The sequence below is a fragment of the Streptomyces sp. NPDC046261 genome, assembly GCF_040646235.1.
Taxonomy (GTDB): domain Bacteria; phylum Actinomycetota; class Actinomycetes; order Streptomycetales; family Streptomycetaceae; genus Streptomyces.
This window is the reverse complement of record NZ_JBEYZU010000016.1, coordinates 1-55382: the sequence shown is the minus strand read 5'-3', so window position 1 is coordinate 55382 and position 55382 is coordinate 1. Positions and strand designations below refer to the sequence as shown.

The 55382-nt window shown below is 72.1% G+C and carries 52 protein-coding genes and 2 pseudogenes; 24 read left to right on the top strand and 30 right to left on the bottom strand.

All coding sequences use genetic code 11. The features are described from left to right. Nucleotides 1-284: 284 nt before the first annotated feature. The 3 genes from ABZ956_RS24120 to ABZ956_RS24110 all read right to left on the bottom strand — a co-directional run bounded on the left by ABZ956_RS24120 (nt 285) and on the right by ABZ956_RS24110 (nt 4877). Entirely contained in the window at nt 285-1856 is a 1572-nt protein-coding gene (locus ABZ956_RS24120; protein ID WP_361897317.1) for a serine/threonine-protein kinase, read from the bottom strand. After that, a complete protein-coding gene (locus ABZ956_RS24115) occupies nt 1853-3433 on the bottom strand; it encodes a serine/threonine-protein kinase (RefSeq protein WP_361897314.1) in 1581 nt (526 codons plus the stop codon). Before ABZ956_RS24115 ends, ABZ956_RS24120 begins: the two co-directional genes overlap by 4 nt. A gap of 160 nt (nt 3434-3593) precedes the next feature. Beyond that, complete coding sequence (locus tag ABZ956_RS24110; protein ID WP_361897311.1) at nt 3594-4877, bottom strand: phosphatidylserine decarboxylase family protein; 1284 nt, start codon at nt 4875-4877, stop codon at nt 3594-3596. A gap of 322 nt (nt 4878-5199) precedes the next feature. Here ABZ956_RS24110 and ABZ956_RS24105 point away from each other — a divergent pair, with 322 nt between their 5' ends. Next, the gene (locus ABZ956_RS24105) at nt 5200-5862 is read left to right on the top strand and encodes a class I SAM-dependent methyltransferase (protein ID WP_361897308.1); all 663 of its coding nucleotides are present in this window, start codon (nt 5200-5202) and stop codon (nt 5860-5862) included. Nucleotides 5863-5910: 48 nt separating this feature from the next. Here ABZ956_RS24105 and ABZ956_RS24100 read toward each other — a convergent pair. The 3 genes and pseudogenes from ABZ956_RS24100 to ABZ956_RS24090 form a co-directional block, all read right to left on the bottom strand. Continuing rightward, a pseudogene (locus ABZ956_RS24100) lies at nt 5911-7217 on the bottom strand (HAMP domain-containing sensor histidine kinase). Continuing rightward, the gene (locus ABZ956_RS24095) at nt 7214-7384 is read right to left on the bottom strand and encodes a hypothetical protein (protein ID WP_361897305.1); all 171 of its coding nucleotides are present in this window, start codon (nt 7382-7384) and stop codon (nt 7214-7216) included. The pseudogene ABZ956_RS24100 and the gene ABZ956_RS24095 overlap by 4 nt, the downstream one beginning before the upstream one ends. A 264-nt stretch (nt 7385-7648) precedes the next feature. Continuing rightward, on the bottom strand, nt 7649-8491 hold the full coding sequence (locus ABZ956_RS24090; protein ID WP_361897303.1) for a helix-turn-helix transcriptional regulator: 843 nt from the start codon (nt 8489-8491) through the stop codon (nt 7649-7651). 259 nt (nt 8492-8750) lie between these two features. Between ABZ956_RS24090 and ABZ956_RS24085 the strand changes: the two genes are divergently transcribed. Both ABZ956_RS24085 and ABZ956_RS24080 read left to right on the top strand, forming a co-directional pair. Beyond that, entirely contained in the window at nt 8751-9683 is a 933-nt protein-coding gene (locus ABZ956_RS24085) for an oxidoreductase (protein ID WP_361897300.1), read from the top strand. Nucleotides 9684-9771: 88 nt separating this feature from the next. Further along, nucleotides 9772-10746, top strand: a complete 975-nt coding sequence (locus tag ABZ956_RS24080) for an aldo/keto reductase (RefSeq protein ID WP_361897499.1) — start codon at nt 9772-9774, stop codon at nt 10744-10746. Between the two features lie 17 nt (nt 10747-10763). Here ABZ956_RS24080 and ABZ956_RS24075 read toward each other — a convergent pair whose 3' ends face one another. Further along, on the bottom strand, nt 10764-11690 hold the full coding sequence (locus tag ABZ956_RS24075; RefSeq protein ID WP_361897298.1) for a LysR family transcriptional regulator: 927 nt from the start codon (nt 11688-11690) through the stop codon (nt 10764-10766). 83 nt (nt 11691-11773) lie between these two features. On the opposite strand from ABZ956_RS24075, the gene ABZ956_RS24070 reads away from it, so the two are divergent. Both ABZ956_RS24070 and ABZ956_RS24065 read left to right on the top strand, forming a co-directional pair. Continuing rightward, the gene (locus ABZ956_RS24070) at nt 11774-13000 is read left to right on the top strand and encodes an amidohydrolase family protein (RefSeq protein WP_361897295.1); all 1227 of its coding nucleotides are present in this window, start codon (nt 11774-11776) and stop codon (nt 12998-13000) included. 1 nt (nt 13001) lies between these two features. After that, nucleotides 13002-13946: an amidohydrolase family protein gene (locus ABZ956_RS24065; RefSeq protein WP_361897292.1), complete on the top strand. Its 945-nt coding sequence runs from the start codon at nt 13002-13004 to the stop codon at nt 13944-13946. Between the two features lie 69 nt (nt 13947-14015). On the opposite strand, the gene ABZ956_RS24060 is transcribed toward ABZ956_RS24065, so the two are convergent. Further along, a complete protein-coding gene (locus ABZ956_RS24060; protein WP_361897289.1) occupies nt 14016-14528 on the bottom strand; it encodes a MarR family transcriptional regulator in 513 nt (170 codons plus the stop codon). Between the two features lie 48 nt (nt 14529-14576). On the opposite strand from ABZ956_RS24060, the gene ABZ956_RS24055 reads away from it, so the two are divergent. Both ABZ956_RS24055 and ABZ956_RS24050 read left to right on the top strand, forming a co-directional pair. Beyond that, nucleotides 14577-15842 (top strand): multidrug effflux MFS transporter, encoded by a 1266-nt coding sequence (locus tag ABZ956_RS24055; RefSeq protein ID WP_361897286.1) that lies wholly within the window; start codon nt 14577-14579, stop codon nt 15840-15842. 104 nt (nt 15843-15946) lie between these two features. After that, on the top strand, nt 15947-16552 hold the full coding sequence (locus ABZ956_RS24050) for a hypothetical protein (RefSeq protein ID WP_361897283.1): 606 nt from the start codon (nt 15947-15949) through the stop codon (nt 16550-16552). A 14-nt stretch (nt 16553-16566) separates the two neighbouring features. Here ABZ956_RS24050 and ABZ956_RS24045 read toward each other — a convergent pair whose 3' ends face one another. Genes ABZ956_RS24045 through ABZ956_RS24035 form a run of 3 tightly spaced genes read right to left on the bottom strand, consistent with a single transcriptional unit; the run spans nt 16567 to nt 18694 of the window. After that, nucleotides 16567-17139, bottom strand: coding sequence for a TetR/AcrR family transcriptional regulator (locus ABZ956_RS24045; RefSeq protein ID WP_361897280.1), 573 nt, complete (start codon nt 17137-17139; stop codon nt 16567-16569). A 9-nt stretch (nt 17140-17148) separates the two neighbouring features. Continuing rightward, nucleotides 17149-18522, bottom strand: coding sequence for an amidase (locus ABZ956_RS24040; RefSeq protein WP_361897277.1), 1374 nt, complete (start codon nt 18520-18522; stop codon nt 17149-17151). Then, nucleotides 18509-18694: a hypothetical protein gene (locus tag ABZ956_RS24035; protein ID WP_361897274.1), complete on the bottom strand. Its 186-nt coding sequence runs from the start codon at nt 18692-18694 to the stop codon at nt 18509-18511. Before ABZ956_RS24035 ends, ABZ956_RS24040 begins: the two co-directional genes overlap by 14 nt. A 131-nt stretch (nt 18695-18825) precedes the next feature. Here ABZ956_RS24035 and ABZ956_RS24030 point away from each other — a divergent pair, with 131 nt between their 5' ends. The 3 genes from ABZ956_RS24030 to ABZ956_RS24020 are packed head-to-tail and all read left to right on the top strand — an operon-like array spanning nt 18826 to nt 21644. Beyond that, nucleotides 18826-19755 carry an MBL fold metallo-hydrolase gene (locus ABZ956_RS24030; RefSeq protein WP_361897271.1) on the top strand — a complete coding sequence of 310 codons (930 nt, stop codon included), beginning with the start codon at nt 18826-18828 and terminating at the stop codon, nt 19753-19755. Nucleotides 19756-19803: 48 nt separating this feature from the next. Then, a complete protein-coding gene (locus tag ABZ956_RS24025; protein WP_361897268.1) occupies nt 19804-21276 on the top strand; it encodes a hypothetical protein in 1473 nt (490 codons plus the stop codon). A gap of 38 nt (nt 21277-21314) precedes the next feature. Then, nucleotides 21315-21644: a hypothetical protein gene (locus ABZ956_RS24020; protein ID WP_361897265.1), complete on the top strand. Its 330-nt coding sequence runs from the start codon at nt 21315-21317 to the stop codon at nt 21642-21644. 22 nt (nt 21645-21666) lie between these two features. Here ABZ956_RS24020 and ABZ956_RS24015 read toward each other — a convergent pair whose 3' ends face one another. The 8 genes from ABZ956_RS24015 to ABZ956_RS23980 form a co-directional block, all read right to left on the bottom strand. After that, the gene (locus ABZ956_RS24015; protein WP_361897262.1) at nt 21667-23001 is read right to left on the bottom strand and encodes a protein kinase; all 1335 of its coding nucleotides are present in this window, start codon (nt 22999-23001) and stop codon (nt 21667-21669) included. After that, nucleotides 22998-23897, bottom strand: a complete 900-nt coding sequence (locus ABZ956_RS24010) for a protein phosphatase 2C domain-containing protein (protein WP_361897259.1) — start codon at nt 23895-23897, stop codon at nt 22998-23000. Before ABZ956_RS24010 ends, ABZ956_RS24015 begins: the two co-directional genes overlap by 4 nt. Next, the gene (locus ABZ956_RS24005) at nt 23891-24553 is read right to left on the bottom strand and encodes a tellurium resistance protein (RefSeq protein ID WP_361897496.1); all 663 of its coding nucleotides are present in this window, start codon (nt 24551-24553) and stop codon (nt 23891-23893) included. Before ABZ956_RS24005 ends, ABZ956_RS24010 begins: the two co-directional genes overlap by 7 nt. Before the next feature lie 65 nt (nt 24554-24618). Continuing rightward, entirely contained in the window at nt 24619-24747 is a 129-nt protein-coding gene (locus ABZ956_RS24000; RefSeq protein WP_361897256.1) for a hypothetical protein, read from the bottom strand. Between the two features lie 60 nt (nt 24748-24807). Then, nucleotides 24808-26433, bottom strand: a complete 1626-nt coding sequence (locus tag ABZ956_RS23995) for a hypothetical protein (protein WP_361897253.1) — start codon at nt 26431-26433, stop codon at nt 24808-24810. After that, a complete protein-coding gene (locus ABZ956_RS23990; RefSeq protein WP_361897250.1) occupies nt 26430-28904 on the bottom strand; it encodes a GTPase-associated protein 1-related protein in 2475 nt (824 codons plus the stop codon). The genes ABZ956_RS23995 and ABZ956_RS23990 overlap by 4 nt, the downstream gene beginning before the upstream one ends. Beyond that, nucleotides 28901-30160, bottom strand: coding sequence for a hypothetical protein (locus ABZ956_RS23985; protein ID WP_361897247.1), 1260 nt, complete (start codon nt 30158-30160; stop codon nt 28901-28903). The genes ABZ956_RS23990 and ABZ956_RS23985 overlap by 4 nt, the downstream gene beginning before the upstream one ends. 2 nt (nt 30161-30162) lie before the next feature. Then, nucleotides 30163-32388, bottom strand: coding sequence for a hypothetical protein (locus tag ABZ956_RS23980; protein WP_361897244.1), 2226 nt, complete (start codon nt 32386-32388; stop codon nt 30163-30165). 158 nt (nt 32389-32546) lie between these two features. Here ABZ956_RS23980 and ABZ956_RS23975 point away from each other — a divergent pair, with 158 nt between their 5' ends. Further along, nucleotides 32547-33281, top strand: coding sequence for a haloacid dehalogenase type II (locus tag ABZ956_RS23975; RefSeq protein ID WP_361897241.1), 735 nt, complete (start codon nt 32547-32549; stop codon nt 33279-33281). Between the two features lie 98 nt (nt 33282-33379). Here ABZ956_RS23975 and ABZ956_RS23970 read toward each other — a convergent pair whose 3' ends face one another. After that, complete coding sequence (locus ABZ956_RS23970) at nt 33380-33661, bottom strand: hypothetical protein (RefSeq protein WP_361897238.1); 282 nt, start codon at nt 33659-33661, stop codon at nt 33380-33382. Between the two features lie 92 nt (nt 33662-33753). Between ABZ956_RS23970 and ABZ956_RS23965 the strand changes: the two genes are divergently transcribed. Further along, nucleotides 33754-34509: a dienelactone hydrolase family protein gene (locus ABZ956_RS23965; protein ID WP_361897235.1), complete on the top strand. Its 756-nt coding sequence runs from the start codon at nt 33754-33756 to the stop codon at nt 34507-34509. A 25-nt stretch (nt 34510-34534) separates the two neighbouring features. On the opposite strand, the gene ABZ956_RS23960 is transcribed toward ABZ956_RS23965, so the two are convergent. Together ABZ956_RS23960 and ABZ956_RS23955 are read right to left on the bottom strand one after the other, a co-directional pair. After that, a complete protein-coding gene (locus ABZ956_RS23960) occupies nt 34535-35572 on the bottom strand; it encodes a D-alanine--D-alanine ligase (protein ID WP_361897232.1) in 1038 nt (345 codons plus the stop codon). Nucleotides 35573-35624: 52 nt separating this feature from the next. Continuing rightward, nucleotides 35625-36407 carry a glycine betaine ABC transporter substrate-binding protein gene (locus ABZ956_RS23955; RefSeq protein WP_361897230.1) on the bottom strand — a complete coding sequence of 261 codons (783 nt, stop codon included), beginning with the start codon at nt 36405-36407 and terminating at the stop codon, nt 35625-35627. Nucleotides 36408-36594: 187 nt separating this feature from the next. On the opposite strand from ABZ956_RS23955, the gene ABZ956_RS23950 reads away from it, so the two are divergent. Then, nucleotides 36595-36996: a helix-turn-helix domain-containing protein gene (locus tag ABZ956_RS23950; RefSeq protein ID WP_361897227.1), complete on the top strand. Its 402-nt coding sequence runs from the start codon at nt 36595-36597 to the stop codon at nt 36994-36996. 1 nt (nt 36997) lies between these two features. On the opposite strand, the gene ABZ956_RS23945 is transcribed toward ABZ956_RS23950, so the two are convergent. Then, nucleotides 36998-38296 carry a hypothetical protein gene (locus tag ABZ956_RS23945; protein WP_361897224.1) on the bottom strand — a complete coding sequence of 433 codons (1299 nt, stop codon included), beginning with the start codon at nt 38294-38296 and terminating at the stop codon, nt 36998-37000. Then, on the bottom strand, nt 38284-39135 hold the full coding sequence (locus tag ABZ956_RS23940) for an alpha/beta fold hydrolase (protein ID WP_361897222.1): 852 nt from the start codon (nt 39133-39135) through the stop codon (nt 38284-38286). The genes ABZ956_RS23945 and ABZ956_RS23940 overlap by 13 nt, the downstream gene beginning before the upstream one ends. Nucleotides 39136-39391: 256 nt before the next feature. On the opposite strand from ABZ956_RS23940, the gene ABZ956_RS23935 reads away from it, so the two are divergent. Both ABZ956_RS23935 and ABZ956_RS23930 read left to right on the top strand, forming a co-directional pair. Continuing rightward, entirely contained in the window at nt 39392-39922 is a 531-nt protein-coding gene (locus tag ABZ956_RS23935) for a hypothetical protein (RefSeq protein WP_361897219.1), read from the top strand. Nucleotides 39923-40106: 184 nt separating this feature from the next. Next, a complete protein-coding gene (locus ABZ956_RS23930; protein WP_361897216.1) occupies nt 40107-40961 on the top strand; it encodes an NAD(P)H-binding protein in 855 nt (284 codons plus the stop codon). 23 nt (nt 40962-40984) lie between these two features. Here the strand turns inward: ABZ956_RS23930 and ABZ956_RS23925 are convergent, their stop codons facing one another. The 4 genes from ABZ956_RS23925 to ABZ956_RS23910 all read right to left on the bottom strand — a co-directional run bounded on the left by ABZ956_RS23925 (nt 40985) and on the right by ABZ956_RS23910 (nt 43513). Continuing rightward, entirely contained in the window at nt 40985-41485 is a 501-nt protein-coding gene (locus tag ABZ956_RS23925) for an ATP-binding protein (RefSeq protein WP_361897213.1), read from the bottom strand. Then, entirely contained in the window at nt 41482-41826 is a 345-nt protein-coding gene (locus ABZ956_RS23920) for a metalloregulator ArsR/SmtB family transcription factor (protein WP_361897210.1), read from the bottom strand. Before ABZ956_RS23920 ends, ABZ956_RS23925 begins: the two co-directional genes overlap by 4 nt. Before the next feature lie 77 nt (nt 41827-41903). Next, a complete protein-coding gene (locus tag ABZ956_RS23915) occupies nt 41904-42854 on the bottom strand; it encodes a PaaX family transcriptional regulator C-terminal domain-containing protein (protein ID WP_361897207.1) in 951 nt (316 codons plus the stop codon). Continuing rightward, a complete protein-coding gene (locus ABZ956_RS23910; protein ID WP_361897204.1) occupies nt 42851-43513 on the bottom strand; it encodes a GNAT family N-acetyltransferase in 663 nt (220 codons plus the stop codon). The genes ABZ956_RS23915 and ABZ956_RS23910 overlap by 4 nt, the downstream gene beginning before the upstream one ends. Before the next feature lie 100 nt (nt 43514-43613). Here ABZ956_RS23910 and ABZ956_RS23905 point away from each other — a divergent pair, with 100 nt between their 5' ends. Beyond that, nucleotides 43614-44726 (top strand): CocE/NonD family hydrolase, encoded by a 1113-nt coding sequence (locus ABZ956_RS23905; protein ID WP_361897201.1) that lies wholly within the window; start codon nt 43614-43616, stop codon nt 44724-44726. On the opposite strand, the gene ABZ956_RS23900 is transcribed toward ABZ956_RS23905, so the two are convergent. Then, nucleotides 44705-46150 (bottom strand): glyceraldehyde-3-phosphate dehydrogenase, encoded by a 1446-nt coding sequence (locus ABZ956_RS23900; protein WP_361897198.1) that lies wholly within the window; start codon nt 46148-46150, stop codon nt 44705-44707. The two genes, ABZ956_RS23905 and ABZ956_RS23900, sit on opposite strands and share 22 nt — an antisense overlap. Before the next feature lie 171 nt (nt 46151-46321). Between ABZ956_RS23900 and ABZ956_RS23895 the strand changes: the two genes are divergently transcribed. The 5 genes from ABZ956_RS23895 (at nt 46322) to ABZ956_RS23875 (ending at nt 52047) form a co-directional block, all read left to right on the top strand. Continuing rightward, nucleotides 46322-47506 (top strand): PP2C family protein-serine/threonine phosphatase, encoded by a 1185-nt coding sequence (locus tag ABZ956_RS23895; RefSeq protein ID WP_361897195.1) that lies wholly within the window; start codon nt 46322-46324, stop codon nt 47504-47506. A gap of 295 nt (nt 47507-47801) precedes the next feature. Beyond that, nucleotides 47802-49229 carry a family 2B encapsulin nanocompartment shell protein gene (locus ABZ956_RS23890; protein WP_361897192.1) on the top strand — a complete coding sequence of 476 codons (1428 nt, stop codon included), beginning with the start codon at nt 47802-47804 and terminating at the stop codon, nt 49227-49229. A 33-nt stretch (nt 49230-49262) separates the two neighbouring features. Continuing rightward, complete coding sequence (locus ABZ956_RS23885) at nt 49263-50462, top strand: family 2 encapsulin nanocompartment cargo protein terpene cyclase (protein ID WP_361897189.1); 1200 nt, start codon at nt 49263-49265, stop codon at nt 50460-50462. A gap of 108 nt (nt 50463-50570) precedes the next feature. Then, on the top strand, nt 50571-51428 hold the full coding sequence (locus tag ABZ956_RS23880) for a geranyl diphosphate 2-C-methyltransferase (protein ID WP_361897186.1): 858 nt from the start codon (nt 50571-50573) through the stop codon (nt 51426-51428). A 67-nt stretch (nt 51429-51495) separates the two neighbouring features. Next, the gene (locus ABZ956_RS23875) at nt 51496-52047 is read left to right on the top strand and encodes a hypothetical protein (RefSeq protein ID WP_361897183.1); all 552 of its coding nucleotides are present in this window, start codon (nt 51496-51498) and stop codon (nt 52045-52047) included. Nucleotides 52048-52060: 13 nt separating this feature from the next. Here the strand turns inward: ABZ956_RS23875 and ABZ956_RS23870 are convergent, their stop codons facing one another. Next, nucleotides 52061-52516, bottom strand: coding sequence for an Lrp/AsnC family transcriptional regulator (locus ABZ956_RS23870; protein ID WP_361897180.1), 456 nt, complete (start codon nt 52514-52516; stop codon nt 52061-52063). Between the two features lie 145 nt (nt 52517-52661). Here ABZ956_RS23870 and ABZ956_RS23865 point away from each other — a divergent pair, with 145 nt between their 5' ends. The 3 genes and pseudogenes from ABZ956_RS23865 to ABZ956_RS23855 all read left to right on the top strand — a co-directional run. Then, nucleotides 52662-53678: an asparaginase gene (locus tag ABZ956_RS23865; RefSeq protein ID WP_361897177.1), complete on the top strand. Its 1017-nt coding sequence runs from the start codon at nt 52662-52664 to the stop codon at nt 53676-53678. A gap of 58 nt (nt 53679-53736) precedes the next feature. Next, on the top strand, nt 53737-55170 hold the full coding sequence (gene aspA / locus ABZ956_RS23860; RefSeq protein WP_361897174.1) for an aspartate ammonia-lyase: 1434 nt from the start codon (nt 53737-53739) through the stop codon (nt 55168-55170). 54 nt (nt 55171-55224) lie between these two features. Then, a pseudogene (locus ABZ956_RS23855) lies at nt 55225-55382 on the top strand (NAD-dependent malic enzyme); the annotation flags it as partial.

The following is a 55382-nucleotide window of genomic DNA, read 5'->3' as shown; positions in this document are numbered from 1 at the left end:
TGTTGCGGCGCCGTCGTCGTGATGAGCAATCTTGCGAGCGAGAGATCAATCCCCGACCGAATAGCTGGTAAACACGGGATTTAGGCGGTTTTGAGCCGCTTCTCTCCGGGACACGGCTGATGGCGTGCGTACCGCTGGTCACCACAGGCCGGAGCCGTCGCAAGGCCGACGTGAGCGAGGCAGCCGCACCGCGCCGGGCGGCCGCTGCCCCTTCGCCCGCGGGGCCCCACTCGACGCGCCGTCATGTCCGGATCACGCCGCTGGAGCCGTCCGCCCCCTCCTGGTCAGTTCCCGCTCGGCGGCATGGCCGCCAGCGCGGCCTTCGCGATGTCCTGGGCCTCCGCCTCGCAGGCAGGGTGCTTGGTGCCGTCCAGGTAGACCTGGATCACGAGGTTGCCGTCGCGGAGAGAGAGCCGGCAGGGCTTCCGGTCGCTCTCGTAGGACGACGGCGCCGACCAGTACGCTTCGTCGCCGAAGCCGAGGCCGGTCGCGCGGCGCTCGCCCTTCGCGCTGCCGGCGAATTCCTTCTGCTGGCGTTCCGTGCCGTTCTCGTCAGGGTCCGAGCGGTACAGCTCCCACGAGACTGTCGCGCTGGAGGAATGGTTCCAGCCATCCGCCTGGGGCTGGTCCTTGTCGTACCACGAGCACGAGGCCTTCGCGTTGTACGCCTGCTCGACGTAAGTGTCTTTGTCCTTCCTCCGTTCCTCCCGTAGCGGAAGCTTGGGCACGGCCTCCGAGCAGACCGGCATCGTCACGTACTTGTCCGCCGGGCCGCCGCCCCCTTCGTCGTCAGGCAGCAGCAGGTACGCGCCGATTCCCGCCGCGAGGACCGCCCCCGCCGCCACCCACGTCACAGGGCGCAGCCGACGGGCCGCCGGGGCCGGGGTGGCGTACGCGGTGGTGAGCACAGCCGTCCGCGGAGCGGCGGAGCCGGCACCCGGCAGGACCGCCGTGCGCTCGGGATCGCCGCCGAGCAGGCCCTCGATCCGGGCCCGCTGCTCGTCGACCATCCGGTGCACGGCGGGCGGCCACGGCCGGGCCGCCGGGGCCACCGGGCCGAGGAGGGCGAGCAGTTCGGCCGGAGTGGGCCTGTCGGCCGGATCCTTGGCCAGGCAGCGGGCGACGATCCCATACAGGAGCTGCGGCACACCGCTCAGGTCGGGTTCGGTGTGGACGACGTTGTAGAGCGTCTGGAGGGCGGAAGGGCCGGCGAACGGGCTGCGGCCGGTCGCCGCCATGACGAGGACCGAGCCGAGGGAGAACACGTCGCTCGCCCCCGTCAGTTCCCGGCTCTGCGCCTGCTCGGGCGACATGAACGGCGGCGAGCCGACCACCCAGCCGGTGCCGGTCAGTTCGGTGGCGTCCCCGCTCTCCGCCGCCCGTGCGATGCCGAAGTCGATGACCCGGGCGCCGTCCTCGGCGAGCAGGACGTTCTCGGGCTTGAGATCGCGGTGGACGAGACCGGCCCGGTGGATCTCGCCCAGGGCTGTCGCCAGGCCCACCGCCAGGCGGTGCAGGGCCGTCTCCGGCAGCGCGCCGGTGCGCTCCACGGCCGCTCCCAGCGAGGGGCCGGCCACGAACACCGAGGCGAGCCAGGGCAGCTCGGCGTCCGCGTCGGCGTCGAGAACGGCCGCCGTGTACGCGCCGGACACCTTCCGCGACGCCTCCACCTCCCGCCGGAAGCGGGAGCGGAAGCCGTCGTCGGCCGCGTGCCGGGCGTGCACCAGCTTCACCGCCGCAGGCCGGCCGTCCGGGGCGACGCCGAGCAGGACGCGGCCCATGCCGCCCCGGCCGAGTTCGGTGAGGAGTACGTACGGTCCGGCCTTGCCCTCCGGCAGCGGGTGCGACGCGCTCACAGGGACGCCACCGCCGCCACGGCCTGGCGGGCCATGTCCTTCGTGAGGTCCTCGCAGGCGCCCTTGGGGTAGTGGACGCCCTTGACCGCGATGAACAGGTACAGGTTGACGTCCCGGGCGTACAGCACGCAGTTGCTCTCGGTGGAGTTCTTCAGCCACATGCCCTCCTCCACGGAGCCGAGGCCGGAGTCGCGCGGGGTCTTGCCGCGCAGGTAGAAGCCCTCGTAGCGCTCCTTGGCCTGCTGGGCGCCGGTGGGCCCGCCCGCGCGGGAGAGGTGGAGATCCCAGCTGATGTCGATCTTGTCGCCCGAGCGGGTGTGCCAGACGCAGCTGGTCGACGGATGCGTGCGTCCGTCGGCATCGGACTTCTGCCACACCTTGTCGGGGAAGTTTCCCGTGGCTTCCCCGAAGCCGGCCGGGGCCTTCATGCTGCGGCGGACCTGCACGCAGGTGGGGACCGTCTTGGTGTACTTGTCCGGCACCTGGGCGAGCGGGGTCGAGCCGGGGGTCGGCACGGGCTCGGGGAACATCGCGTAGTACACCTCGGCCGGGCCGATCGCCAGCACCGCGACCGCCGCCGCCACGAGCACCGAACCCGCCGCGATCGCGGGCGTACGCCACCGGGGGCGGCGGCGCGGCCCGGGAGCCCGTACCGCCGGCGCGGCGGGCGGGGACGCGGCGTCGTCGGCCGTGGCCGCGATCCGGGCCGCCGCCCAGGCCCGGCGCTCCGCGATCCGCTCGTACACCGTCTCCGGCCAGGGGCGCGCGGCAGGGGTGAGCGGGCCGATCAGTTCGAGGAGCTGCCCGGGGGTCGGCCGCGCGGCCGGGTCCTTGGCCAGGCACGCCTCGACGATCCGGCGCAGCCGGGGCGGTACGGAGCCCAGGTCGGGGAGTTCGTGGGCGATGGCGTACATCAGCGCGAGCGGCGAGTCCCCGGCGAACGGGGTCCGGCCCGTAGCGACCATGACGAGCGTGAGGCCGAGGGAGAACACGTCGCTCGCCGGGCCCGGCTGCTCGCCCTGGACCTGCTCGGGCGACATGAACGCGGGCGAGCCGATCAGCGCGCCCGTGTGGGTCAGCTTCGTCTCGTGGTCGGCCGCGCGGGCGATCCCGAAGTCGACGACCCGTACGCCGTCCTCCGTCAGGAGCACGTTCGACGGCTTCAGGTCCCGGTGCACGAGCCCCGCCCGGTGGATGTCGACCAAGGCCTGGGCGAGCCCGGAGGCGAGCAGCAGTACCGTTTCTTCGGGCAGGGGCCCGCCCACGTCGAGTGCCTCGCTCAGCGAGGGCCCCGGCAGGAAGAGCGAGGCGAGCCACGGCGTCGGTGCGTCCGGGCCGGCGTCGACGACCGGCGCGGTGTACGCCCCGGACACCCGCCGCGAGGCGTCCACCTCCCGCCGGAACCGGGAACGGAACCACGGGTCCTCCGCCAGCTCGGCCCGCACCCGCTTGACGGCCACCAGCCGCCCGTCCGGCCCCACCCCGAGCAGCACCTGCCCCATGCCGCCCTGCCCGAGCACCCCGACCGTCCGGAACGGCCCCACGTGCGCCGGGCCGTCCACTTCCTGCATCCGCATGCCGAATCCGTCCTCCCCCTGAAGAGGACGGATCTTACTTAAGATCATGTCCCGTCCGGTGACGGGCCCGGCGGCAGTCGGACAGGTGGGCGCGCCCGTCCGGCGCGCCCGTCCGGCGGGGCCGCACCACCCGTGACCCGACCCGCGCTGTGGCGAGCCGCTACCGGGCCCGTGCGATCTGGGAGCGCACGAAGACGGTGGGGCCGTCGTCGGGGTGCTGGTGGGGGTCGTTGACCGGCACGGTGAACTCGTCGACGATGCCCTGCTCGAAGACCAGGGCCATGCTCGAACCGCCGTAGCTGAAGTAGCCCAGCTCCTGGCCGCGCTTGACGGTGTCACCCGCGTTGACCGACCACGTGATGGACGAGACCTCGTCCATGCCGATCACGACCGCGCACACCATGCGGTTGCCCAGTTCCGGGCCGCACTCGATGAACGCGAGACCGCGCGTGTTGACGTGCGCCTGGTAGCTCTGCGAGTGGGTCCAGGTCTCGGGGTCCGGCGTCTCGTTCTCCGCGGCACTGAACATCAGGCCCGGCACGATCTCGAGATGCTTGATCGTTCCGTCCACGGGGACGTTCCACCGGTGGAAGGTGTTGACCGAGAGGAACGCCTGGTACACGTCGCCACGGACGAACCTGTTGACGTACTCGTCCCCGCACTCCGGCCCGCTGAGCATGGTTTCCAGCGAGTACTGCTCCTTGATCCAGAAGTCCGTCTGCCGGGCCGCGTTGCGCCTGATGTTGTAGACGGTGCCGTCGTTCGGCGCCACGATGACGCCGGGGTCGCCGTTGCCTGCCAGCGGCCGGTACTCGTCCTTGATCGGGCGGTGGAAGAAGTCGTTGAAGGACGAGAATCCCCAGTGCTCCCGGTCGCGATGGTCCCAGCACTCGTACTCGTACAACTTGTTCATTTCGATGGCGGATTGTGAGAACCAGCCGCCTTCACGGGTGTTGAGTACGTGCGCGCTCTCCGGGCTGTTCAGGTACGTACACCACTTCTGGAGGACGGCCCGGAGCCCGTCGTTGAACTGGGGAAGGCGGAAGGCGACCATGCCCGCCGGCGTCAGGCGCATGTAGCCGAACAGCGCGGACATCGGCAGGAAGATCTGCTTGCGGGGGTCCCGCTCGAAGCCGGGCGCCCAGGTGACGACGACATTGAGGTAGTCGACGAGCTCGTCGAGGGAGCGGATGTGCCGGTGCTCTTCCGGTACCTCCCGTAACATCTTTTCCACATACATCCGGACGATGCCGTCACTGTGAAGGAGGGTGGCGAAGTCCCGGACAGCGGGGTCGAGTTCCTCCTTGAGATCCGCCGCCCGCTGGGCAAGACCCTTCTGGAAGTCGTCGATCGCCAGCGGATTCCGCGGCAGGTAGCCGCCCGCCCGGCCGAAGGTCTTCTGGTAACGCGCGTGGAGTTCCTGCGGTGCGAGGACAGCGGTCATGACCGTCTCCTTATACGTCGCGTCGATTCCGGTGGCGATCCGTAGCTGTTCCGTACGGACCCCGGCGAGTCCCGCTGTGGGTGCCTGGCGAGGGAGTGGGCGGTGCGTTCCACGCATAGCCGTGGCCAATTCCGATCCGACTCGTCCGGCGCGCTCCGGGCGATCGCCGTGAGGCATCCTCCCAAAGGGAGGCGGAGCTACGGAACCACGGAAAACCGGCCATCGCCGTCGGAGCCGGCCGCCATCGCGGCGCCGTGCCACGCCCGCCGCCCGACCGGCGCGTTTAGGCTGACCGGCAGATGCACAGCCGGAGGGAAAGACCGTGGCGGAAGAGCAGGAGCTGGCCGACGCCCAGCGGGCGCACTGGCAGGACACCTACGCCGCCCACCCGGGCATGTACGGCGAGCAGCCCTCCGCCCCGGCCGTCCACGCCGCCGAGGTCTTCCGTACCGCCGGGGCGAGGGACGTCCTGGAGCTCGGCGCCGGGCACGGCCGCGACGCCCTGTTCTTCGCCCGCGAGGGCTTCACCGTCCAGGCCACCGACTTCAGCCCGACCGGCCTCGAGCAACTACGCGGCGCCTCCCTGCGGCAGGGCGTCGACCAGCGGGTGACCACCACGGTCCACGACGTCCGTGAGCCGCTGCCCCTGCCTGACGCCTCCGTGGACGCGGTCTTCGCGCACATGCTGCTGTGCATGGCCCTGTCCACCAAGGAGATCCACGCCCTGGTCGGCGAGGTCCGCCGTGTCCTGCGGCCCGGCGGGGTGTTCGTCTACACCGTCCGCCACACCGGCGACGCCCACTACGGCGCAGGCATCGCCCACGGCGACGACATCCACGAGCACGGCGGCTTCGCCGTCCACTTCTTCCCCCGCGACCTGGTCGACGCCCTCGCCGACGGCTGGACACTGAACGAGGTCCACGCCTTCGAGGAGGGCGACCTGCCCCGCCGCCTGTGGCGCGTCACCCAGACCCTGCCCCGGTGAACAGCGGGACAATGGCATGGGGCCATTCACCATCCGCTCACCAGCCGCCTATTCCGGCTTGTCCTGCGGACGGCCCGGCTCGTGGAGGCGGAGTTCGGCGACGGCTCCGCCGTCGGGGGCGTTGGAGAAGAGCAGGGTGGCGCCGAGGACATGGGCCTGCCCGGTGGCGATCGTCAGGCCCAGACCGTGTCCGGTCCTCTTGCCGCGTTCCGAACCGCCCGACTGGCTGCGGAACCGTTGCGGTCCCTGGCCGAGGAGGTAGGCGGGGTAGCCGTCACCGTGGTCCCGCACGGTGATGACGTACGCGTCGACCGTGACCGTGACGGGCGGGCGGCCGTGCTTGTGGGCGTTGGCGACGAGGTTGCCCAGCACGCGCTCGAGCCTGCGCCGGTCGGTCTCCCCATGGGCGTCCCGTACGACACGGACCTCGGTCGCCGTTCCGGTGGCCCGCACCGCCCGCTCGACCAGGGGCCCCAGCTGGTGAACGTCGAGGTCGGCTCGCTCGGGGTCCGCGTCGAGCCGGGAGATCTCCAGCAGATCCTCGGTCAGCCCGCGCAGGGTGTGCACACGGTCGCGTACCAGTTCGGTCGGGCGCCCGGGCGGCAGCAGCTCGGCCGCGGCGTGGAGTCCGGCGAGCGGAGTGCGCAGTTCGTGGGAGACGTCGGCGGTGAAGCGCTGTTCGCTGTGCAGCTTGGCCTGCAGGCTGGCCGCCATCGCGTCGAGCGCGGCCGCCACGGAGGCGGCCTCGTCCCGGGCGCGGTCGTGACGCCGGGCGCGTGGGTCGTTCACGCGGGCGTCGAGGTCGCCGGTGCTGATGCGCCGGGCCACCTGTGCCGTGCGGCGGAGCCGGCGGGTGATGCGGGAGACGGAGGTCAGTCCGGCCGCGAGGGTGATGCCGATCGCGGCGGCGGAGGATCCGATGATGGCCTTATCCAGCCCGCGGAGCGCGGCTGCCTGTTCGGCGTAGTCCAGCCGTACGGCCAGCGTCCTGCCTCCGGCGACGGGGGTGGTGGCCCACATGACCGGGCGGCCCTGGTGATTCGCGAGCTGGGTTCCGCGCTCCGCTCGTCGCACCGTCATCTCGCGAGGGCGGCGGGGAGATCCGGCGGGACGACCGCCGCGCTGCGGCCGAGAGGCTGCCCGGCGACGTACGCGGCCACGGTACGGTCCAGCTCCGCGAGAGCCGCACCACGGGCACGGGCCTGGGTCTGCCGGTCCACCAGGACGTGCATCAGAACACCGAGCACCGTGGCGAGCAGGCAGCACATCACCGTGATGAAGACGGCGGTCTCCCAATAGAGAGTGGCCGTCCAGGCGGGCAGTCGCCGCGGCGGGCTGGGGCGGCGGGTGCTCACCGCGTACGGCCCGGGGGCGCGGCGGAAGCGGGGGAGTGCCAGTCGTACTCCGTGGACCGGGCCACCATGAGATGGGACTTCGGGTCCCACGCGTAGACGGTGCGGATCTCGTAACCGGGCGATTCCGTGGGTTCCCGCATGATCAGCTCACCGTCGGCCACCTCCACCGACTTCGGGGTCCCGGCCGAGTCCAGGATTTCGGTGCACCGTTCCGTCCTTGAGCATGTACACCCAGACGGCCAGGACGTGATCCGTCGCCGGTCAGATCGCGATACTCGGGCTTCCGCACAGGACAGGGCGCTCCCTCGGCGGCGCAGGCGCGGATCCGGTCCTCCGTCCCCGAGCCGGACCGGAGACGGCAGGGGTGTGCCCGGCACTCTGGGGCGTCCCGTCATTTTGACCGCTACTTGGCGGGCCCGGGCCGGGCGGTGTCAGGTGGTGAAGGTCTGGTGGCCGAGGACGCGGAGGAACTCCAGGCGTTCGGCGGCGTCGGTGCCGGGCTGGGGCCGGTAGAGGAAGAGGCGGTTGCCGGTGCTGGGGCTCAGGACGACGTCGCATTGCAGGTCGAGGCGGCCGACGTGCGGGTGGAGGATGGTCTTGCGGGCGGAGCGGACGGTGGTGACCTCGCCCAGTTCCCAGATGGCGGAGAACTCCTCGCTGCGCTCGAGCAGGTCGTGGACGAGTTGCTCGCCTGCCGGGTGGGGGCCGTGGCGGAAGACGGCCGCGCGTAGGTCGGCGACGATGACGCGGCCGAGTGCCTCGTGGTCCTCCTGCGGGTAGAGCCGGCGGCCTTCGGGGTGGGTGAACCAGAGCCAGGCGCCGTTGCCCTCCCGGCCCGGACGGTTGGCCAGCGGTCCCAGCAGGGCTATGGCCGGGCCGTTCTGCACGATCACCGTTCCGAGTTCGTCGACGATCTGCGCGGGGGTCTCGGTGAGTGCGTCGACGATGTGCATCAGTCCGGGGTCGGCGTAGCCGTCGGCGGAGCGGTGGTGCGGGGGCTGGTAGCCGGCGACGGCGTAGAGGTGGTCGCGTTCGTCGGTGGACAGGCGCAGGGCGCGGGCGAGGGAGCCGATCAGGGCCTCGGAGGGGTTGACTCCGCGGGCTTGTTCGAGGCGTTCGTAGTAGTCGGTGGAGATGGTCGCCAGCATGGCCACTTCCTCGCGGCGCAGGCCGGGGGTGCGGCGCCGTCCGCCGGGGAGGAGGCCGACGTCGGCGGGGCGCAGGGCCTCGCGGCGGGCGCGCAGGAAGCGGCCCAGCTCTCGGCGGTCGGTCATGATCGATGCTCCCTGGCGGTACGGCGGGCACTGCGGGCGGTCGGGGCAGGGCCGGCTCGCAGGCGCTGACATGACCAGCTTGGTACGTCCGCGCCCGGTTATCCACGCACTGCTGGACCGACGATAAACAGACCGTGGATACCTCCTCGCACCCGCAGCAGGCTGGGAAGCAGCCGCCGGGAGACCTCCTCCCGTGCCGGTGCTTTCGCACGTAGACGGCGTTTCGCGGCCGTCGAGCACTGCTGAGGAGCTTCATCCCATGGCCAAGTGGACCAGCGCCCGCATTCCCGACCAGAAGGGCCGTACGGCTGTCGTGACCGGGGCCAACAGCGGTCTGGGTTTCCAGACGGCCCGCGAGCTGGCCCGCCACGGCGCCCACGTCGTGATGACCGCCCGGGACCGTACCCGCGGCACCGCCGCCGTGGACCGGCTCCTGGCCGAGCAGCCGCGGGCGAGCGTCGAACTGCGCCTGATGGACCTGTCCGACCTGGACTCGGTGGCCTCCTTCGCAGACAAGATCCTCGACGACGGCCTGCCGGTGGACGTCCTGGTGAACAACGCGGGCGTCATGTGGCCCCCGCACCGGCTCACGCGGCAGGGATACGAGCTGCAGTTCACCACCAACCACCTCGGCCACTTCGCGCTCACCGGCCTGCTGCTGGGCCGGCTGGAGAAGTCCGCCGCCCAAGGCCGCGAAGCCCGCGTGGTGACGGTCAGCTCCGTCGAGCACCGCGGCGGCACCATCTTCTTCGACGACCTGCACGGCGAACGCGACTACGCCCCGCGCGCCTACTACTCCCAGTCCAAACTCGCCAACACCCTGTTCGGCCTGGAACTCGACCGGCGGCTGCGCGCGGCCGGATCGACGGTGACCAGCGTCCTGGCCCATCCGGGCTACGCCGGCACCAACCTGCAGTCCAGCGGCCCGACCGGCTTCCTGCGGTTCTTCTTCTCCAAGATCGCCAATCCGCTGATGGCTCAACCCGTCGAGAAGGGCGCCTGGAACCAGCTGTACGCGGCCACCGCCCCCGAGGTGAAGGGCGGCCAGTTCATCGGCCCGGACGGCTTCGGCGAGTACCGGGGCCACCCCACCGTCGTCCAGCCCGACAAGGCCGCCCAGGACGTGGACGTCGCCCGACGCCTGTGGTCGGTCTCCGAGCAGCTCACCGAGGTCCACTACCCCTTCCGCTGACCACTGGAAACCGCCCGACGCCCATCGCGTCCATCGACGAAGACAGACGAAGACAGACGAAGACATCCGAAAGGCACCACAGATGACCATGCACAAGCGCGTCCTCGGCCGCCAGGGCCTGACCACCTCCGCCCTCGGGCTGGGCACGATGGGGATGACGATGTTCTACGGCCCCAGCAACCGCGACGAGAACATCACCACCATCCGCCGCGCGTACGACCTGGGGGTGACCCTGTTCGACACCGCCGAGGTCTACGGCGGCGGCACCGGTTCCAACGAGCGGCTGCTCGGCGAAGCCGTCAAAGGCTTCCGCGACGAGGTGGTGCTGGCCACCAAATTCGGCTACGACCTCGCCAACCCGGGCGGTCTCAACAGCCGGCCCGACAACATCCGCAACGTCGCCGACAACAGCCTGCGCTACCTCGGCACCGATCACATCGACGTCCTCTACCAGCACCGCGTCGACCCGGACGTGCCCATCGAGGAAGTCGCCGGGACGGTCAAGGAGCTGATCGACGCGGGCAAGGTCCGCTACTTCGGCCTGTCCGAGGCCGGCCCCGGGACCATCCGCCGTGCCCACGCCGTGCAGCCGGTCTCGGTCCTGCAAACCGAGTACTCCGTCTTCGAGCGGCACGTCGAGGACACCATCCTGCCGGTCGTACGCGAGCTCGGGATCGGGTTCGTGCCCTATGCCCCGCTGGGACGCGGCTTCCTCACCGGAGCGATGAAGCCGGCCGACCAGTACGCCGCGGGCGACTGGCGCCGCCTCGACCCGCGCTGGCAGGGCGAGAACTTCGACGCCAACGTCCAAGCCGTCGCCGCCCTCACCGAGCTGGCCACTTCCCAGGGCATCACCACAGCCCAGCTCGCTCTTGCCTGGCTGCTCGCGCAGGGAGACGACATCGTCCCCATCCCCGGCACGCGCAGCCCCGAGCGTCTGGCGGAGAACGTCGGCGCCACCGGCGTCGCGCTCACCGACCACGACCTCGCCCGGATCAAGGAGATCCTGCCGAACGGCGCCTTCGGCGACCGCTACGCGGCCCCCTTCATGCCCAAGGGCTGACACCGGCCCCGACCCGCCTAGCCGCCGAGGGGCTCTTCCGCTTCGAGACGGCTGGCGGTGTCGTGGACGAGGGTGCGGAACCAGCGGTGGCCGGTGTCGTGGGTGTGGACGGGGTGCCACCACAGGGCCTCGTTGATCGGCCCGGCGTCGAAGGGACAGGCGAGTACGCGCAGGGACGGCGGGAGGGGTACGGCCCTGGTCAGGCGCCGCTGGATGACAGCGACGCGGTCGGTGCCGGCCACGTACAGGGGCAGGGCCAGGAAGCTGTCGGTGACGGCTTCGGGCTTCAGTTGGACGCCGCTTTCGGCGAGGCGGTGCAGCATGAAGCGGGAGTCGCGCGGCTCGAACTGCCCCAGCACCCACCGCAGTTCACCGATGTTGTCCGCACCGGGTGCGGCGAGGGTGAGGGGGTGGTGCCGGTCGGCGATGACGACCCATTCGTCGGCGAAGAGCGCCAGGCTCGGCAGTCCGCTCACGCCGCTGTCCCGGGGCGCGATCAGCCCGTCCACCGCGGTGGCGCCGGCTTCGTCGTGCATGACTTCGGGGGTGCCGAACTGGCGGAACCGCAGCCGGGCGTGCGGTGCCCGCTCCTGGAAGGCGGCCAGGAGCCGGGGGCCGAGCACGGCCATGGCGTAGTCGGAGACGTGGAGGGTGAACTCGCGCTCGGTGGTGGCGGGGTCGAAGTGGGATTTGGTGGCGAAGAGCCGGTCGGAGAGCTGCAGGACGCTGCCGGCCTGTTCCTGCAGCTGCTGCCCGAGGGGGGTGAGGCGGTAGCGGTTGCCCTCGCGTACGAGCAGGTCGTCGCCGAAGTGCCGGCGCAGGCGCGCGAGCATCGCGCTGGCCGCCGGCTGGCTGACACCGATCCGCTCGGCCGCGCGGCTGACGTGCCGTTCTTCGAGCAGGGCCTGCAGGGCGACGAGCAGGTTGAGATCAGGACGGGCCACACCCCGACACTATCAGCTGTGCTGATAGACCCATATGGATCATTGATTTCCTTTATGCCGTGTCCGGCAGAAGACTCGGTGGCATGAACCAGCACGAACCGAGCCTCGCGCTCACGAACGCTCTGCTGATCGACGGCACTGGTGGTCCTGCGGTCGAAGGCGCGACCGTCGTCGTCTCCGGCAGCCGGATCGCCGCCGTCGGCACCGGCGTACCGGTCCCTCCCGGCGCGACGGTGGTCGACCTGGCGGGCAAGGCGGTCCTTCCGGGGCTGATCGACGCCCATGTGCACCTGGGAGGGCTGGGGTTCCGCAGCACGCCGCCGTTCGGCGGCCGGGCCGCCACCGACGACTACGCCGCCGCTCGGGAGGGGGCCTTGCGGTACGGGGTCACCACCCAGCGCAGCCTGGGCGACTTCCTCCACGACAGCATCGCCGTGCGGGACGACATCGAGAACGGCACGCTGGCCGGGGCCCGCATCGTGACCAGCGGGCCGAGCTTCCAGGTCGAGGGCGGCCACCCCAACGCCACCGTGTGGGGCAGTGACCCGGCGGCCGTACGGGAAGGTGCCCGCATGCCGAAGACGGCCGAGGAAGCCGCCCGGATGGTGGAGGAGCTCGCCGCCGCGGGCGTCGACCTCGTCAAGATCATCATCTCGAACAACGCGATCCTCGGCCCGGCCCGTCCCGAGCTGAAGATGCCCTGGCACCTCACCGAGGCCATCGCCGGTGCCGCCCACGCCCACGGACTGCGGGTCGCCGCCCACACCGAGACCGTCGAGGACGCCAGGGCGGCGGTCGAGCGGGGTGTCGACGACATCGAGCACCTGGTGCTGCGCGCGGAGGAACCGCAGGACGAGGCGGCCGCCGAGGATCTGTTCGCCCTCATGGCCGACCGCGGCACCTACCTCGTACCCACGATGGTGGCGCACCAGTTCGAGGCGGCCGTCGACGGGGACGCCCGCACCCTGCGCTACGGCAACCACCTGGTCCACCGCGCCTACGAGGCGGGCGTACGGCTCGGGGTCGGCTCGGACGCGCACTCCCCGGGGCTGCACGGCTGGAAGCTGCGCGACGAGCTGGTGATGATGGTCCACGACCAGGGCATCCCGGCCCCCGCGGCCCTGTCCATGGCGACCAGGCGTAATGCCGAACTGCTCGGCATCGCCGACCGCCTGGGTACCGTCGCGCCGGGCAAGCTCGCCGACCTGCTGATCGTCTCCGGCGACCCGGCCCAGGACATCACGGCCATCGGCCATGTCCACCAGGTGATCCAGAACGGCCGGGTCGTCGTCGGGAGCGAGGGGGTGTGAGGTGACGAAGATCGACGTTCATCACCATTTCCTGCCCGACTTCTACCGCCGGGCACTGATCGACAACGGGCACTCCCGCCCCGACGGCATCTGGGGCATCCCCGACTGGGACGAGACCTCCGCCCTCCGGATGCTCGACGAGGCCGGGATCACCAAGGCGTACCTGTCGATCTCGTCCCCCGGAGTCCACTTCGGCGACGCGGCCGCGGCCCGCGTTCTGGCCCGACGGGTCAACGAGGAGGGTGCGCGGCTCGCGCGCGCCCACCCGGGCCGGTTCGCCTTCTTCGCCTCGACACCGCTGCCCGACATCGACGGAACCCTGACGGAGATCGCGTACGCCTTCGACGAGCTCGGTGCCGCCGGCGTGGTCTTCGAGACCAACTTCGACGGCCTCTACCTGGGCAACGAGCAACTGGAGCCGGTCTACGCCGAACTCGGCCGCCGCGACGCCGTGGTGTTCCTGCACCCCACCAGCCCCGCCGCCCCCTGCACCGGGCACGCCCCGGCCCTGCCGTATCCGCGGCCCATGCTGGAGTTCCTCTTCGACACCACGCGGACCGTGACCGACATGGTGCTCTCCGGTGTGCTGGAACGGCACCCCGGCCTCCGCGTGATCGTCCCGCACGCCGGTGCCGTCCTGCCCGCCGTCGCCGCGCGCGTCGACGTCATCGGCGCGCGCACGGCCGGCAAGGAACACGAGCAGCCGATGCGCAATGCCCTGCGCAGGCTCCACTTCGACCTGGCGGGCATGCCCCTGCCCGAGATGCTGCCGGCCCTGCTGAACGTCGCCGACCCGGCCCGTCTCCACTACGGCAGCGACTGGCCTTTCACCCCGCTGCCGGAAGTCCTCACCTGGGCCGAACGCCTCGAAGCGGCCACCACCGCCCTCGGCGAGGACGCCTTCGCCAAGGCCCTGCGCACCAACACCGAGGCGCTCTTCAGCTGAACATCTGCGGCTTGCCGGCTGCACGCGCAGCCGGCAAGCCGCCCCGCACCGCGTCGCGCGGGCGGCCCGTCAGCGACGGCGGTCGCCGGCCGTCTTCTCGACGTGGTCGCCCATCACCTCGGCGAGACGCTCCAGCGCCTCGAGCACCTCGGCGCGGGCGCCGCCCAGCGCCTGGAACATCTCGGCCTCCACCGCCAGGCGCCGGGGGAACAACGAGTCCATCAGGCGCTTGCCCTCCTCGGTGATGGTGACGAGCGACGCACGCCGGTCGGCCGGATTGGGCGTACGCTCGATCAGCCCCCGCCGCTCCAGCTTCGCCAGCGCCTTGCTCACCGCCGCCTGGGTCAGCCCAAGGTCCTCGGCGAGCCGACGCGCGATCACCGGCTCCTCCTCGTAACGCAGCGGCACCAGGAAATCCAGCTCCTGCAACGTCAGCGGCGCCCCCTCGACGAGCGGCTCGACCGCACGGTCCAGCAACGACGTGCACCGCTTGATGAGCGTGACGATCTCCATCGAGGACGTGTCCAGCCCAGGGTTGTGCGCTGCCCACTGGCCGCGGACCCTGCCCGAGTGCGCGTGCACCGGACCTCCAATTGCTTAACCGATTATGTATTGGTTACGGTTTTTCTCATGGTATCCCCGACCCGAACGACAAACAGCACCCCCCGCACCCCCCGAACGGCCGCCCCCACAAGACGCAGCGCCGCCCTGATCGCCGTACTCGGCGCCCTCAGCGCCGTGGCCCCGCTGGCCACCGACATGTACGTGCCCGGCTTCCCCGCCATGGGAGCCGCCCTGCACGCCGACAGCTCGGCGATCCAGCTGACCATGACCACCTTCCTCGCCGGCCTGGTCGCCGGCCAACTGGTCATCGGTCCCCTCAGCGACGCACTGGGCCGGCGCAGACTCCTCATCGGCGGCACCGCCGCCTTCGCGGCCCTGTCCCTGGCCTGCGCCCTCGCACCGAACGTGCAGACGCTCCTGATACTGCGCCTGTTCCAAGGCGTCGCGGCCGCCACCGGCATGGTCCTCGCCCGCGCCGTCCTCACCGACCGCTTCGACGGGCCCGAGGTCCCCCGCTACTTCGCCCTGCTCGCCCAGGTCCTGGGCATCGCCCCGGTCGCCGCCCCCGTCCTCGGCGGCGCCATTCTCAGCGTGACCGCCTGGCGCGGCATCTTCGTCGCCCTCGCCGCGGCCGGCGCCCTGCTCACCGTGGCGGTGCTGGCCAAGGTCCCCGAGACCCTGCCCCCGGAGAACCGGCGGTCACAGGGGCTGGCGAACACGTTCCGCGCCATGGGCGGCCTGTGCCGCCAGCGCGCGTTCATGGGGTACGTACTCGTCCTCGGCCTCACCTCGGCCGCGCTGTTCGCCTACATCAGCGGGTCCAGCTTCGTCTTCGAGCACCTGCACGGTGTCTCGTCCACGACCTACTCCCTGATCTTCGCCACCAACGCCGTCGGCATGCTGATCGCGGGCTTCGCCTTCAGCAGGCTCTCCCGGAAGATCAGCCTCAACACCATGCTGACCACAGGCGTCGCCGTATGCGGCCTCGGGGTGACCGGCCAGCTGGCCATCCTCGGCACAGCCGGTGAAACCCTCGCCGGCACCTGGGCCGGCCTCTTCGTCACCCTCCTCGGCGTCGGACTGATCTTCCCCGCCGCCACCACCCTCGGCCAGGCCCTCGGCCGCACCGCTCCCGGAGCCGCCTCCGCCCTCCTCGGCGGCCTGCAATTCCTCTTCGGCGCCATCGCCTCCCCCCTCGTCGGCCTGTTCGGCGAAACCAGCTCCACCCCCATGGCCCTCATCATGCTCATCGCCGTCGCCCTCGCCGCCCTCGCCCTGATCACCCTCGCCCGCCCCTGGCTCCGCCACGGCGAAACGCTCACAGACGACTGACCCCCCACCGGGTCGACGACCGGTCCGCCGCTGTCCCCCTGGCAGACGCAGGCGCCTCGCCCCGGTCGGCTCCCCCGCCCGGCGGGACGGGTAGGGAGCCCGGTATGACGACGGTGTCCCAGCAGGTTCAGGAGATCGCGGCGGCCCTCGCCGTCCGCGCCGGGAACGGCCGTGCCCTGGTGGCACTCGACGGCAGGGCGGGGGCCGGGAAGACGACGCTGGCCGCCGCGCTGGCCGAACAGTTGGGTGGGGGCGGGCGGGTCGCCGTCGTCCACGGCGACGACTTCTTCCGGCCCATGTCCGCCGGCGCCCGTCTGTCCATGGACACGGTGGAGGGCTACGGCCGGTACTTCGCGTGGCAGCGGGTGCGCGACCAGGTCCTCGCACCGCTCCGGGAGGGCAGGGCGGCACGTTATGCGCCGTACCGTCATGAGGCGGAGTCTGTCGTGTACGACGATCCGCGTCACCTCCCGGCCGACGGGACGGTCATCGTCGAGGGCGTCCTCACCGCCCGCCCGCAACTGGCCGCCTTCTACGATCTCACCGTCTTCGTCGACACCCCCGGCGCGGTGTGCCTGCGCCGCCTGCACGCCCGCGGCCGTGGCCGGGAACGTGACGCCTGGATCGAACGCTGGCGCGCCGTCGAGGAGTACTACCTCACCACCACCCGGCTGCGCGCCCGGGCCGACCTCACCGTCCCCGGGACATAGGGAGGTACCGGCGATCACGGCAGGGGCATCAGCCGGTAGAAGACCGTGGCGACCAGGTCGCGCGCGTACTGGGCGTCCAGGAGCCCGGGGCGGAAGAGGACGCGGTACATCATGGGGGCCACGACGTGGTCCATGACGACATCGGTGCCGGGCACGTGCTCACCGCGCTGCGCGGCGCGCGCGAGGACGGTCTCCACCTGTTCGACGGCGAAGGCGGAGCACTGCCCGGCGTTGCTGCCGTCCGGGTCGCCGGCGAGCGCGTCCCGGATGTAGGCGCGGCCGGCCGGCGAGGACATCTCCTCGAGGAACGCGGCCGCCCAGTGCTCCAGGTCCGCGCGCAGGCTGCCGAGGTCGGCGGGCGGCGCTTCGGGGCGGAGGCGTTCCACCGCGACGTCCGACAGCAGTTCCTGGAGGTCCCCCCAGCGGCGGTAGACGGTGGAGGGTGTCACGCCGGCCCGGGCGGCGATGAGGGGGACGGTGAGGCCGGTGCGGCCCAGCTCCGCCTGGAGTTCCCGGACGGCCGCGTGCACCGACTGCTGCACGCGGGCGCTGCGTCCTCCGGGGCGGGCCGCTGGTCTGGGGCTCATGGCGCCACCTTAACGCAAAGGAATTGCGTCTCCCGTCGAGGGGGCTTCCCGGGTCTCCTCGTAGGCGTGGCCCATGCGCAGCAGCATCGTTTCCGCCAGCGGGGCGCCGATCAGTTGCATGCCGATGGGCAGTCCCGCCGCGTCGAGGCCGACCGGGAGGGACAGGGAGGGCATGCCCGTGAGGTTGGCCGGCGCCGAGAGCCGGACATAGGCGTCGGGGACCGTTTCCGTGCTGCCGTCCGGCCATTCGACGACCTCTTGTCCGGTCCGGACGGCGGTCATGGGCACGGTCGGCGCCGCGATGACGTCGACCTCGTCGAAGAGTCGTCCCCATGCGGCCCGCATGAGGGTACGGGCGCGCTGGGCGCGCAGGTAGTCACCGGCCGGGACGCACCTTCCGGCTTCGAGAAGGGTGCGTACGTCCGGCCCGTAGAGGTGGGCGGACGAGCGCAGCGACGGCTCGTGGTAGGCGGTGGCTTCGGGGACCATCAGGCCCCAGTGGGTGGCGTGCACGTACGCGGTCATCGGGATGTCGACGTCGACGAGAACGGCGCCGAGTTCGCGCAGGTGGGTGATGGCCGCGCGCACCGCCGTCTCCACCTCGGGCGTGACGTGGTCGAAGTAGTAGTTCCGTGGGACGCCGACGCGCAGCCCCGCCGCACCCGCCGTCGCGTCCCGCGGGCCGGGGGGAGCCGGGCGGGTGCCGGTGAGGGCCGTGAGTACGTACTGTGCGTCGCGGACCGTGCGGGTGATCGGCCCGACGTGGTCCAGGGACCACGACAGGGGGACGACGCCGTGCCGGGGCAGGAGGTCGTACGTGGGCTTGAGGCCCACCACGCCGTTGAGCGCCGACGGGACGCGGATCGATCCGCCGGTGTCGGTGCCCAGGGCGAAGGCCGCGGTACCCGAGGCGACGGCCACCGCCGACCCTCCGCTGGACCCGCCGGCCACCCGGCCGGCATCCCAGGCGTTGCGGGTCTGCGGCGTGATCAGCCCGTAGGCGAACTCGTGCGTGTGGGTCTTGCCCAGCAGCACGGCACCGGCGTCGCGCAGCCGCGCGGTGACCGTCGCGTCGGCGGTGGCCAGGTGGCCGGCACGGACGCGGGAACCGGCCCCGGTCGGCAGGCCGGCGGCGTCGATGAGGTCCTTGAGCGCCATCGGGATGCCGTGCAGCGGCCCGCGGTATCCGCCTGCCGCGATGTCCCGCTCCGCCTGGGCGGCGGTGTGCAGCGCGGCGTCCGCGGCGACCGTGACGTAGGCGTTGAGGTGCCCGTCCACCGCCTCGATCCTGTCGAGGACGGAGGTGGTCAGCTCCACGGGCGAGAGTTCGCCGGCGGCGATCGCCGCGGAGGCGTCGGCGAGCGTCAGCTCATATGGTCGCACCGGTGGTCACCCCCTGTCGTGCGTCGTAGACCGGGGCCGGAGGGGTGTCCCCCAACTCCAGTGCGTCCAAGGCGCTGATGACGGCCCGGATGTGGTGTGCCGTCGCGGCCACCGCGTCGGGTGGGGCCGCCTGTGCGGAGGGGGAAGGGGGCCGGGGCACGATGTCGTCCATGGGGGTCCTTTCAGGCGTGCGGGCAGGGCCGAGTGGCCCTCCGGCTTCGTAAAAGCGAAAGGTTTGCTTTAGTGGACCCTACGGGCTACGGTCCACTAAAGCAAAGAAACTGCGTTAACGGAGGTGTGTGCATGAACCAGCCCGTGCTCCCGGCTACTTCACCGGACGCCGGCCCCGCTCCCACCTGGACCGTGGGGGACTTCGTCGTGCACCGCGTCGACGAAATGACCCTGCCCCCGCAGACCGGCGGCTGGCTGCTCCCCGACGCCACCCCCACCGTCGTATCCCGAACGCCCTGGCTTCGGCCCGACTTCGCCGCCGCCGACGGCACACTCCGCCTGGCCACCCACACCTTCGCCGTGGAGGCGAACGGTCTGCGCGTGCTCGTCGACACCGGCATCGGCAACGGCAAGCCACGGGCCAACCCGGCCTGGCACGACCTGGAAACCGCCTACCTCCAGCGACTGACCGCCGCGGGCTTCGCACCCGAGAGCGTCGACCTCGTCGTCCTCACCCATCTGCACACCGACCACGTCGGCTGGAACACCCGCTCCCGAAACGGCGCTTGGGTGCCCACCTTCCCCCATGCCCGGTACCTGACCTCCCGCGCCGAATGGGACCACTGGGCGGCCGCCGACATGGACGACAACCGTCGGCAGATGTTCCACGACTCCGTCCACCCCGTCAGCGAGGCCGGGCTCCTCGACCTGATCGACGTGCCGGAGGCCGGCGCCGAGGTGGTTCCCGGGCTACGGCTGCTGCCCACACCCGGGCACACCCCGGGACAGGTCGCGGTGGAGCTCCGCAGCGCCGGACGGTCGGCCGTCATCACCGGCGACTGCGTCCACCACCCCGTGCAACTGGCGCACCCCGGCATCGGCAGCTGCGTGGACACCGACCCCGACCGGGCCGCGCGCACCCGCCGGGCGCTCCTGGCAGCACTCGCCGGTACCGAAACCCTGCTGCTGGGCACCCACTTCCCACCGCCGACCGCCGGCCTGGTCGTCCCGGAAGGGGACGGCTACCGGCTGGAGCCGGTACCGGGAGCCGAAGGCCCGTGATGCCACGCGGGCCGAGCGGTACTGTTGCTGCCGGCCTGGGGAGGGCGCATGGGGAGAAAGCAGTTACCCGCGTTGCCGAAGTACCGGCAGGACGCGGTGACGCGGCGGCTGTGTGCCGCGACGCATCTGGACGAGGGCTTCGCCCTCGACGTGCACGAGGAGTTCACCGCGGACCGGATGACCGCGATCGGGCTGCCACTCGGCGTCAATCTGGTGGCGCTGGTGCGGCACGCCCAGGCCGCCGTCCGGCGGGTGGAGACCCGGGACCGCCGACTCGCCTGGCTGTTCGCCGGGTTGTGGGCGGCGGTGCTCCTTGTGCTGTATGGATTCACCGGCGGGCCGTCCCCCGCCCGGGCGGCCGGCGGTTGCGGGCTGCTCGCGGTGTTCGGTACCGCGTGGTGGCTGGTGTACTCGGCGGAGCGGCAGGCCCGGGACGCCGCGCAGGAGGTCTTCCGTACGGGCGTGAAGCCCGACGAACTCGCGCCGCCGGCCCCGCGGGAGGTCGAGCAGCGGCTGCTGGAGATGAAGAGGGCCAACGTCGTCCCGTACACGGCCAGCGCCGAGCGCACCAACCCGTTCGTGGGCAGCGGGAAGAAGATCAAAGAGGTGGTCTGGCAGCCCATGGACATCAGCCGCCCGGCCGACGCCCCCGGTGGCGGCAAGCTGACCATCAAGGACTTCGACGCCGTCGACCTGCACACCTACGTGGCCCGGGAGATGGCCAACATCGCCGGCCTCGAAGGACTGCGGGCCAGGAACCGGCTCTACGTCCTGGGCACCCACGTGCGCCACCTCGGCGAGGACCTGCTGCCGGACCCGCTCGGCAGGCCCCTCGCCCAGATCCCCAAGCAGCTGGTGCAGGCGGGCCTGCTGAACCCGGGTGCCGGAATGCGCACCTATCTGAGCCTGGAGCGCGTCGGCGACGGCGGACGCGTCATCGTGTCGATGCACCTGCGGGCCCGGCTCCAGCACCCCAGCCTTTCCTGGGAGGTCGCCGCCTACGCGATCCCCCCGGTGAGCGGCGCCTTCAGCCGTGTGGACCGGCTGCCGATCGACGGCTTCGAACGCTGGTGGAGCCTGGTGCGGTTCGCGACCGGGCAGACCTGGGCCGCGCTGCGCGGCGCACCGGGCCGCAACCACCGGCGCGGTGCGGAGCGCAACCGCAGGGCGCGCGAGCTGGAGAAGTGCCGCAAGGAGATCAGCAAGCGGCACGCCGTGTACGACCATGGGGCCGTGGACAGCGTCCGCGAACGCGTCGCTTCCTGGGACCAGCTGGGCCACTCCGACCGCATGGACTCACAGGACTTCCTGCACCGCCTCCAGCAGGGCGTACTGATCGCGACGGAACGCTTCCTGAAGGACCACAACGTCGACACCAGCTCCTTCGACCAGGCGCAGCAGGTCATCACCACCCAGACGTACAACTTCTCCGGCGACATCACCGGGCCGAGCAACTTCGGCAACAACGGACAGATCTCGGCGGCGTACGGGCAGGGCCAGCAGCCGTCCGGTACTCCCTGATCCGGCACCACACCCGTCCCCCTCGACCAGGAGCACGCATGAGCACGTTCAACTTCCACGGTGAGATCTCCGGGCCCGGCAACTTCGGTGACGGCGGAAAGATCGAGATCCACCATCACGGCGCGACCGCGGCCGAGGCCCTGCGCCTGGCCACGGAACTGGCCGGCCGGCTGCGCGCCGACGGCCTGCCCGTGCTCGCCGAACAGGCGGACGTGGTACGCGGCGAGCTGGTGCGCGCCGGCCAGGAGCAGCGGCCCGCCGACCCGGGGCGGGTCAGGCGGGCACTGGAGACCATCTCGATGGCGCTGACCACGGGCAGCGCGGGGCTGGCCCTCGCCCAGGAACTGGGGCGCGTCATCGGCATGTGAGTGCCCCGTGACGCGCCCCCGCTCACTTCGGATGCACCACGGCCCGCGCACCGCCGAAGTCCAGCTCGAGCCCCGAGCGCAGCGGGACGGTCTGGCCGGGCGTGATCTGCTGGGTCGTGCCGTCCGACCGCGTGCCCGTCCACGCCGTCCCGGAACGGTTCGCGAGGCCGAACCTTCCGGGCTTCCGCGGGTGTTCCGTCAGCTCGGCGACGAGAGTGGCGTCGCTGTAGTCGTGCCGCGTGGGCTCCGGCACCAGATGGTGCGCGTGCACCCGGGCGGCGCGACGCAGCCGCAGATGCCGCTCCGCGCGCGGCGCCGGGGTGGTGAGCACGAGCCGGGGCGGCAGCACGAGGGTGCCGCCGCAGGACCAGCAGGTCCCCGCCGTGGTCTCCTCGGGCTGGGTCATGTTCTGCCGCCCGCAGTGCGCGCAGTCGACGACGGCGTCCAGCACGGCCCGCAGCGCGTCGCGCCACTGGGACTCCCGTACCCGGGCCGCCGGATCGTGCAGGCCGACGGTGAAGTTGTGCGTGAAGAGATCCTTCAGCACCTGGGGCGCGGCAGCCCAGGTGTGCAGGACGGTGGACTGCTCGACGGGGTCGGGTTCGTTGGAGCTGTCCCGCGGGTCGAAGACGAACAGCGGCTCCTTGCCGTAGAGCTTCTTCTCGGCCGCCTCGTCCAGGCAGTGGACGGCCAGTTCCCGCTTGCCCTTGAGCGGGTGGTGGTTCATCAGAAGCATGAACAGCAGCACCGACAGGGAGTGCAGATCGGTCTGGGTTCCGGGCCGGGCGCCCGGCACCGCGCGGACCAGCTCGGGCGCCATGAACTCCATGGTCCCGGTGATGCCGCTGGCGTCCCCTTCCACCACCGCGTTGTCGTTGTCGCACACCAGGACCTCGCCGGTGGCGGGGTCGAAGAAGATGTTCCCCCAGGAGATGTCACGGTAGGCGATGCCACGGGAGTGCAGGGCCTGGTACGCCTCCACCATGTAGAGGCTCGCCGCCAGCAGGGCGCGGGGCGTGGTGCGCAGCTGCCTGCGGAACAGCGCGGGCAGCCCCTTGAAGCGGTCCGGCCGGATGTCCATCAGATAGCCGAACGCACCAGGGTGCGTGCCCCGGACGAACGTCGACGGCCACAGGAAGCGGTCGTCGTCGAAGTCCCGGGCGAGCAGTTCCTGGACGATGTCCTCCTGCTCCGGTGTCGCGCATGCCGGGTAGTACCACTTGAGCGCCCGGTCGCCGGACGCGGTCCGTACGCGGTAGACCTCGCCCTGGCCGCCGGCCCCGAGCATCCCGGTGACCTGGAGCTCCACGCCGCTCTCAGCGGTGAGGCGGGTGCCGGTGTCGAGCATGCCGCTCATCGTTTCTCCGTTGTCTGTCGTTCGTCGTCCGCCGGCCCGGCGTCACGCACCGGCCGACGGGCGACCGCCAGGGTGGTGTCGTCGCCCGAGTGCCGCGCGGCGGTCGCCAGCCAGTCGGGCAGCGCGGTCCGTACGCCCTCCACGCCGTCCCCGGACAGCCGTGTGTCGAGTCCTGCCATGAACTGGACGAAGCCCTCGTCGGAGGCGAAGCTCTTCGAAAGCCCGTCCGTGGACAGCGCGATGAACCGCGGCGTGCGGTCCTGCGCCACGATCGGCGCCCAGTGCACCCGGACCAGGCGCCACGCCTCGCGGCTGCACAGCGACTCCGTATCGTCCCCGAGGTCCGCCTCCGCGGGAGCCAGCGGCAGCCGCACTTCGCCGTCGCGCTCGACGACCGTCAGCTCGCCGTCGCCCAACTGCCATGCCACGAACAGCTGCGGGGTCAGGACGGCGCCGATCAGCGTCGCCCCGTACAGCAGCAGCTTCTGCTCGTCGGAGGGCGCCGCGGCCCCGGTGCCGGCCCGGTCCTGTTCGTACTGGCGCTGCCAGTGGCCGAGCACGTTGCGCCGCCACTCGGCGATCAGGCGGCGGGGCATGACGTTGCGGGCGTAGTTCATCAGCCAGCTCAGGCTCAGCGCTCCCTCGGGACCGTCGGCGCCCGCGAGGCCGGCGAACTCCCGGGCCTGCCCGGCGAAGAGATCCACCGCCCGCCGGGCGCCGACGTCACTGCGCGCGTGCCGCGCGGAGCCGTGCCCGTCGGCGACCGCCAGGATCAGCGGATGCTTCGCGGTGCCGTCCCCCTCGGCCGTGCACCAGTCCTGATTGCGCTGTTTGCCGACTCCTCGTACGGTCGCGGTGAGCGTCTGCCAGTGCGGCACGTACGGCTCGTTCACCACACGTCGTCATCGTCGTCGTCCAGCACCGGCGGGGCGTAGGGCGGTTTCTTCGTCATCGGGTCGGACGAGCCCGCGACCGGCTGCGAGGCCGCCTTGACCGCGGCGGTCGAGGCCCACCGGATCGCGGCCGCGAGCTGCTTGGGACTGTTGGCGTCCAGCGGCCGCAGCTCGGGATTGCCCAGGAACTCCTGGAGCACGCCCCGGTCGGCGTCCTCGCCGATGGCGATCGCCACCCGGACCGCCTTCCTGCCCCACGGTGTGGCGTCGACGGCCTTCAGCCCGGCCTTCCAGTCGTCGGTGGGCACACCGTCGGAGACGAGCGCGAGCACCGGCTTCAGCGCACGCTGCGGCATCGGCGGGCTCTGCAGCTCGCGCGAGACCAGCTGCAGCGCCTCGCCCAGATTGGTCATCCCGTCCACCTGCACGTCCTGCCAGGTGAAGTCGTCGACCGGGACCGGGTCCTTGTGGTGCCACTGGGCGGTGGTGGAGAAGGTGAGCGTGCGCAGCAGCAGCTGGGCCGCGGGATTGTCGTGCGCCACCGAGCGCATCTCCGGGATCGCCTCCCGGATCGCGTAGTTGAGGCGGGCGATCTTCTCACCTTGCATGGAGTACGAACAGTCCAGCAGCCAGATGAAATGAACCGGCCGGTTGGCCATCGGCCCGCCGGGAATGTCACTCACGTCGTGTCCCTTCGTTTCGTCGTTTCCTGCCCGGGCGGGCGTCAGCCGAGCCTCGGCACCAGGTACAGCGTCAGTGCCACGACCAGGACCAGCGTGGTCAGCGCGGCCGTGACGAGCAGGGCGAGCAGCAGCCTGCGCCCTCGCGCGATGTGCGGTCTCACCACCGTCATGGCGCGCTCCGGCCGCGGATCCTTCGCATTCCTTGTCCCCCTGGTCGTCGTACGGGCGCGTCAGCGCCCTGATGGATCGGGTACCGTCGTGCCGCGCGGGCCCACGGCGCCGGGCGCCGCCGTCCCGTCGGCGAGGGCCCCCACGCGCAGCCCCGAGCGGGCCAGCAGCCACAGCACCGGCTCCGCCGCCCGGCGCTGTTCGCCCTCCAGCGCCCCCGCGCCGGTGGCCGCGTGGGCGCTGACCGCCCAGTAGCGGGCCGCGCCGAAGTCGTGCCCCAGGCCGCGCACCAGGGCGCCCAGGCCGATGTCCGTCAGCCAGCGGTCGATCCTGGCGCCGGGCACCGGCAGCGAGGTGATCTGGTCGAGCACGTCCCGCTTGGTGACCACCGTGGCCACCGGCATGCGCCCGCGCCGGCCCGTGAGCGCCGCCAGCTCGCCCGTCAGCCGCTGGTAGGTGTCCGCCGGTCCCTGGTCCGCCGGGCGGGCGGCGTCCGCGCGCTCGGCGTCGGCGCCGCGCAGTGCGCGCCGTACCTGGGGTTCCGCGAGGACGTCGGCGACCAGGACCACCCCGTCGGCGTGGGCCAGGTACTGCTGTTCGCGCACGGCACCCGCGTCGCGCAGCGACTCGCCCATCGGGTCGTACAGATACAGCAGTCGCCGCCTCCTGCCGTGCCGGACGACGAGCATGAAGGCGCGGGGCTGGCCGCCCTGCGTCTTGTGCGCCCAGCCGGCCTGCCGCACCTGCTGGTCCAGCGCGCCGGCATCCTGCCGGTCGGCCGCGGAGGCGTACTCCACGCGCAGCGGGCTCCGCTGCGCCCAGGACCGCAGTCCCGCCACCATCGCCGCCATCAGCATCGTCTTGCCGGAGGAGGTGCCGCCGACCAGCGGTACGTGCACGACGCGGGTGCTGCCGACCGCTTCGGGAAGCTGCTGGTCGCAGTGCGGGCAGCGGGTGGCCAGGCGCCACCGGCCCGTGAACGAGGTCGTGACGAGGCGCTGTCCGCACACGCACACGTGCCACAGCACGCCGTCGCGGCCGGGGCGCAGATCGTCGTGGGGAACGCCGCAGTCCGGGCAGCGGTGGACGGCGAGCGGGAACGGCCGGTAGCAGGCGGGATGGGGGCACTTCATGCGGACGCCGCGGGCCAGGGCCCCGAGGCGTTCGGCGCCGCGGAGGACGAACACGGCCGCCATGGCCAGCAGCCACACCCCGCCGCACAGCAGTCCGAGGACGGTCAGGGCCACGGACACCACCAGTGCCGCCAGCGCTGCCCCCGCAGCCGCCCCGACGGCCGTTCCCGGGGCGACGGCCCGCAGGACGGTGCGGGTGAACCCGTTCTCGCCCGGCCGGCCCGTGTCCGGCCGGCGGCCCTGCAGCAGCCGCGCGGCCGACCGCTTCAGCCACTCGGAGGTCAGCCGGAACCAGATGGTGTGCAGCGCGACGCGTGCCGCCGACAGGGCGTCCAGCCACATCTGCCGCGACCAGTACGCGCGGTGGGAGGGCTCGCCCGGGCCGAGGCGCGCGATCCGCGGGTCCGGTGCCCCGGCCGTGCGGGGGCCGAGGACGGTCCCGGCTGCCATGAGCGAGCGGCCGAGGAACAGCCAGAAGGTGCAGCCGACGCACAGCGGCACCGCCACCAGACCGGTCAGCCACAGCGCCAGACCGAGCAGGGATACAGGGCTCATGAGGGACGTCCGTCCTTCCGTGGCGGCTCCACGTCGCCCCAGCGGTGTCCGCCCGCCGTGCCCCGCCGGCCCCGGCCCACCAGGCGGCGCCCGAGCCGGCCGAAGGCACCCGGCCGGTTCCACGCCCGGAACTCCTCTGCCCAGCGCACGCCCCTGTCCTCCAGGCGGCTTTCGAGGGAGGCGATGTCCGTGGCGGGCAGTTCCCGCACGACGGGACGCAGCACCGAGTCCAGGAGCGCCGTACGCGTCTCCTGCCAGGCGCCGCCCGCCTGGGGATGCGAACTCCAGGCGACGAAGCAGTCCGCCGCGTACGAGGGAGTCGTGCGCAGCCGGTCACGGACCGCCTCCGAGCGGGCGACCCGGTCGTATGTGGCGAGGAGGTCCGGATCGCCGCCGAGGATCAGCGCGTCCAGCTCTCCGTCCGGGCGGTCCTCGGCGAGCAGCCGGTGCACGAGCGTCCCGAAGGCGTGCCCGAGCACGGTGGGTTCCACCGGCTCGGCCACCTTCCGGAGCGAGAGCGCCCGGTCGGTCCAGCCCGGGCCCGCCGAGCCGTTGCGCAGGTCGCGGGCGAATTCCAGGAGCAGCAGGGCCGCGCGTTCGCGCGCCGCGAGGTCCTCGGAGAAGCGGCGCAGCAGATCGTGGGCGAGTTCGGGCACGTCCGGGTCGCCCACGGGCCCTTCGAGCGCGGCCGTGACGAGCCCGGACCAGGTGCCGGCCGCGCGGTGGGCGGCGGCCCCCATCTCGCCGAGCGTCAGCCGCGCCTCCCCGGCGGTCGGCGTGCGGCCGTCCCACACCAGGCGGACCGCGGTGCGCAGGACGTCCGGCTCGGCGTACACGGAGACCCCGGCGGCCCGCACCACGGCGTTCAGGGCGGTGACGCGGTCGCCCGCGCCCTCCGTCATCCGTGACGCCTCGGCACACATCCGCACATGAGGCAGGGCCCGGGACTCCTCCAGCAGGCCCGGGGGGAACAGGGCGAGCAGCCGGGCGGCGGCGGGCGGATCGGCCACGGCCTGCTCGTCGAGCCTGTCGAACAGCGCGGCGCGCAGCCCGGCGTGCTCCTCCAGCGCGCGCCGTACCGCGGGCGTGCGCACCGCGTCCGGGTCGGCGAGCAGCGCGTCGGTCAGCCCGCGTGCCACCCGCGGCAGCAGGTCCGAGCAGTCCACGCCGAGTACGCCCGCGATGCGCAGCAGTTCCACCGGCCGCGCGGTGTCCTGTCCGGCGCCCACGAGGCCCGCCCGCAGGTCGGGGGCCAGGTCGGCGGCGAGGCGCCGGGCGAGGTCCTCGGTGAGGGCGCCGCGCCGCAGGGGCACGGGAGACGGAACGGATCCGGGCGAGCGGACGGCCTCGGTCAGCACCACGGCGGCGAGCGGCGCGGTGGTCGCGGTCGGCGCCCTGCCGTCCAGCGCGCGCAGCAGCCTCGTCAGAGCGGCCGTTTCGGCCTCCGCCCGGTCCTGGGCGGGCGCGCACAGCGCCGCCGCGAGACGGTGCGACCGCTCGTCCCCCAGCGCCTGACCGTGGTCGTGCGCCCAGTCCGCGGCCTCGGTGCGGCCGCCGGTGCCGAGCCCCAGCCCCGCGCAGAGCGCGAGGGCGGCGAGCGGGCCGGGGGCGAAGGGGCCGCCCGGCAGCTGGTCCGCCTCCATGAACAGTGCGGGGGCCCGGCCCAGCCAGATGTGCGCGGCGGTCTCCGCCCAGGCGTCGGCCACCGCTTGCGCGGGCCCCGGTCCGGTGCAGTCGTACACGCGGTACCGCTGGTCGTACCCGCTCAGTTGCCGCCCGTCCTCCGGCAGCACACCGATGATCTGCTGCCGTGCCAGCTGCGGCCGGCGTGTGTAGGTGGTGAACGTCAGCCGGTGGGCGTTCTCGCGCGGCAGTACGGCGCTGGCCAGCGCGATCCACCAGGCCACGTCGGCGCTGTCCCGCTCGATGAGGACGATCTGCGGCGCGGCGTCGTCCTCGGCCAGTCTGCGCAGATCGGCGAAGAAACCCGCGAGCCACGGCGCGCGGGAGGCCGCGAACGCCACCAGGCCGTCCTTGGTGAGCTGACCCGGGGCGGGCAACGCCTCCAACGGCTCCGGCACCCCGCCGTCGGGGGTGGCGGAGGCCCACCGCGGCGAGCGCCAGGCGGTGATCGGCCGGACGCCGCCCGGCAGCGTCGTCCCCACGGGCAGATGCACGGCATGGGCATGGAAATTGCCCCAGCGCCCGCTGTAGTCGGCCCCCTTGTAGACCGTACGGGCCAGCAGCCGGCTGCCGTCGGAGAGCACGCTGTGGCTGAACGCCTCGGGGAAGGCGGCGAGGTCGGATTCCGTGGGACGCGGCGGGGCGTCGCGCGGCGGCTCGTACCCGATGAGCTGCTCGGCCTCCCTGACCAGCGACGCGGGCACCTCGGGGGAGACCGCGGTGAACCGGAAACCGGAACCGTCCGGTCCGGGCGGGGCCGAGGTGTAGTGCAGCTGCGCCAGGCTCATGCTCCGACCCCCTGGGCCGCGATCTTGCCGGGCTTGCCGGGCTTGCGCACGGGAACGAGGCCGCGGCGGCCGAGCAGCCACAGCAGCGGGTCCTCCACACGCAGCGGCTGCGGTCCCGACTTGGGGGCGTCCGCCGGGGCCTGCGCGGGCGGCGGCGAACCGAGCGCCGACAGCCCGAAGAACGACAGCTCGGCGAAGTCCCGCTCCAGCTGCCGGCGCAGGGAACCGGAGTCCCACGCCTCCATCAGCGTGCGGATCTCCTCGTGCACGGCCAGCCGGTCCCCTTCGTCGAGCGTGCCGCCCTGGTGCGGGGCGTTGCGCAGCAGCGGCGAGTGCGGGCCGAGCACGGGCCGCAGCATGTCGGTCTTGGTCACGGCCACCGCCATCGGGGTGGTGACCCGCCCGCGTGACCCGCCGCGGCCGTGCGCCCGCAGCTGGGCGGCGAGGTCCGCGGCGATCTGCTGCGGCGGCGTCTCGACGGCGGGCAGCGGGGGCCCCTCGCCCGGCGGCAGCTGATCGCGTACGGAGCCCAGTTGCAGCGGATCGACGAGCAGGATGATGCCGTCGGCGGCCTGGAGGTAGTGGGTGTAGCGGTCCATCGCCTCGGCACTGCCCAGGTCCTCGCCGGCGGCGTCGAAGAACACCAGCGCGGTGTGCCGGCTGCCGTCCCCCAGGCGCCTGCGCCGCGGCAGGCTCAACCGGTACAGCAGCGGATCGTTGAAGCCCATGGCCGCGGGGCGGGTGGCCTCGGGCAGCCGCAGCCGGTCGTAGAGGTCCTCGGCCAGCTCCCGGTCACGGCGCTGGGTGTCGCTGCCCATGGCGGCGAGCGAGGCGTCGTAGGAGCGCCCCACCCGGTTGCGCAGCTCGTTGACGAGCACCGCCACGTAGGTGCTCTTGCCGGACGCCTTCGCGCCGACCAGGGCGATGATGCGGCTGTCCTGGTCGCAGTAGTCGCTGGGGAAGTCGCTGTGACAGCGGCGGCAGACCCGTACCGGGGTGGAAACCCCGCAGCCGGGGCAGGCCGCGCGCGAGCCGGCGCCCCGCAGTGCGCCGAGGGAGCGCGGCGGTGGGAAGACCGGGCCGCGCATCCGCAGCGCGGGCGGCACGCTCGGCCCCATGAACTCGGCCCACAGATCGTCGCGTTCCGGATTGCACGGCTGACCGCCGCGCACGCCGGTCGCCGTCATCAGACAGCGGTACGGCAGCCTCGCGGCCGGGGCCCGGTCGAAGCAGTAGGGGCAGATGACGGTCGTCATTGTCAGCGGACCACCAGGGTTGCGGGCGAAGGCTCTTCGAGGCGGACGGAGGCGGCCTGGCCGCCGAGCAGAAAACCTCGCAGAGCGTACGGGGGACGGCAGGAACCAGGGGCGATCTCGCGCTCGACGCGTCCCGCGCGGCGCAGTTCCTCGCCGCTCAGCCGCAGCACGGTGGTGCCGTCGGCGGGATCGCGCGGCCGGATCGGCGGCGAACCGGTGCCCGGACGGGCCACGAGAACGAACTCGGGCAGCTCTGCGGCGACTTCCCCGGCGGGGGACGACAGCGATATCTGCACGGTGGCCGGCCTTCTGCGCAGGGGGCGGCGGGAACCGGCAACCACCCGGTAGGCGACGGTGACGTCGGCGGGCAGCTCGGTCGCGGCGGCCGGGGGAGGGACGACGGTCGCGTCCGTCGTACGGGGCACCGCCGTCGCGGTCAGCCGTGCCGCCGACGGGCCGACCGGCAGGGACAGGCCCTCGCGGAGAAACACGCTGCGAGCGACGCGGTGCTCGGCCCGGTGCCCGTCCTGTTCCACCGAGACGGTCACCTGCCCCGCGTCCGCAGGCCAGGCGAAGGTGATCCGGGCGAGCCCGCCGGCGGTGCGCTCGGCGGCCAGCGCGGTGACCGGATGCGGCGCCTCGACGCGGATGCCCGGGCCGGCCACGGCACGCTCCCCACGCACCGCCACGGCCGTGACCCGCACGACAGCACCGGCCGGCGGTACGAGGACCCCGGGCGCCGCGGCCTGCGGCCAGGCCAAGGGGGTGGGTAAGGCCGATATCGCGGCGCCGAGTTCGCTGCCGGGCGGTGGAGCGTCCCCCGGCCACTCGACCAGCCGGACCTCGCCGTCCTCGCCGCCGGTCCAGGAGAAACGCACGCCCCCGTCCTGGGCCGTCGCGACGAGACCGGCCACCGGTGACGGCCAGGGATGGACGGTGACGCGTTCCTCGACGCCCGGCGACTCGACCTCCCGGCCGTCCGCGGTGCGGTAGCGACAGCGGACACGCACCCGGTACGTCCCCGTGCGCAGCCCGGGCGCGGTGAACCCGCCGTCAACGGTCTCGATCTCGCGGTCACTGCCGTCAGGCCCGGTCATGACCGCGCGGACACCGAAGGATTCCGGGGGCCGTGTCCAGGTGGCCGTCACCCGTTCCCTGCCGTCGGCCAGCCGGAGGCCGGACACGTCCGGCGCGACGAGCAAGGGTGCCGATACACGAGGCGGACCGCCGACGAACCCCTCACGCAAGGGAAAGGCCGCGTACCGCACTTCGGCACCCAGAGGCGGCCGCGGATCCTGGGCGCTCCCGCCCGTCGCCCGGCCCCGTACCTCGGTCACGGACGGCGCGCGACGGTCCGTGGAACGGTCGAGCCGGATGATCCGCCAGGCCGTGACGTCCGCGTCGTCGGCCCAGCTCAGCCGCACCGAGTCCGCGGCGAGCAGCTCCACGGCCAGGGGCCCCGGCGCCCCCTTGGCGGGCCGGTGCGTACGGACGAGCCCGCGCAGCGCACGCCCGGAGTCGGCCGCGAGCCGGGCGACGTGCAGATACCGGCCGGCCGCCCCCTCCACGTCCCCTTGCCTCTCCAGCCGGTGCGCCGCGGCGAGGGAATCGTCCGTCTCCTTCACGAGGGCGGCGATCTGCCGCAGGCGCTTCGCGAGGAAGGGGTCCTCGCCGCCGTCGGGCGGCAGTTGGGCCGCCAGCCGGGCCGCCTGTCCGAGCCGTCTGCGCTCCCACGCGTCCTGCAGTCCTTCGGCGGCCGCCTGCTCCGTGGGGTCCGGCCGGCGCCGCGCCCCAGCGGCGTGGACCAGTGCCGGGACCTCGCCCGGCTCGACGCCGAGAGAGACCGCCAGGGCGTCCCGTCCGCCCGGCGGTTGGCCCTGCAGAAGCTCGGTCAACTGATAGAGCAGCACCCGCCGCAGCGCCAACCGGTCCCGATCGTGCAGTTCCGCCAAGCGCAGCAACAGCTCGCCGGCGGCGGGATCGCCGGTGGCCGACTGCCGCAGCGTGGCTCCGTCGACGCGCCGCCAGCCACGGGGCGCACGCGAGACGTACACGCCGTCGAGCACGCGCAGGCGCCCGCCCGGGGCGACCATGGCCTCGCCGATGTGCCGTAATCCCAAGGCGTGTTGCCGGGCGACGAGCTCCTGATAGCACCCCACCAACGGTGACAGCGGCACCGCGGTCAGTGCCCGGGACAGCCCGAGGCGATGCCCGAACTCCAGCCCCACGTGCCGCCCCCGTGCTCCATGCCAACATCCGCGAGGGGCCATCCCAGCAGATCCATGACCACCGGCGCTAGGCTTTTCGAATTGTTGACCGGTGAGCGTGACGGACGCACGCGTCGGATCATGACGCGAACGGCCGAGCGGAAGGGCGGGGGTGGCGCATGGATGTCGACGCCGCGGTGTTCGATGTCTTCGGGACGATGACCGACTGGCGCACGAGCGTGAGCGAGGAACTGGCCGGCATCGCCGCCCGGGCCGGATTACACGCCGACTGGCCCGCCGTCACCGACTCTTGGCGGCGCCGATACCGCCCGTTCCTGCACGAGGTCCTGGCCGGTGACCTGCCCTGGCGGCCGCTGGACGAGCTGCATCGCCTCGCGCTCGACGACGTACTGACCGAACACGGGCTCGGCGCCCTCGGCGAGGCCGAACGGGACACGCTGGTGCGGGCCTGGCACCGGCTGCGCCCCTGGCCGGACGCCGCGCCCGGTCTGGAGGCGCTCCACAGCACACACATCGTCACCGCCACGCTCTCCAACGGGGGAGTCGGCCTGCTCACCCGCCTCACCAAACAGGCCGGACTCCGCTTCGACTGCGTCCTGTCGGCCGAGCTGGCCAGGTCCTACAAGCCCGACCCGCGCGTCTACCTCATGGCCGCCGAGCTGCTGGAGGTGGAGCCGCGACGGCTCCTGATGGTGGCCTGCCACCCCGATGATCTCGAGGCGGCGGCCGGGGCCGGGCTCCGCACCGCCTATGTCCCACGCCCGCTGGAGTGGGGCCCGGACGCCGCCCCCGTGGAACCGCCCGCCGGCGTCGACCTCATCGCCGACGACATCCTCGACCTGGCCCGTGCCCTGGCGGGACCGGGAAGCGGCCGGGCGGATTACCCTCGGTGAGCGGCTCCAGAGGCCCCCGGGCCGGGCGCCGCCCCGCCTGAAAGGCGACGGCTTCACCCGTCCGGGGGCGTCGACCGTCGCCGGGTGCGGGCCGGCCGTCAGCTCTCGTCCTCCATCACGGCGTCGCAGCCGCCGCAGACCCGGTCGGCGTACTCCGGGGCGTACCACGAGGAACCGGCGTGCTCCGACGGCTTCCACGGGGCCGCCTCCATGGCGAACGTGTCCTTGCCGCAGAACGTCCGCGGACCCACCGCCGAGGACCCCGGGGCGGTGGGCGCCGCATGCACCTGGCGGACGACCGGGGCCTCGTCACCACCGGACGCCGCGCCGGCCGCGGCCGGCGCCCTGTCCAGCTCGAACACCACGATGATCTCCCTCATGCCTCCGACGGTAGACCGCCGTGCGGGTCATCGCCGTGCGCGCGTTAGCGTGGCGGACGTCAATTGTGCGGATCAAGAGAGAGCGGTGTGCAATGCCCAGCAGGATGCTCGACATCCCCACCCCCGACGGTACGGCGGACGCCTTCCTCGCCCTCCCCGATGGCGGAGGCACCCACCCCGGCGTCCTCCTCTACATGGACGCCATCGGACTGCGGCCCGTGCTGCGCGAGATGGCCGAGCAGCTGTCGGCGCACGGCTACTGCGTCCTCGTCCCCAACGTCTTCCACCGCACCGGTCGCGCGCCCGTGGTCGAGATCCCGGACCTGAAGAAGGCGGAGAACCGCGAGGTCTTCTTCTCCCGCGTCCTGCCGCTGCTGGCCGAGCACACCCCGCAGCGCGCGCTCTCCGACGCCCAGGTGTACCTGGACTTCCTGACGGCCCGGCCCGAGGTCCGCCCCGGCCCGGTCGGTGTCGTCGGGTACTGCATGGGGGCGGCGCTGGCCCTGCGGACCGCGGCGGCCCACCCCGGGCAGGTGGCCGCCGTCGCCGGCTTCCACCCCGGCTCCCTGGCCACGGACTCGCCCGACAGCCCGCACCTGCTGGCTCCCAAGCTCACCGCGGAGATCCATCTCGGGATCGCCGAACACGACGACGCGATGCCGCCCGAGGCGATCACGCGGCTGAGCACCGCCCTGGACGAGGCCGGAGTGCGCCACACCTGCGAGGTGTACCCGGGCACCCTGCACGGCTTCACCATGGCGGACACGGCGGTCTTCGACCAGGCGGGGCTCGACCGGCACTGGGACCGCCTGCTGAACCTCTTCGCCCGGACCCTCACCGCCGGCTGACCGCCTGACGCTGCCGTGGCCGTGCTCAGCGCGTCGCGAGGTCCACGACGCGCTGGATCAGGCCGGGGTACGTCCAGCCGGCGCCCGTCGCCGCCAGCGGCAGCAGGCTCGTCGACGTCAGGCCCGGCAGGGCGTTGACCTCGAGGCACATCGGCTCGCCGCCGCTGTCGCAGCGGAAGTCGGTGCGCGAGTACGCGTCAGCGCCGAACCCCAGAGCCCGGTGCGCGCGCAAGGCCAGCTCCTGCAGCCGGGAGGCGAGCCCGGCCGGGATCCGCGCCGGGCACACTTCGCCGACCGCCCCGGGCTGGTACTTGGCCGCGTAGTCGAACACCGGCGTCGTCAGCTCGATCTCGACCACGGGCAGCACCTCGTCGCCGACCACGGACACGGTGAACTCCCGCCCCGGAAGGAACGGCTCCACCAGCAGCTCGACACCACCGGAGTGCACCTCGGCCGCGACCTGTGCCAGCTGCGACAGCGAGTCGACCCGGTGGACCGACACACTCGAACCGTCCGCGACCGGCTTGGCCACCACCGGCCCCGCCGCCACCAGCCGCTCCACGTCCCGCGGCACCTCACCCGCCCGAGGCCGCCACAGCACCCGCTCGGCCACCGGCACACCTGCCGCGCCCAGCACCGCCTGCGCCCGCCCCTTGTGCCACGCCGCCGCACACGCCGCGCTGCCCGCGCCCGTGAACCGCACGCCGGCCATCTCCAGCAGCGCCTGCACATGCCCGTCCTCGCCCCAGCCGCCGTGCAGCGCCACGAACACCGACTCCGCGTCGCGCAGCAGGTCCAGGACCGGACCGCCGGTCAGTGCGGCGTGCATGCGCCGCCGCAACCGCTGCCGCTCCGAGAGGGACGGCGGCTCCTTCCCGACTGCGAACCCGTCGACGTGATCGCCCGGTCGCAGCGGCCCGGCCAGGACCGGCACCGTGGCGGCCGGGTCGACCAGCACCACCTCGTGCCCCCGCTCCACCAAAGCCCGGGCGACCGACCAGCCCGAGGCCAGGGAGACCTCCCGCTCCGGGCTCTCTCCACCACACAAGGTCACAACACGCATACCGGGATTCTGCCGTACCCCTGCGGCGGACGGTTCGACCGACAGTGGGCGGTCAGGCTGAAAAACCACCTCCGTCAGGGGTGTGGGCGAGATGCTCGATCTCCTCCACGCCGTCGTTGCCCAGCCACAGGTTCTCCAGCCGGGCGAGAGCCCCGGGGTGGATACGTCCGGCCGCCTCCCGCCGTACGACCGGGCTCGCGGCGTCCACCCCGCCCAGCACACCGCGCGGATCGGCGAGCGGGCGCAGCCCGTGGCGCAGGTTGAGGTACTGGGGGCGCCACAGGGGTATGACGAACCACTCGCGCTCGCGTACTCCCCGCTCGACCCGTTCGACGAACCGGGACTCGGTGCCGGGCGCGAACGCGTAGCCGTGCCGGGCCAGCCCGTACTCCTCGATGGCGCGGACGGAGAAGCGGCTGATGCCCGCCCCCGGGTTGATGCCGTCGACGGTGCGGGTGAACCGCCGGGCGATCTCCGGCCGGGCCAGGTCGCCGATGCTCCGGACGCTGCCGGCGGGCACGTACGGCGGAACCGCCCACAGACAGTACGGCGCGTAGTGCGGCCGCAGGACGCGCACGTCGTCGCGGCACGCCGCGAGGTAACCGCCGTGACTGGCCGGCAGCCACGCCGAGACGAGCACGTCGATGCGCCCCTGCCCCAGCAGGGCGAACGCCTCCTCGTGCGGAGCCTCGACGCTGCGCACCTCGTGCCCGTACGACTCGAGGATCCGGCGGACCACGGTGGCGGTGGCGCGGTGGAAGGACAGGGCGATGTTCCCGACAGTGATCGCGCCCGGTGTTCTCCCGGGCGTCCCCACGGCCGTCGTCGCGGTCATCGCCCACCGTCCAGGTCCAGTTCGTGGAGGATGGTGCGCAGCTGTCTCATGTCCGGTGTCCCTCTCCCCTGCACGGAGTTCGCGGTCGTTCGAGAACGTGAGGGACGGTATCCGTGGGGAGGTAGTTACCCGCAAGGGACATTAGTATCCAGGGGATACCAGGCTCATCGGGAGGGGAGACCGCGCCATGGTCATGGACTGCACGGCCGGCACGCACGTTCACCATGACGTCTACGCGGCCCAGTGCCCGTGCCGCGACGTGCTCGATCTGCTCGCCAACAAATGGTCGGCCCTGGCCATCGGCGCTCTCGAGACCGGCCCCCAGCGCTTCGGCGCCCTGCGACGGCGCCTGGACGGCATCAGCCCGAAGGTGCTGACCGGCACCCTGCGCCGCCTGGAGGGCATGGGCTTCGTGACCCGCACCGTCCACCCCGCCGTGCCGCCGCACGTCGAGTACGCCCTCACCGCCCTGGGTCACAGCGTGGCCGAACCGCTGTCCGGGCTGCGCACATGGGTGGAGCGGCACTTGGACGAGATCGCCGGTGCGCGCGGCGCGTCCAGGTGCGCGGAAGGACCGGCCGTCGGCTGATTCACGCCGTGCCCGTGGGGGTGTGGGGGTGCGGGGTGGGGATGATCCTGGCCATCACCGCAGAGATCGGATCACCGTCGAGCACGCCCCGCAGTTCCTTGACGCCTTGTTCCCGCTGCGCCGGGGTGAGCGAGAGGTAGTGCTCGATCCGTTCGTTGAACGTCCGCCGGAACCTGGCGTAGAGCTCGTCGTCTTCGCGGATGCGACCGGCGATACGGACGAGGTCCGCGGTCCCGGCGAAGTCGTCCTCGGATATGCGGTGATGCGGCAGGACGTCCGCGAACCGGCTGGCCATGCGGCCGAAGAGCGTGCCGTCGAGCTGTCGCACGGTGAAGACGTGGGCGTAATGCTGCTCGTGGATGGCCAGGGGGAGTTGTGCGAGTGCGATCGATTCGTGGAGCGCGGTGAGTCCGGGCGCGAGCAGGTAATGAGGCGTGCTCGCCACGTGTCTCAGCAGCGCGCGCTGCCGCACGAAGCGGTAGTCGGCCTTCCGGCCGGCGGCGGTGACGGTCTGCTCCCGGTGCGCACCGAAGGGGCCGCCGCAGACCAGGACGTGCGTGAAGCGGCGCCAGTCGCGCAGGAGATCGGCCACCCATCGGTGGAGCAGGCGCAGGTAGTCGTTGTTGACGTCGAAGTCCAGGAGGAAGTTCTTGAATCCGCCGACGTTGATCAGCAGGTCGTACTCCGGTTCCGCCACACGCGGCAGGTCCCGCAGGACCCGCAGGCCCTCGACGTCGATGACCGAACCCGTCACATGCGTGACCGGGCCCGCGCCCCCACCGGCGTCGGCGAGTTCGGCCGTACGGTGCGTGACTCCCGGAAAGTTCTGGACCACGCTGTGTGTGGCGAGCAGGTGGGCCGCGATGACGCGTTCGTGGGGGGAGAGCGTTCCCAGGTGCCGGTCGGCGGCGGCGAAGGAGCGGCGCGGCATGCTCGCGCACAGGTCACGGATGTGGGCGAGTGGACGTCCGACCTGCCAGAAGCTCAAGAGGCTGTCCACCATGACCACCGGCCGGTCCGTCACGACAGAGCGCACGACCAGATCGGCGTCCATGACGGAGACGACCTGATCGCTCTCCTTCACCAGGCCGTCGATCGCCGCGGATGCGGTGCCGGCGGTCCCCGAGGCCCCGGTGATCTCGTGGATCTCGTCGAAGGCGTCCGCGTGACGACGGGCGAACGCCGCCGCCACGCCGTCGCCCACGAAGATCCGCTCGTGACCGCGGAGCAGCCGGGACACGGCGACGAGTTCGGCTGCCGGGCCGAAGCCGCAGTTCTGGGCACCCATCACGATGCGCATGGCCCTGAACCCCCGAGTCGTCGCGCGCGGGAAAGGGGCGCGGGCATGGCGGCCAGTGCGTCGGCGAGACGCCTGGCGAACTCGACCGGGTATTTCGCGTAGCCGACGTGACCGCCGGGGAATTCCGCCAGTTCGTGACCGAGCCGCTCGGCGAGGACGAGCGCCGGCCGGTGGATGAGGTGCGTGCGTGAGTCCCGGCCCCCTGCGACGACGACCCGGTCCGACAGTTCCGTGAGTGCGGCGAGGTCGGGGACGAAGCGCGTGGTCGGCCGGACCACATGGGCCAGGAAGAACGCGCTGTTGTCGTGTGCTTCCGGCAGCACCGGTGCGGGCCGGCCGCCGAAGAGGGGCTGGAGCTTCCGTAGCGCCGACGCCACCCCCTCGCGCCGGAACGCCTCGTGGACGTCGTCGAAGAACGCCCGGTGAAGCGCGGCGTCCGGAAGCAGCCCCATCGCGGGCGGTTCGTGCGTGACCACCGACCGCACCCGGCGCTGATGACGCAGCGCGAGCTCGAGCGCGACGAGCCCGCCCGAGCAGCTGCCGAAGACCTGTGCCGGCTCGTCGGCGACGGCCAGGTGGTCCAGCAGGCGGTACGCGTCGTCGGCGTGCACCTCGATCCGCTGATCCGTCGCCGGGCCTTCGAGCGGACTGCGTGAGTACCCTCGCGGATCGTAGGAGACGACGCGATGGTCGGTGGCGAGGGCGGTAGCCAAGCGCTCGAAGACGGCCGCGTCGGAATTGCCGCCGGGAATGAGCAGCAACAGCGGTCCGGCGCCGCGTACTTCGAAGTAGAGCCTCGCACCCGGTGCCGCCAGAGTGCCGGTCTTCAAGGCGTCCATCACACTCCAGGGCCAGCAGCCGGGAGATGGCGTAGCGTCACGCCCACCCTACTGACGGCATGGCCTCCGGAGAACCGCTCCTCCCCCCTCGCGAGCCGCCCGTGGGGCGGCCCCCCGCACAGGCGGGGCGTGCCCATATATGCACGCGCCTCACCGCGACCGCGTATGCCTTCCCGTCACTCCTGCGAGCCGGTCTCGCGGACGGGCGAGCAGGGCATCGCACACCTCACGCCGCTCGACCCGAAGGAGACCCCTCATGGCCGTCATCAGAACGTGGATGCGTTCCGTGGCCCTGGCCGCCGTCACCGTGGCCGGTACGGCCGTACCGGCCACAAGCCCCGCCCACGCTCACTCACCGGCGCGAGTGCAGTGCCAGGGAACGGAGTCGGTGGCCTACCGGCCCGGAGTCACGTTCGCTGAACGGGACATCAAGGTCACGGCCAAGGGGCGGTTCGGCTCCTGCGTCGACAGCGCGGGCGAGGTCACGAGCGGGTCGTACGGGGAACAGTTCACGATCTCCGCCGGCTGCAACGACCTCCTCGACGGGTTCGAGGACCGGAGGATCGTCAAGTGGAGCACCGGCGACGCCAGTGTCATCCAGGTCACCGGCACCAGCACGGCTGTGGCCGGCCAGGTCGTCACCACGATCACCGGCACTGTCGCACAAGGCCGTTTCCGGGGCCGGAACGCACTACAGACCGTCATCCTTCCTCAGGCAGGCGTTCCGCAGTGCCTCACCACCGGGTTCACGGGGGCGACCGGAGTGACGACGCTCACGATCACCTGAGTTCACCGCCTGGGTGAACGCCCCCCGGCGGTGAACCGCCCTCCTGGCCCGGCGGCTGGAACAACCGCGCCGCCTGTGCGTTGTACAGACGTACGGCCAACTACCGTCGGCCGGGGTCGAGCACCGCCATGGGCCTTGTCGTCCGACGCGGCGTCGGCCTCGGCCTGATCAGGAGGGCGATCCTGTGATCGTAGTAACCGGCGCGACCGGCAACATCGGACGTAGCCTGACCCGTCAGCTCCTCGCGGAGGGCGCGTCCGTTCGTGCCCTGAGCCGCAACCCCGAGCGTGCCGGGCTGCCGGCCGCGGCCGAGTCGGTACGGGCCGACCTCACCGACGCCGGGTCCCTCGAACGTGCCCTCACAGACGCCGAATCGCTCTACCTCAACCTCGCCGCGGGTGGCGGCGAGGCGGCGGGCCAGGTCATCGACGCCGCCGTCAAGGCGGGTGTGCGCCGCATCGTCCTCAACTCCTCGTTGTCGGTGTCCGGCACGCCCGAGGACGACGAGAACTTCATCGCGCGCATGCACGCCGCGGCCGAGCAGGCGGTCCGCGCCAGCGGCCTGGAGTGGACCTTCATACGCGGCGGGATGTACGCCACCAACGCACTCCAGTGGGCCGAGGGGATCAAGACCGCCGGTGTCGTCCGCGGCCCGTACCCCGAGGCGGTGGCAGCGCCCGTCCACGAGGACGACCTGGCCGCCGTGGCGGCCCGCGCCCTGCTGGACGGCAGCGGTGATCTGATCGGCAAGGCCCCCTATGTCACCGGCCCGCAGGCGGTGACCATGGCCGGGCAGGTGGCCGCCATCGGCCGGGCCATCGGTCGTGAGATCCGCTTCGAGACGGTCCCCCCGGAGGCGGCCGTCGAGGAGCTCGCCGCGCTGGGCGTCCCGGCGGAAGCCGCCCGTCAACTCATCGGTTACTTCGGTGCGTCGGTCGGCACCGAGCCGCTGGTCACCGACGAGGTGCAGCGCATCACCGGCCGCCCGGCCCGCACCTTCGAGGAGTGGGCGCGCGACCACGCCGACGACTTCCGCTGACGGGGGCGCGGCGCAGCGGCGTCCTACCGCGCGCGGACGCCGGCGCGCCTGCCGGCGAAGGGGCCGAAGTCCTCAGGGATGCGGAAGCCGGCCAGTACCACCTTGCCGCAGCCGTGCGTGGCGGGCTCCACGGTGAGTGTGCCGTCGTAGGCGGCGGCCAGACCGGCGACCGTCCGCAGGCCCTCCCCCGTCATGCCGGGGGACACATCGGGGAGACAGGGGCTCTGGTCCGCCACGCCGACGACGAGCTGCCCGCCCCCCACCGCGATGGTCACATCCGCCGTGGGGGAGCGGTCGGCCGCGTGACGAACGGCGTTGGTGACCAGTTCGCTCACCACGAGAAGGACGGCGCCGGCGAAGGTGCTGTTCGTGGGGATCGCGTACTCGGAGAGAGCCATCGCCGTATCGCGCCGCGCGCGGCGCACGGCCTCAGGGACGAGCGGCACGGTCAGGACGCGCCGCCGGGCCGACGAAGGGCCGTACTCGCATGCCGCGGTGGGGTTCCGCTGGGGGCGCCACTTCACCGCACTCCCTCCGACTCCGCGTCGAGAAGGTCCTCGAGGAGTTCGTTCTGTCCGGCCAGCATCTCGGTGAGGATGCGGCGTGCGGCGCGCATGAGGTCGGCCACGTCCCCGCCGGCCAGTGCGTAGACGACGGTCGAGCCGGTGCGGGTGGAGGTGACGATGCCCGAACGGCGCAGCACGGCCAACTGCTGGGACAGGCTCGAGGGTTCGATCTCGATGGCGGTCAGCAGATCACGCACCGGCTGCGGGCCGTCCTGCAGCAACTCGAGCACCCGGATACGGACCGGGTGCCCCAGCATGCGGAAGAACTCCGCCTTCGCCTGATACAGCGGAACCGGCATCCCTGTCACTGCCCGACCTCCACGTACGGACCGCATTGACTAATGCGGAAACTGGTGAATTGAAGAACTCTTCAATTCTACTGGGGGTCGACCTGGGCACCGCACGGGCGTAGGGCGTCTTCGTAGAGCCGGAAGAGACGCGGCAGGGGTTGGCGCGGGTCCTCCTGGGTCCGGGATGTGAGGAGGGCGTTCCAGCAGGCGGCGGTCAGGCGGCGGGCCCGGCTGCCGGGCCAGGGCGCGGGGAGCAGTTCGGGCGGCAGGAGCGGATCCGGCCCCATGGCCCGGGTGAACTCGGCCGCGAGTCCGACGGCCATGGTCAGCTGCTCGGCCGCTGACAGCGGCGTTCCACCCGAAAGGTGTGTCAGGCAGGTCTCGGCGAAGGCGGCGAGCCGCCGGTGCCGTTCGGCGATCTCTTCCAGCGGCCACAGGGCGGCGGCCACGGCCGGCGGGTCGACGAGGTCGCCGACGCGCAGGTCCCCGCTGGTGAGACGGGTGAGCGAGTCGCTCACGCCGAGGTGGCGGGCCTGGGCTTCGACGAGGTCGGCGATGGGGTTGGCGCTGACGTACAGGCCGCCCTGGACGGGCGCGGCGCCGAGGTGGAGGAGGGTGTCGCGGAGCGCGTCGCGGGCGCCTCTGCTGGATTCGGGGATGGCGAAGGCGAACAGGTGCCAGGTGCCGTCCCACGGGGCGAGCCCGTGGTCCTGGCGGTAGGCATGGCGTACGTAGGCGGCGTCGGGCGCGAGGGAGCCGCTCACGTCGGCGACCGCTCGCAGGACGGCCTTGCGCCCCCGGCCCTCGTGGGTGAACCGGCCTTCGGCGGTCAGCCGTTTGACGCACAGTCGAACCTGCTGGTCGGTCATGCCGAGGATGCCGGCGACCGTGTACAGCTCGCCGGCGTCGACGGTGCCGTCCTCGCGCACGAGGGCGTGGACCAGCAAGCGCGTGGGAATCTCCGGCCTCCCGGCCCGGCCGGTGGTCGTGTCGGTGGTCCTGTCGGTGGTCCTGTCGGTGGTGTGTCCCGTATTCATCGAGCCTCCGGGGTGTCCGCCGCGTCCGCGTCCGCGGTCGTGACCGGGCGGTGCATGGTGGTCACGGCGCCGAAGCCCGTCAGCCGGCGCAGGTACGGCGTCCGCTCGGTGCGCACGGCGGTGAAGCCGAGACGTTCGTACAGGGCACGGGCCCGGGGATTCACGTCGATGACGTCCAGCCGGATGCGGTGGCACCCGGCCCCGGCGGCCACGGCGGCGACCTCGCGGAGCAGCAGGGTGCCGATGCCGGAGCCCCGGTGCGCGGCGTCGACGGCTATGCCGTCCATGACGAGTTCGCCGGCGGCGGGTCTGCGCTCGAAGAGGGCGAGGACGGCCAGTCGTGGCAGGCCGCGGACCGGGCCGTAGGCGGACAGGACGTCCTTGGCACCTCCGCCCGTCAGGGCGCGCCCGTCGAGTTGGTACCCGGCCACGCCGACCACGTGCCCGTCGGCGAGCGCGGTGACACCGCGGTCGTGGTGGAGATGTGCCGCGATGAAGGCCCGTCCCTTCTCGGGCGGGTCGAGCGCCGGGCCGAGCTTGCGGCCGAACGCCTCCCAGTACAGCGCCGCGACCCGGCTCTCGGCACCCGCGGGTACTCCCCGGTGCACCACCAGCCCTTCGCGCCCTGCGCTTCCCTCTTCTCCGGCCGTCGTGCTCATCGTCGCCCGCCTCTCCCGATCGACTGCCCCTTGTGCGATCGACTCTATTACGTTCATTCTCAGTACGAGCGTTCTTTAAACGATAGGTCGGGGGGATTCTATGAAGCTCCGCAGTCGGAGGTGGCGGGTGTGGTCCGTGTGGTCCGTGGTCGTCTTACTGCTGCTCGCGGCGGGAGTGGGCGGCGTGGTCGTCCGGCAGAACACCTACGCGCTGCGGGAGGAGCGTGTGGTGCTCACGCACGACGGGCGCCGGCTCGACGGTGTGCTCGCCAGGCCGGCTTCGGGCGCCGGCCCGTTCGGCCTGGTCGTCTTCGTTCATGGCGACGGGCCGGTCGACGCGACCCACGAGACGTTCTACCGGCCCCTGTGGGAGTCCTTCGCCCGGGCGGGCTACGCGTCGCTGTCCTTCAGCAAGGCGGGCGTCGCGGGCTCGGAGGGCGATTGGCTCGACCAGAGCATGGGGGACCGGGCCGAGGAGACCCTGGCCGCGGTGGCGTGGGCCCGTACCCGGCCGGATGTCGACGGCCGGCGGATCGGTCTGTGGGGTGCGAGCCAGGCCGGGTGGGTGCTGCCGAAGGTCGCCGCCCGGGACCGGCGTCTTCAGTTCGTCATCGCCGTCTCTCCGGCCGTCAACTGGTTGCGGCAGGGCCGCTTCAATCTCCTCGCCGAATTGCGGGAGGACGGTGCCTCCGAGGAGCGGGTCCAGGCCGCCTTGCGCCGGCGGGAGACGACCTTGCGGCTGCTGCGACGGGGTGCGTCGTTCGAGGAGTACCGCGCCGAGGTGGGGGACGTCGACGGGATGACGGCCGGCAGATGGCGGTTCATAGCGCGGAACCACACCGCTGACGCCACCTCGGACCTGACGTCCATGGGCGGCACACCCGTGCTCCTCGTCCTGGCCGGTCACGACGTCAACGTCGACGTCGCCGAGACCGAGGCCGCCTACCGCGAGCTGTTGCCGTCCTCGTCCCTCCAGGTCGAGCACTACCCGGATGCGGCGCACTCCATGGTCCGGCATGCCGTCGAACGCTCCGGAGCACGGCTCACGCTCACCGCGGTGCTCGCCCCCAGGTCGCTGTTCGCCGCCGGGTTCCTCGCCGACCAGCGCCGGTACCTGCGGAAGAACGCAGAAGAAAAACGGCAGAAGGGGAACGGCCCGGCCCTGGGTAGGGCCGGGCCGTTCCGTCGAGGTCAGACCACCGGAACCGGGTAGGTCGGGTACTCCACCCCGGAGACGTGCTGGACGACGCGGATGACCTGGCAGGAGTAGCCGAACTCGTTGTCGTACCACAGGTAGAGGATCGCGTTGTCGCCGTCGACCTTGGTGGCGCCGGCGTCGACGATCGAGGCGTGGCGCGAGCCGATGAAGTCGCTCGAGACCGCGTCGGGGGCCGTGGTGAAGTCGATCTGGCGCTTGAGCGGCGAGGTCAGCGACACGTTGCGGAGGTAGTCGAGGACCTCCTCGCGGGTGGTCTCGCGCCCGAGCCGCAGGCTGAGGATCGCGATCGAGACGTCCGGCACCGGGACACGGATCGAGCTGCCGGTGATCGGCGCCTTGAGGTCCGGCAGCGCCTTGGCGACGGCGGAGGCGGCACCGGTCTCGGTGATGACCATGTTCAGCGGCGCCGAGCGGCCACGGCGGTCCGAGCTGTGGTAGTTGTCCAGCAGGTTCTGGTCGTTGGTGAACGAGTGGACCGTCTCCACGTGGCCGCGCAGGACGCCGTACTCGTCCTCCATCGCCTTCAGCGGCGGGACGATCGCGTTGGTGGTGCAGGACGCGCAGGACAGGACCCGCTCGTCCGGCTTGATCGTGTCGTGGTTGACGCCGTGCACGATGTTGGGCACGTCACCCTTGCCGGGCGCGGTCAGGACGACCTTGTCGATGCCGGGGCGCAGGTGCTTCGACAGGCCCTCGCGGTCGCGCCACTTGCCGGTGTTGTCGATGAGGATGGCGTTCTTGATGCCGTACGCCGTGTAGTCGACCTCCGACGGGTCGCCGGCGTAGATCACCTTGATCTCGTTGCCGTTGGCGATGATCGTGCTGTTCGCCTCGTCGACGGTGATCGTGCCCTGGAACTGGCCGTGGATGGAGTCGCGCCGCAGCAGCGAGGCGCGCTTCACGATGTCCTGGTCGCCGCCCTGGCGGACCACGATGGCGCGCAGCCGCAGGCCGTTGCCCGAACCGGCCTTCTCGATGAGGAGGCGGGCGACGAGGCGGCCGATGCGGCCGAAGCCGTAGAGGACGACGTCGCGGCCCTCGCACCGCTCGATCTTGTTGTCACCCGTGGCGCCGGCGACGGCCTCGGCGGTGAAGTCCGCCACCGAGAGACCGCGGTCGTCGGCCTTGTACGTCGCGGCGAGCATGCCGATGTCGATCTGGGACGGGCCGAGATCGAGCGTGGTCAGGGCCTGCAGGAACGGCAGCGTCTCGGTGACCGAGAGCTCCTCGCCGGCTATCTGCCGGGCGAAACGGTGGGTCTTCAGGATGCTGACCACCGACTTGTTCACCAGGGAGCGGCTGTGGAGGAGGACCGTGACGTCCTGCTCCCGGTGCAGCTTCCCGATGATCGGGATCATCGACTCCGCGATCTCCTCGCGGTTCTTCCAGCTTGTGAACGAGTCCTCGTTGACAGTCACAGGTCCATCTCTCGATCGAGCTTGGCGGCGCTCATATGCTAACCCGACGCCAGTTCGACCGTTCAAGCGGTGCCGTCCGGGGGTGGATGTCCGGGTTTATGGGAGCTATTTCTTTAGGTATGGGCGATGTGCCCACTGGAACATCGGGGGCCCAGGGCGCAGGCTTGAATCATGCGGTCGCTCTCCCGCTCATCACCGCGACCGGGAACGGGCTCCCATGGCCGGGTCCTCTTCGCGCTCGGGCAGTGCCTTCCGTTCGTGATCGCCCTGCTCGTGATCGTCATCGAGCTCACGCCCGCACACGTTGTGTATACCGGCCCCCTGCTCACCGCGACGCCCGCGCTGGCCGCGGTGACGATGGGACCCAAGGGCACCCTCCTGGCCGCCGCTGTCGCGGTCATGGTCAGTGTGACCACCGCGACCTACAACCAGGCGTGGGGGACCCAGCAGGTCTACACCAACTTCCTGGCGCTCTTCCTGGTGTCCGTGGCGAGCATCGCGACGAGCAGTGCCGTACGGACCCGCCGCCGGAACGAGCTCGACCAGGTCCGCCGGATCGCCACGGCGGCACAAGAGGTCATCCTGCGCCCCGTACCCCCTCGGCTGGGCCCGGTCCGGCCTGCCAGCATGTACCTCGCGGCCGAGGCGGGGGCGCGGATCGGCGGCGATCTGTACGACGCCGTGCAGACCCGGTACGGGGTCCGGATGATCGTGGGGGACGTGCGCGGCAAGGGGCTGCCCGCCGTACGCGCGGCCGCGGCCGTGCTGGGCGCGTTCCGGGAGGCCGTGCACTACGAGGACGACCTGGTGGAGGTGGTACGCCACTGCGTGGCCGCGCTGCACCGGGAGTGCGCCGTACCGGGAGCGTTCGACCAGGAAGCCCTGATGGAGGGATTCGTCACCGCTCTCGTCGCCCAGGTGCCGGACGGGCCCGTGGTCGAGGTGGTCAACCGCGGCCATCCGCCTCCGCTGGTGCTGCGCAACGGCAAGGTCCACACCCTGATGCCCACCTCCACGCTGCCGCCCCTGGAACTGGAGGACTTCGTCGGCGCTCTTCCGGACACGGCGGAGAGCTATCCGTTCGCGCCCGGCGACCGTTTGCTGCTGTACACCGACGGGGTAATCGAAGCCCGCGATCGTGACAACGGCTTCTTCCCCCTGCCCGAGGCCATGGAAGCGGTGGACGGTCCCACCCCGCAGGAGTTCCTGGAGCGACTGCACCAGGAGCTGGTCCGGCACACCGAGGGCTACCTGGCGGATGACGTGGCGATGCTCCTCGTCGACCGCGTCGACCGCGTCGACCGCGTCGATCGGGCCGGGCAAACCGGGGAGGAGCCCGGCGAGCACGCCGCTTGAGGAGGCGCCATGGCCCTCCGCACCGTCACCTTCCGGCCACCTCGACAGCCCGGCACGCCACGGCAGGCCCCTCGTGTGTGCCCTGCCCCGGCCTGATCGGAAGGCGGATCAATCGCGGTATAGCGGACGTGGCCACCGACCGTTCGGTGGCGCAAACACGTCGGTGCCGCCCCAGCCGTGTCGACCAACATCATCAGGCCCTGCTTCACTTGCGCGGCGGGAGCTCCTCATAGCCTGATCGGGCTATTTCTGGGGCTCCCTCTTGACGCATGCGCCCAGATGGAAGGTACCCGGGATGTCGACCGCAGCGCACCGGCAGCAGCCGGAGCAGCCCCACCAGCTCGCAGGCCGGGCCCAGCTCGGGCTGGGGATCGACGCCGCGCGGAACCTCGCGACCACCACCAAGAGCGTCCCGCAGATGCAGGGCGTCAGCTCGCGGTGGCTGCTGCGGATGCTGCCCTGGGTGGAAGTGAAGGGCGGCACCTACCGCGTCAACCGGCGTCTGGTGTACGAGGTCGGCGACGGCCGCGTCACCTTCGTCCAGGAAGGGGCCGCGGTCAAGGTCGTCCCCGCCGAGCTGGGCGAACTGCCGCTGCTGCGCGGGTTCCACGACGACGGGACACTGCGGGCGCTGGCCGACCGGTGCCGGCAGCAGGAGTACGAACCCGGCCAGGTGATCGCCGAACGGGGCCGGCCCGTCGACCACGTCTATCTGATCGCCCACGGCAAGGTGGAGAAGGCCGGCGCCGGGAAGTACGGCGAGGAGAACCGGCGCGGCGTGCTGGCCGACGGCGGGTTCTTCGGCGCGCAGGTCGTCGCCGAGGAGCCGGGGGAGTGGGAGTTCACGGCGCGCGCGATGACCGCGTGCACCGTCCTGGCCCTGCCCCGGTACGCGTACGAGGAGGTGGCCGGCCGCGACGAGCGGCTGCGCGCCCACGTCCGCCGGCGCCAGGCCGAGCAGGCCCGGCCGCGGAACAAGAAGGGCGAGGCGGACATCGCCCTCGCCTCCGGCCACACCGGCGAGCCGGTGCTGCCCGGCACCTTCGTCGACTACGAGCTCGCCCCCCGCGAGTACGAACTGAGCGTGGCCCAGACGATCCTGCGGGTGCACAGCCGCGTCGCCGACCTCTACAACGAGCCGATGGACCAGGTCGAGCAGCAACTGCGGCTGACCATCGAGGCGTTGCGCGAGCGCCAGGAGTCCGAGCTCGTCAACAACCCCGAGTTCGGCCTGCTGCACAACGCCGATTACAGCCAGCGCGTCTCCACCCACTCCGGCCCGCCCACCCCCGACGACATGGACGAGCTGCTGAGCATGCGGCGGGGCACCAGGGCCTTCTTCGCCCACCCCCGCGCCATCTCCGCCCTCGCCCGCGAGTGCAACAAGCGGGGCCTGGCCTTCGACAGCGCCGACGTGGACGGCCACCCGGTACCCGCCTGGCGGGGCGTGCCGATCCTGCCCTGCGGCAAGATCCCCGTCTCGGACGAGGGCACCTCCGCCATCCTCGCCATGCGCCTGGGCGAGAGCGCGCAAGGGGTGATCGGCCTGCGGCAGACCGGCATCCCCGACGAGTACGAGCCGGGCCTGAACGTCCGGTTCATGGGCATCAACGACCAGGCCCTCATCTCCTACCTGGTCAGCACCTACTACTCGGCGGCCGTTCTCGTCCCCGACGCGCTCGGCGTCCTCGAGAACGTCGAGGTCTTCCACACCCCGTCCTGACGGGCGCCACCCCCGGAACGGAGAGAAGAACCTGTGTCACTGCTGTCCCGGATCACCGCGCCCACGGCCGGCCACGACGTGGCGCGGCTCGTGGCCACGCTCCTCGCCCACCAGGGCGTTCGCCGTTCCGCGCCGAAGGCGCTGCCCGGCACCGCCGCCCGCCCGGCCGGCCCCGTCCTGCCCACCGGGCCGACGGGGCTGGGCACCTCCGCCGCCCGTGTCGCGGCCGGGAGAGCGGCCCGCGAGAGCGCCGACGCCCGGGGCGGGCGCGGTGGTGCCGTCCCCGAGCTGTACTGCCCGCCCGCGGTCCGGGACGACCCGGCACTCGGCCGGGAGGTCAACGACCTGCTGGTGGCGTGGGCCGACGAGGCCGGCATCTACGCCGGACGGCTCGACCGCGTCCGCGCGGCCGACTTCGGGCGCCTGATGATGCTGGCCCACCCCGACACCGACGACCCGGACCGGCTGCTGGCGGCCGGCAAGTGCGCGCTGGCGGAATGGGCCACGGACGACTACTACTGCGACGACGAGACCGTGGGCTCCCGGCCCGAACTCCTCGGCTCGCACCTCGGCCTCGCCTACGCCGCCCTCGACCCCGCCCACCTCCCCGCCCGTTACGCCGCCGCGTGGGAGAGGGACCTGCGCGAGGACCCCGTACGGGTCGCCCTGCGCTCGGCCCTCGAACACCTGGCCAGGCATGCCGAACCGTCCCAGGTGGCCCGCCTGCGGCACGAGGTCTCCGTCCTCTTCGTCGGCTACGGCCAGGAAGGCTCCTGGCGCTCCCGGGGCCACATGCCCAGCGTCCACGAGTACCTGGCCCACCGTCAGATCAACAGCTTCCTGCCCTGCATCGCCCTGACCGACGTGGTCGGCGGCTACGCGCTGCCCGCCACCGAGTACGCCGACCCGCGCGTACGCCGCGCCGTGACGACGGCCGCCACGGCCGCCACGCTCGTCAACGACCTGTACTCGATGACGAAGGAGCACGACTCCTCGGGCGTGGAGTTCAACCTGCCCCTCGTGATCGCCGAGGAGGAGCGCTGCTCACCGCGCGAGGCGATCGAGCGGAGCGCCGAGATCCACGACGAGCTGGTCCGCGCCTTCGAGGCGGAGGCCGCGGCCCTGGTGCTCACCGGCTCACCCCAGCTGCGCCGGTTCCTCGCCGGGGTGTGGTCCTGGCTCGGCGGCAACCGCGAATGGCACAGCGGCAGCCCTCGTTACAACGGCGCCTGAGCCCGCGCCCACGCGGCGGGCCCCTCCTATTTGTCCCACTTGCCTCACTTGTCCCCACATCACCACGTGACGCATGCCCATGCCCGCATGCCGTAAGGAGCTCACCCCATGACGACCACGCCCGCGCCCGCCGGCGTCCTGCGCACCGCCTACCAGAAGGCCGTGGCGGAGTACTGGAACAACGAGAAGGACCCGGTCAACCTGCGCCTGGGCGACGTCGACGGCCTCTACCACCACCACTACGGGCTCGGCGACTACGACCCCTCCGTCCTGGAGGGCCCCGAGGAGACCCGGGACGAGCGCATCATCCAGGAGCTGCACCGGCTGGAGTCGGCCCAGGCCGACGTCCTCCTCGACCACCTGGGCCCCATAGCCCCCGGCCAGCGCCTGCTGGACGCCGGCTGCGGCCGGGGCGGCACCAGCATCATGGCCAACGCGCGCTTCGGCTGCCAGGTCGACGGCCTCTCCATCTCCCAGTCCCAGGTCGACTTCGCCAATGACCAGGCCCGCAAGCGCGGCGTGGCCGACCAGGTCCGCTACCACTTCCGCAACATGCTGGACACCGGCCTGCCCACCGGCGCGTTCCAGGGAGCCTGGAACAACGAGTCCACCATGTACGTGGACCTCTTCGACCTCTTCGCCGAGCACGCCCGCCAACTGGCGTACGGCGGCCGGTACGTCACGATCACCGGCTGCTACAACGACGTCACGGGCGGCCGTTCCAAGGCGGTCAGCCGCATCGACGAGCACTACACCTGCAACATCCACCCCCGCAGTGCCTACTTCAAGGCCATGGCCGCCAACGGCCTCGTGCCGATCAACGTCGTCGACCTCACGGCCGACACCATCCCCTACTGGGAGCTGCGCGCCCAGTCCTCCCTCGCCACCGGCGTCGAGGACCCGTTCCTGACCGCGTACCGCGAAGGCAGCTTCCACTACCTCCTCATCGCCGCCGACCGCATCTGACCACCGCCCGCCACCGAAGCCACCCTGACCGGGGACGACAGCGCCGAGCTCAGTAGTCTCTGCCCCTGTGACCGGTACCGACGCCGCGCCGAAGACGCGCTTCCTCGTTCTGCACGACTACGGCATGGGTGGCTCGTGGTGGTGGATCCACGCGCGGTCGGCGCGGGAGATCCTCGAGACGTTCGCGTGGGTCGAGGTCGTCACGGACCCCGAGTGGCTGGCATGGCGCGAAGGCGACGACGACATGGAGGAAGTCGACATCGACGCCCCGCGGATGCCGGTGTGCCTGGACGAACTGCGTGCCGAGCGCGACGCGCAGCGCGGGCGCCCGGGCTTCGGCGCGCTCGCGGGCCGCGATGTCGTCTACCTGCGTCGCCGATGGGACGAGGAGGACGACGAGGACCTGGCCGTCTATCTGATGGAGGTGGGGTCCGACGGGCGCCGCATCCGCCAGGTGGAGCTGGCCGAGGCCGGCCCCGGCGTCAGGAGCGGGCCCGACGACTGGCCCCTGAACACGCCGATCGTGGATGTCTTCGCCCCCGAGCTGGTGGCCCAGGAGATCAGCCGGGACGAGTTCGAGGAGCAGTGGGCCCGCGCCCGCCAGGCGGAGGCCGGGTAGGCCCGTACCCGCGTCAGTCGTCGACCGGCAGACCCCTCGGTTCCTTGACCCGCTTCATGATGATCTGCGAATTGACCTCGGTGATGCCCGACAGCGTGGTGAGGCTCTCGATCCACAGCCGCTCGTACGCGGTGAGGTCGGCGACCGCGATGCGGAGCAGGCAGCCGGGGCTGCCGAAGAGGCGGTACGCCTCGATGACGTCGGGGATGTCCTGCAGGGCGGCCTCGAATGCCTCGACGGCCTCCCGGTCGCGTTTGACCTCGATGGAGACGAGGACCTCGAAGCTGCGACCGACGGCCTCGGGATTGATGATCGCCCGGTAGCCCTGGATGACGCCGTCCTGTTCCAGCTGGCGGACGCGGCGCATGCACGGGGAGGGGGTCAGGCCGACGCGCTGGGCCAGCTCCTGGATGGTCAGCCGACCGTCGTCCTGAAGCTCACGCAAGATATTTCTGTCGATGCGGTCCATCACGCGATTATCCACCACCTTCGAGCGTCCGGGGCGCTCATTTCAGCGACCCGATTGCGCGCGATTCGTTCTATCGTTCCTCCTGCCCGGTGGCGACCCCTCGCGACCGGGCCGCAGCGAAATGATCTTGAGGAAGGTGGGCGACGTGGGACAGGTCGTCGTCATCAGCACGGGCGGGACGATAGCCAGCCGCTGGCAGGGATCCGGCTTCGCGGCCGACGCGCGGGGCGGGGACGTGCTGGCCACAGCCGCGGTGCCCGAGGGCGTGACCGTACGGGTCGTCGACCTGATGAGCGTGAACAGCGCCCGGCTCACCACCCGCGACCAGCTCGCGCTGCTGCGGACCGTGCACGAGGTCCTGGCCGACCCCGGCGTGGACGGCATCGTCGTCACCCACGGCACGGACACCCTCGAGGAGTCGGCCTTCTTCCTCGACCTCCACCACCACGACCCCCGCCCGGTGGTCCTCACCGGTGCCCAGCGACCGCTCGAAGCACCCCACGGCGACGGCCCCCGCAATCTCCACGACGCCCTGCTGGCCGCGGGCTCGGCCGCGCTGCGCGGCCACGGCGTCCTGGTCGCCTTCGACGGCCAGGTGCACGCCGCACGGGGCACGGTCAAGGTGCAGACGCTGGCCGCCGACGCCTTCGCCGACCCCTCCGGCCACCCGGTCGCGGACGTCAAGGACGGCCACCTCCTCGTCCGCCGGCAGCCCGAGCGCCCGGAGCCGTTCCCCCTGCCGGCGGCCGCAGCCGATGACGACGCGCCCCTCCCGCGGATCGACATCGTCACGCACCACTGCGACGCGGACCCCCTGCTGTTCAACGCCGCCGTCGAGGCCGGCGCCCAGGGCATCGTCCTGGTCGCGACCGGCGCCGGCAACGCGACCCCCGAGGTCGTCGCCGCCGTCGAGGCGGCCGTCGCCCGCGGCGTACTCGTCGCCCTGACCACCCGCGTCCCCGCCGGACCGGTCGCCGAGATCTACACCCAGGGCGGCGCCGTGGACCTGGCCGCCGCCGGCGCCGTGCTCACCGGCACCCTCCGTGCCGGCCAGGCGCGCATCGCCACCCTCGCCGCCACGCTCGCGTTCCCCGACGCGGCCGGCACGGGCGCACGCACCAGCGCGCTGCGCCACGCCGTCGGCGCGCCCGCCGCGTCCTGACACCACCTCCCCCACCTTCTCCGTACGACCTTCCCCCTGCGCCTGATCGGATCCCCCCATGTCGGCCGTCCCCGGTCCCTCCCGCACCGAACACGACCTCCTCGGCGAACGCGACGTCCCCACCGCCGCGTACTACGGCGTCCACACCCTCCGTGCCGTCGAGAACTTCCCCATCACCGGCACCCGCATCTCCGCCTACCCCGACCTCGTCACCGCCCTCGCCTCCGTCAAGCAGGCCACCGCGCTCGCCAACCGCGACCTCGGCCTCCTCGACGAGCGCAAGGCCGACGCGATCGTGAAGGCCTGCGAGGAGATCCGCGCCGGGCAGTGGCACGACCACTTCGTCGTCGACGTGATCCAGGGCGGCGCCGGCACCTCCACCAACATGAACGCCAACGAGGTCATCGCCAACCGGGCGCTGGAACTCCTCGGCCACGACAAGGGCGACTACCGGCACCTGCACCCGCTGGAGGACGTCAACGCCGGTCAGAGCACGAACGACGTCTACCCGACCGCCGTCAACCTCTCGCTGCAGCTCGCCGCCGACCGCCTGCTCCAGGCCATGGACGTGCTGCGCCGCGCCTTCGCGGCCAAGGCCGAGGAGTTCGCGGACGTCCTGAAGATGGGCCGCACCCAGCTGCAGGACGCGGTGCCCATGACGCTGGGCCAGGAGTTCGCCGCGTACGCCGTCATGCTGGAGGAGGACCGCTCCCGCCTGGCCGAGGCGTGCGCGCTGCTCCGGGAGATCAACCTCGGCGGCACCGCGATCGGCACCGGCCTCAACGCCCACCCCGCGTACGCGGAACTGGCCTGCGGCCACCTGAGCGCCCTCACCGGCATCCCGTTCACGGTCGCCGGCGACCTGGTCGAGGCCACGCAGGACATGGGCGCGTTCGTCCAGCTCTCCGGGGTGCTCAAGCGGATCGCCGTCAAGCTCTCCAAGACCTGCAACGACCTGCGCCTGCTCTCCTGCGGCCCGCGCGCCGGCCTCGCCGAGATCAACCTGCCGCCCGTGCAGGCGGGTTCGAGCATCATGCCCGGCAAGGTCAACCCGGTGATACCCGAGGTCGTCAACCAGGTCGCGTTCGAGGTCATCGGCAACGACGTGACCGTCACCTTCGCCGCCGAGGCCGGCCAGCTCCAGCTCAACGCCTTCGAGCCGGTCATCGCCCACAGCCTCCTCAAGAGCATCGGTCACCTGCGGGCCGGCTGCCTGACCCTGGCCGAGCGGTGCGTCAGCGGCATCACCGCCAACCGCGAACACCTGGCACGCCTGGTCGGTCAGTCCATCGGCCTGGCCACCGCCCTCAACCCGCACATCGGCTACGAGCAGGCCACCGCCGTCGCACAAGAGGCCCTGACCACGGGCGCCGCCGTGCACGACCTCGTCCTGGCGAAGGGGCTGCTCACCGAGGACCAGCTCCGGGAGATCCTGCACCCGGACAACCTCGCCCGCCCCCACGCCCGGACCGCCACGGCCGTCCGTTCCTGACGGCCCCCGGCAGCAGAACCACCACCACAGACACCAGAAAGAAGAAGTAACCCCATGGCAACGGCGCCTAGCGTCTCGTACTCGATGACGGTCCGACTGGAGGTTCCCGCGGGTGGGACGGCCGTCAGCCAGCTGACCACGGCCGTGGAGTCCTCGGGCGGGTCGGTGACCGGTCTGGACGTGACCGCTTCCGGCCACGAGAAGCTGCGGAT

Bases quoted from the DNA above. Each gene is read 5' to 3' on its own strand.
- ABZ956_RS24115 (WP_361897314.1), bottom strand. From the start codon at position 3,433: ATGCGGATGCAGGAAGTGGACGGCCCGGCGCACGTGGGGCCGTTCCGG.
- ABZ956_RS24110 (WP_361897311.1), bottom strand. From the start codon at position 4,877: ATGACCGCTGTCCTCGCACCGCAGGAACTCCACGCGCGTTACCAGAAG.
- ABZ956_RS24090 (WP_361897303.1), bottom strand. From the start codon at position 8,491: ATGACCGACCGCCGAGAGCTGGGCCGCTTCCTGCGCGCCCGCCGCGAG.
- ABZ956_RS24085 (WP_361897300.1), top strand. From the start codon at position 8,751: ATGGCCAAGTGGACCAGCGCCCGCATTCCCGACCAGAAGGGCCGTACG.
- ABZ956_RS24080 (WP_361897499.1), top strand. From the start codon at position 9,772: ATGCACAAGCGCGTCCTCGGCCGCCAGGGCCTGACCACCTCCGCCCTC.
- ABZ956_RS24070 (WP_361897295.1), top strand. From the start codon at position 11,774: ATGAACCAGCACGAACCGAGCCTCGCGCTCACGAACGCTCTGCTGATC.
- ABZ956_RS24055 (WP_361897286.1), top strand. From the start codon at position 14,577: ATGGTATCCCCGACCCGAACGACAAACAGCACCCCCCGCACCCCCCGA.
- ABZ956_RS24050 (WP_361897283.1), top strand. From the start codon at position 15,947: ATGACGACGGTGTCCCAGCAGGTTCAGGAGATCGCGGCGGCCCTCGCC.
- ABZ956_RS24045 (WP_361897280.1), bottom strand. From the start codon at position 17,139: ATGAGCCCCAGACCAGCGGCCCGCCCCGGAGGACGCAGCGCCCGCGTG.
- ABZ956_RS24035 (WP_361897274.1), bottom strand. From the start codon at position 18,694: ATGGACGACATCGTGCCCCGGCCCCCTTCCCCCTCCGCACAGGCGGCC.
- ABZ956_RS24030 (WP_361897271.1), top strand. From the start codon at position 18,826: ATGAACCAGCCCGTGCTCCCGGCTACTTCACCGGACGCCGGCCCCGCT.
- ABZ956_RS24025 (WP_361897268.1), top strand. From the start codon at position 19,804: ATGGGGAGAAAGCAGTTACCCGCGTTGCCGAAGTACCGGCAGGACGCG.
- ABZ956_RS24020 (WP_361897265.1), top strand. From the start codon at position 21,315: ATGAGCACGTTCAACTTCCACGGTGAGATCTCCGGGCCCGGCAACTTC.
- ABZ956_RS24015 (WP_361897262.1), bottom strand. From the start codon at position 23,001: ATGAGCGGCATGCTCGACACCGGCACCCGCCTCACCGCTGAGAGCGGC.
- ABZ956_RS24005 (WP_361897496.1), bottom strand. From the start codon at position 24,553: ATGGCCAACCGGCCGGTTCATTTCATCTGGCTGCTGGACTGTTCGTAC.
- ABZ956_RS24000 (WP_361897256.1), bottom strand. From the start codon at position 24,747: ATGACGGTGGTGAGACCGCACATCGCGCGAGGGCGCAGGCTGCTGCTC.
- ABZ956_RS23995 (WP_361897253.1), bottom strand. From the start codon at position 26,433: ATGAGCCCTGTATCCCTGCTCGGTCTGGCGCTGTGGCTGACCGGTCTG.
- ABZ956_RS23990 (WP_361897250.1), bottom strand. From the start codon at position 28,904: ATGAGCCTGGCGCAGCTGCACTACACCTCGGCCCCGCCCGGACCGGAC.
- ABZ956_RS23985 (WP_361897247.1), bottom strand. From the start codon at position 30,160: ATGACGACCGTCATCTGCCCCTACTGCTTCGACCGGGCCCCGGCCGCG.
- ABZ956_RS23975 (WP_361897241.1), top strand. From the start codon at position 32,547: ATGGATGTCGACGCCGCGGTGTTCGATGTCTTCGGGACGATGACCGAC.
- ABZ956_RS23970 (WP_361897238.1), bottom strand. From the start codon at position 33,661: ATGAGGGAGATCATCGTGGTGTTCGAGCTGGACAGGGCGCCGGCCGCG.
- ABZ956_RS23965 (WP_361897235.1), top strand. From the start codon at position 33,754: ATGCCCAGCAGGATGCTCGACATCCCCACCCCCGACGGTACGGCGGAC.
- ABZ956_RS23960 (WP_361897232.1), bottom strand. From the start codon at position 35,572: ATGCGTGTTGTGACCTTGTGTGGTGGAGAGAGCCCGGAGCGGGAGGTC.
- ABZ956_RS23955 (WP_361897230.1), bottom strand. From the start codon at position 36,407: ATGACCGCGACGACGGCCGTGGGGACGCCCGGGAGAACACCGGGCGCG.
- ABZ956_RS23950 (WP_361897227.1), top strand. From the start codon at position 36,595: ATGGTCATGGACTGCACGGCCGGCACGCACGTTCACCATGACGTCTAC.
- ABZ956_RS23945 (WP_361897224.1), bottom strand. From the start codon at position 38,296: ATGCGCATCGTGATGGGTGCCCAGAACTGCGGCTTCGGCCCGGCAGCC.
- ABZ956_RS23940 (WP_361897222.1), bottom strand. From the start codon at position 39,135: ATGGACGCCTTGAAGACCGGCACTCTGGCGGCACCGGGTGCGAGGCTC.
- ABZ956_RS23935 (WP_361897219.1), top strand. From the start codon at position 39,392: ATGGCCGTCATCAGAACGTGGATGCGTTCCGTGGCCCTGGCCGCCGTC.
- ABZ956_RS23920 (WP_361897210.1), bottom strand. From the start codon at position 41,826: ATGCCGGTTCCGCTGTATCAGGCGAAGGCGGAGTTCTTCCGCATGCTG.
- ABZ956_RS23915 (WP_361897207.1), bottom strand. From the start codon at position 42,854: ATGAATACGGGACACACCACCGACAGGACCACCGACAGGACCACCGAC.
- ABZ956_RS23910 (WP_361897204.1), bottom strand. From the start codon at position 43,513: ATGAGCACGACGGCCGGAGAAGAGGGAAGCGCAGGGCGCGAAGGGCTG.
- ABZ956_RS23905 (WP_361897201.1), top strand. From the start codon at position 43,614: ATGAAGCTCCGCAGTCGGAGGTGGCGGGTGTGGTCCGTGTGGTCCGTG.
- ABZ956_RS23895 (WP_361897195.1), top strand. From the start codon at position 46,322: ATGCGGTCGCTCTCCCGCTCATCACCGCGACCGGGAACGGGCTCCCAT.
- ABZ956_RS23890 (WP_361897192.1), top strand. From the start codon at position 47,802: ATGTCGACCGCAGCGCACCGGCAGCAGCCGGAGCAGCCCCACCAGCTC.
- ABZ956_RS23880 (WP_361897186.1), top strand. From the start codon at position 50,571: ATGACGACCACGCCCGCGCCCGCCGGCGTCCTGCGCACCGCCTACCAG.
- ABZ956_RS23870 (WP_361897180.1), bottom strand. From the start codon at position 52,516: ATGGACCGCATCGACAGAAATATCTTGCGTGAGCTTCAGGACGACGGT.
- aspA (WP_361897174.1), top strand. From the start codon at position 53,737: ATGTCGGCCGTCCCCGGTCCCTCCCGCACCGAACACGACCTCCTCGGC.